Source organism: Bradyrhizobium sp. LA2.1 (assembly GCF_040547725.1).
Classification (GTDB): domain Bacteria; phylum Pseudomonadota; class Alphaproteobacteria; order Rhizobiales; family Xanthobacteraceae; genus Bradyrhizobium; species Bradyrhizobium barranii.
Genome location: NZ_JBEPQI010000003.1, coordinates 457,409 through 507,968 on the forward strand (window position 1 = coordinate 457,409; position 50,560 = coordinate 507,968).

The following is a 50,560-nucleotide window of genomic DNA, read 5'->3' on the forward strand; positions in this document are numbered from 1 at the left end:
ATCGGCTTCGATGATTTCGTCGGCATCGAGCCGCATGATCCACGAGGCGGTGATCGGGGCATTCTCGAGCGCCCACTGAAACTGCTTCGCGTAATTGACGAACCGGTTCTGCAATACGGTCGCGCCTTGAGCGCGCGCCAGCTCGACCGTTCGATCGCTTGAGAAGCTGTCGACAACAAAAACCTCGGTTGCAATCTTGGCAACCGAGGCGAGAGCCCGCAAGATGTGGCGCTCTTCGTTGTGCGTCAGGATGATGACGGCAAGACCCATAGCTTACTCACTGCCGGGATATCGCGGGATTGGCAGGCAGGGCAGGGGCGCTACCTGACTTTGGCGCCTTCCTTGTCTGCCTTATGAATCTGGTCCATGCGCTCGATCTTCGCCTCGGCGCGCACCTTATCCACGAGCTCGATCTGCGCTGCAGAGGCGACCATCGCGGCCAGGCGATCACGGATCTTGTCGTAGTCGGCCGGCTTACGTGGACGCGTATCCTCGAGCTTGAGGATATGCCAGCCAACTGCAGTCTTGAACGGCTGCGAAACCTCGCCCTTTTTCAGCTTGATCGCCACGTCGGCGTATTCCTTGCCCATTTCGCCGCGCTGCCGCCAATCGTAGTCGCCGCCCCTTGCTTTGGTGACGGGGTCCTCGGACGCGTCGGCGACGACGGCCGTGAAGTCCTCGCCCTTGTTGATCCGATCCATCGCCGCCTTGGCTTTTTGTTCGGCCGCCTTGACTGCGGCATCGTCCGCGGGCGGAGCGATCATGAAGACAAGGTGGCGCAGATGCAGTTCGGGCTCGGTTGTCACCCCATTGAGCACGACCTCCTGATACGCCTTGCGCATGGCCTCCTCGCTCACCGCCTGCTGACCTACGACATTCAGAAGATGGTTGGTGAGGCCCTGATTGCGCGCGAAAATGGCGCGGCGCTGAAGATCGGCCGGGTCTTCTATGTGTCGATCGGTCGCCACCTTTGCGAGCAGCACGGCGTCGGTCACCATCTTCAGGAGGGTTTCGCGCCTCTCGATGGGGTCCTGAACAAGCAGATTTCGACCGATGACTTCGTCCGCCAGTTCCAGATCGCTCTCATGGATCGGGCTTCCGTTGACGACGGCGACAACAGGATCGGCCGACGGCGATTGGCCAAATGCCGGTGCTCCGGCGCCGAGCATGACGGTCAGCCAGACGGTAGCTAAGCCGGCGCGTGCCGTCATTGCACGGTAAGGCATGCGGAAACCGGGCAGAGCGTTCATTTCGTAGATCCTTCTTGCTTGCTGGTCTTATCCGCGCAGCACTCACACGATGGCGAACGATATGGTTGTGATACGAGGCATCATGTGCGGCGCGGCCGGATTGCCGGGGTGCTTTTTAACGATGCGACATTAACGGTGATGTGATGTCGACAAGACAGGTCTGTGAAAGCACGCAGGCATTTGCTCACAGCACGTCGTAAGGAGATGATCGTCGAAATAGGGCGGGTCGATTGCGCCGCGGATGTTCGCGCTTCAAGCTTCGGGATACGTGCGAGAAGTCCGATCCGACGGCGTCCACATATTTTACGATTGGCATTTGATGCGTGGATAACATTTGGCGAGGGCGAGAATTCCATGCTTCTGCTCGTGAAATCCTGAGCTTGTTGTCAGGTCGGCACGAAGATCGATCTCATTGTAGATGAGCTGAGTATCATAATTCACAAAACAACAATCAAAGTCTCACATACCGCCGATAGCGTCCGCCTCGCTCCGGGGCCCGGCTGCTGATCGTAGCAGGCTTGGGGTATCCAAACAGGGAGACTGAGGTTATGCGAAACTTGAAGACTTTACTCTTGGGATCGGTTGCGTTCGCTGCGATGGGCGTTGCTTCCGAGTCTGCTCAGGCGCAGTCGGTTGCGTTTGGCGCGGGCGCGACGTTCCCGCAGGTTGTCTATCGGCAGTTGATGGACTGCATCTACACCCAGGCGCAGGGCAGCCCCGGCAAGCCGGGTCCGATGGCCAAGGCTGCGAGCTGCGGTAGCTTCAACACCAGCGGCATCGGCGGCGCGATTCTCTATGCCGGTACCGGTTCGGGCAACGGCAAGACCGTGCTGCGCACCAACGACAAGACCCAGATCGGAACGCCTTCCTCTTCCGCTCCCGCCTACACCAGCAGCAACTTCGGCATCAACAACATCTCCGACTATGATGGCGTGCAGTTCATCGGCAGCGACGACGTCGTCAACGCCGCCGACATGACCGCCTGGAACACGGGCGGCGCCAGCAGCGCGCAGTCGAAGTTCGGCAATCTCATCCAGATTCCGGCGGTCATCGGCGCCGTTGCGTTTGGATTGAACGGCAAGGATGGTGCCGGCGCTACCCTGAACATTCTGCCGGCGACCCCGGCTGGCGGCAGCAGCGGCCTCAACCTGTCGCGTAACGCGTTCTGCGGCATCGCGTCGGGCCACATCACCAAGTGGAACAACGCGATCCTGACCACGCTCAACGGTGGCACGCTCGGCACCGGCAACATCACCTTCGTGCATCGTCAGGACGGCAGCGGCACCACCTTCCTGCTCTCCAACGCGCTGGTTGAGCAGTGCCGTTATGAGTTCGGACCGAACAGCGAAAGCGATGCGACCGTCGTGTCGTACGCTTTCCCCTGGACCGATCGTTCGCAGGCCTGCACCACTCCGCTGCTCGCGCGCGGTGCGAACCAGCTGAACTGGCCGGATCAGTTCCCGACCGACCAGTGCGGCAACGCCGTGACCAGCCCCGGCACGTTCGCCAACGCCTCGGGCAGCGGCGCCCTCGTCACCCTCGTCACCTCGACGAACGGTGCGATCGGCTACGCCTCCCAGGACTTCTGGCTGCCCGTCAAGGCCGGTGGCCTGAAGACCGCCAACCTCCAGTCGCAGTGGGACATCACCGGCGCGACCGGCAAGTTCCAGCCGCCGACCTTCCAGGGTGCGCAGAAGGCGATGGCGACCGCCATCCCGCAGTTCGACAGCGTCAGCCGTGCGAACCCGCTGACCTGGAGCTTGCAGGGTGTCAATCCGAATCCGGTGGTTTCCGGTTCGTATCCGATCTCCGGCTTCTCCTGGTTCGAAATCTACCAGTGCTATCAGACGCACGCGAACAGCAACAACGCGTTCATCTGGTTCAAGACCTTCCTCGACTACGTCTACGGCAGCGGCTCGAACGCCATCATGAACGACAACGGCTTCGCTCAGGTTCCGGCGGTGTGGCAGGGCGAAATCTACACGCTCCTCAACGACCCGACCAACGGTCTGAACGCCAGCGGCTGCACCGGCAAGGTCGGCGCTTACTGATCGCTATCGGGTCTCAGCCTGATCGACGATCGACAACACTTTGCACCCGGCTCGCGCCGGGTGCATTTTTTTGAAGCGCGCCCGGCTTTGATCCAACATCGTGCCGCCAGTAGATGTGATGGCGGCGGACGATAGGGCGCGCGCATTGATCTCCCCATGCCCTGCGATCTCGCGGACCGGTCTGGCGCATCGGTTCCCTGCTCGCAAATGTCACATGATTGATATTCATGACGGTTATCGCTCGGATCCGATCAGGGACGGTCAGTGCCATGTCGACGCGCCTATTCATTGCTTTGCTCGCTGGCGTCCTTGCCGGGGGAAGCGTCCAGGCGTTTGCCGTCAGCGCGCCCGGTTCGATGGATTCTCCCTCCACCGAGTCACGCGATGATCTGTTTGCCACGAAGCCGGCCGGCCCGGCCCCAGCTCCCGCCGTCGTGCCGGCACCCGCGACTGTCGAACGGCCGCCGGCGCCTGCACCGGCACAACGCGCGCTCAGCGACAACCCGCTGTGGGCTATCCCGCTCGGGCGTTTGACGGCCAGCCGTGAGCGGCCGTTGTTTGCGCCGACGCGACGGCCGCCGGCGCCTGCACCGGTTGCCGTGTCGGCGCCCGTGCAGGTAGCTCCGCCGCCGCCGGCCGAACCCGAGAGGCCGCAGCTCTCTCTGCTGGGCACCATCGTCGGCAGCGAAAAGATCGGCTTGTTCATTGATTCCGCCAGCAAGTCCGTGGTCCGGCTGAAAGCAGGCGAAAACCACAAAGGATGGACCCTTCGGGCGGTCGAGCGGCGCCAGGTGGAGTTCGCAAGAGGACTCGATATTACCGTGCTGGACATCCCGTCGCCCGACATGAAGGCCGGTGCGGTTCCGGGCGGGCCAGTGCTTGCGGGGCCGCCGCCCGTTCCGGTCGCCATGCCGGTCCCGCCTCCGCGAGGTGGGCCCACCCCGGCTTCCGACGTCCACCCTGGCGCCAGCAAGAACCTGACGATCAACAAGAGCGCGCAGCCGGCAAATTTCAAGCTGCCGCCGGGTCTGCTTAGCCCGTTTGCCAACCAAGGCCAGCGCTAGGGCAGCCGAATCTCATCATGCTTTAGGGCCATTCTGGCCGGGCCGCCGCAGCTCGCATCGACGCGATATCGCGTTGATAACAAGCAATAACATAATTAATCGCACGCTTTCCTACTGAAATTGAAGCGATTTTGCCGCGCCTCGGCCGGTGGAACGCGATGTCGCAGATGTGCATAGTGCTTCAATGCTACAAATCTGACATATGAATGTTAGTAAACGAAAAGTAAATGCGAGGCGCGAATGCGCCTGCATCAGCGGCGTGCTCGACTGGAACTTGCAATCAGAAAGTGCCGCAGCGTGCCCCATCGCGATATCCTTGTTTCTCCCCCCGGGATGCGGCGTGCGTTTGAACGGACGCTGCTCTGCGGCGTCAGCCTGCTGGCGCTGTCGGTCGCGGGCGGCTTCGGCCATGCGCGCAGCCTCACGCCCGGCGCCAGCACGGTGGTGCCGACGGCGGCCGCGCAGCAGGCGGCGATTTTGGCCGCGCAGCAGGCTGCCGGCGCAGCGACCCAGGCCCAGACCTCGCTTGCCCGCGCGGCAGCAGCGCTTGCCGCCGCGCGCAAGCTCCAGTCGGATGCTGCCGCCGCCGCCCAGGCCGCTGCGTCGTCCGTCCCGAATGGATTGACCCCGGGCGGATTGATGCCGTTCGGCGGCACCGCGGGCGATCCATTGGCGGGCATCAAGGCCGATGCCTCCAAATGGCTCGGCGCGAATTTGCCGAAGCAGACGACGAGCGGCTCGAAGGTCTCGGTCGATATCCAGCAGACCCAGAAGAAGAGCATTCTTTACTGGGACACGTTCAACGTCGGTACCAACACCACGGTCAATTTCAGGCAGTCCGCGTCCGACTGGATCGCGCTGAACCGGGTGCAGGATCCCAGCGCCTCGCCGAGCCGCATTCTTGGCCAGATCAATGCCATCGGCGGCGTCTACCTGATCAACCGCAACGGCATCATCTTCGGCGCCGGCTCGCAGGTCAACGTTCACACGCTGATCGCCTCCAGCCTCGATGTCGGCAAGCTCGGCAGCGATCTGGCGGCGCGCGACCAGTTTTTTCTCAACAACGGCATCGCCGATCTCAACTCGTTCTCGATCTATGACAAGGACGGCGGCGCGGCGACCAAGCTGATCGCCGGCGACATCAAGGTCGAGCGCGGCGCGTCCATCACCGGCAATATCCTCTCAGACCAGGTTTCGCTTGGCTCGCCCGGCTCGGTCTATCTGTTCGGTGCCAACGTCTACAATTCCGGCTCAATCACCGCGCCCGGCGGGGAGGTCGCCATGGTGGCGGCGCGAACGATCGATGTCGTTCCGAACGGCTATTCGCTGCTGCCGGACAGTGTGCTGGGCAAGGACGACAAGGGAAACACCATCAAGTTCCGCGGCACCGAATTCAGGCTGTCGCAGTTTGCGTCGGTGTACAACCCGGACGACCCGCAAGCGCCTTTCGGCTATCCCAAAACCAGTACCTATTTGCCCGGCACCGGCGCTGTGGTTCACGACGGCCTGATCGACGCCTCTCGCGGCATCGTGGTGATGAATGGCGATACCGTAGCGATCGGAAATCCCAAGGATGCATCAGGCCACGGTCTGGCCGACAGCACCGGAAAGCTGATCCAGGGCGTGATCTCCGTCGATACCAGCATCGACCGCAACAGCTTCGTGCTCCTCCGCGCGGCGACAAGCGTCACCATGAACGGCGTGATCTCGAGCCTGCCGGTCGATGACGGCGCGGCGGGATTGACGAGCACGCAGAGCTTCGCGCCAGCCTACATCGAGATGACTGCCCAGACCAACGTGGAGGTCGGATCAAATGGGCTGATTTCGGCCCCGTCGGCCCAAGTCGCGCTTAATGCTCAGATCTTTTCCCATCTCCGGACGATCAACGGGGAGCAGGTTGTCGTCCCGAATCTGTTCAACCAAGGCATGACGTCTACCGGGGGCGGCAACGCAGATGTCCTTCCCAACTCGAACGCTGCGCAGTCCGTCCTGCTCGCGCCGGGCGCAACGATCGATGTCGCCGGGCTCCAGAACGTCGAGCTGCCGGCGAGCTACAACATCATCTCGTTCCAGCCGCGCGCCGAGTTCGCCGACATGCCCTTGCAGCGCAACGGCGCGCTGTACGGCCAGACGATGTATATCGACATCCGCAACACCGGCACCCGCAGCGACGGCACCGCGTGGGTGGGAACGCCGCTCGCGGACGCCAGCGGCTATGTCGCCAAGGTCCCGCGCAGCATCTACCAGCTGATGACCGTCGGCGGCAGCGTGTCTCTGACGACGGACCTCTCCACCAGCAACGGTGCTGCCAGCGTCAAGACCGACGGCTCGATCATGAATGTCGCGGGCGGCAGCGTGAAGTTCCTGCCCGGCATGGTGAACACGACGCGCCTGATCGGCAGCGACGGCCGAATCTACAGCATGACCAACGCCGACCCGAACATGACCTATCTCGGGATCGCGGGCCAGTTCACCGTCAAGCATGCGCGCTGGGGCGTCACGGAAACCTGGTCCACGCCGACCCAGATCTATTCGGCAGGCTTCACCGAGGGGCATGACGCCGGACGCGTAAGCGTCGTGACCGTCAATCCGGCGCTGCTCGGGACGATGTATTTCGGCTCGACAGCCGGCGAGCGGCAGATCAGCGGTGGGCAATTGCCGTTGCAGGGCTCACTCGAGCTGACGACACCGTCGAGCGTGCAGATCGGCGCGACGGCATCGGCCAATTTCACGACGCAAAGCACCTATACGACGAATTTGTCGGCCGACATCCTGTCGGGTTACGGCCTCAGCTCGCTGAAGGTGACGGCGAACGATTTCGTGCTGTCGGGTGGCAGCATGCTCAATCTCGCGGCCGGCGGCAGCCTCTCTGTCAATGCGGGCGGAGCGATCGATATCGCCGGAACGGTTTCCGCGGCTGGGGGAAGCGTCGATCTCGTGACAGACCGCGTCGCGTCTTCCAGCCAGCCCTTGTTCAAGGCACCGATCGATAAGTCGGGCAAAGACATCGCTGCGAACGTGTTCGTAGAAGGCACGATCGATGTCAGCGGCCGTTTCGTCAATGACATCGGCCGCGTGGCTGGCGTCGATGCGGCTGGCCCAGCCTATATTAACGGCGGAAGTATTTCAATTGCCACGAGTAAGAGTAGTAAGGACCGGATCGATACGACGGGCAGCATCCTTCTCGCCAAATCTGCCGTACTCGATGTCTCGAGCGGAGGCTATATTTCGCCGCAAGGCAAGGCGAAGACGGCATCCTCTGGCGTGATGGCCGGCAAGGCTGGAAGCATTTCGCTCGCAATTTATCAGGGGCTCGTGTGGCGTCTACCGACTGACGGCGCCGATCCAACATTGCCTGATCCGTCCCTGAGTAGATCAATCGCGGTGATCGGGCTTGACGGTACTCTTCGCGGCTACGGCTTCGAGAGCAACGGGAGCTTGAGAATCGCCGGAGCGGACACCATCCGGATCGGCGGCGAACTACAGGCAGGCGAGACGTCTTCGATCCGCGTCAACGGGATCGCGACCACGCTGCCGGAGTCGCTGCTGACAGGCGGTGGATTCGGTTCCTATACGCTTGAGTCGGTGAGCGACGGCTGGTCCGGCGCAGCCGCCAACATCATCGTTTCCGCCGGGACGAGCCTGGCTTTCCAGCAGCAGAACTTCGCGAGCCTTGCCGATTACACGGCCACGTCGACCGGCACCAAGCTCGGCCAGCAGGCAACGCCACAACTTGCGCTGCTTCCGGACAATCAGCGCAAGGCCGTCGATCTCACGCTGAAGGCTGACAACATCAAGCTCGATACGGGCTCGAAGATCGTCACCGATCCCAAGGCGAAGATCACCTTGGCGGCGGTCGTCGATGACCGCAAGACCAACAAGCCGAGCGATCCGACCTGGACCGTGCCAGCAAAGTCCGTCGAGCTGCGTGGCACGATCATCGACCATGGCGGCTCCGTCTTCATCAACTCGCTGGCGACGCATCTTTTGTCCGACGCGAAGATCGACCTGTCCGGGACATTCGTCGCCAATTCCCTGTTCGGGACGGTCAACGGTCCAAGGACGAGCGGCAGCTACATCGCCGGCGGCACGTTTGCGGTGGAAGGTGGGACGATTACCACGGTCAACACATACAAAGACCCGACAGGTGATTCCAGCAAGGACCAGTTCTATTTCGCTTATGGCGCTCCTGGCTCCGCCGGCACCCCGCAGCAAAGCTACCTCGTCGCCGATGCCGGCGCGGTGGTCGACGTCTCCGGCGCGGCCGGCAATATCCAGGTGGCAGGCGCGCGCGGCGCGACCACGTCGCAATGGTCCTGGAGCGACGCCGGCACAGTGAGCGCAGACGTCAGCGGATTTTCCTGGGGCGGCAGTTTCGCCGCGGCCGGCGGCCGATATGTCACCGGCGATGGCACGGTGCATGCTGACGCGCGCGCCAATGGCGGGACCATCCTGCTCGGCGGCGGCAACATATTCTTGCAGCAGGGCGCCGCCGGCGTCATCAGCGCGCCGATGACGCTCACCGTTTCGGCCGATCAGCTCGCGCCGTTCGACAACGTCTATCTCTACGCGGCCGGGGCTGTGGGCGGTGCCGCGCGCATCTTCACCGACCTGCCCGGCAACACCTACGGCGACAGCGATCCGCAGTGGGGAAATCTCACGATTTCCAGTTCGCTGAACTGGACCGTGACCAACCGTCTGCACATTGCGGCGGGTGTCATCACGGCGCCGGCATCCGGCTCGGTTGATGCACACATTGCGGCATCCTATGTCGCGCTCACCGGTTCCGGTAAAAATCCGGCGGCCGGCACCAGCACGTTGACGGTGAATGCGCAGACGATCGATCTGGAGAGTGGAAGGCCGTCCAATTTCAAGCCGGGCGACGCTCAGCCGGGCCTCGACTTCTCGGGCTTCAGCCAGGTCAACCTGATCGCGAGCGGCGACCTTCGCCTCGGCACGCTCAAGGTTGTGAATGGTCTCAAGACTGATCCCTCGCAGACCGTCCCGACGGAGCAATCGAGTTTCACCGGCAAGCTGGTCTCGGCCGGAGATCTCCTGCTCTCCGCCCAGCGAATCTATCCGGTCTCCGCCGTTAACTTCACGATCGAGACGCCGGGGAACGTAAAGTTCGCCGCGCCCGCCAACAGCTACACCGGGATTCCGCTATCGGCCGGCGGCGGCATCACCGTGTATGCCGGGACCATCGAGCAAGCGGGCAATCTGTTCGCGCCGCTCGGCAAGATCGCGCTCGGCAATACCGACAGCGCAGTGTCCAAGATCATCACGCAGTCGGTGGTGCTGGAGGCCGGGAGCCTCACCTCGGTGTCGCTGGCCGACACGACCGTTCCCTACGGTGCGACGTCCGACGGCACCAACTGGTACTACAACGCCAATCTCAATCCGCTGGCGCAACCGCCGTCGAAGGGTTTGATCCTGGCCGGATCGAACGTAACGCGCGCCGACGGTTCGACGATCGACCTGCGTGGCGGCGGCGATATCCAGGCCATGGAGTGGATTGCGGGCAAGGGCGGCTCGCGCGATAGCCTGACCACGACGCCTTCCGGCCAGACCGTCTACGCGCTGTTGCCGTCGCAGACCGATCCGATCGCTGCTTATGACATCCATTTTGCGACCGCGCGCAGTGCCGATGCGGGCAAGACCGTCACCGCCGGCGACGCGATCCCGCTGGCCGGCACCCAGATCACGATCGACGGCGGCAACGGCATCCCGGCGGGGACCTATACGCTTTATCCGGCGCACTATGCGACGCTGCCGGGCGCTATGCGTGTCGTCGTCTATTCCAGCGACAACACCGGCAAGAACATTGCCACGGGAACCAAACTGCCTGATGGCACCGTTCTGGTGACCGGTCATTACACGCAGTCGACCGCGCCCGGAAAGCAGTCGTCCGGCCAGACGGTGTTCGCGGTGCAGACAAGCTCGGTCTGGCAGCAATACAGCGAGTACAGCTTCAACGGCGCCAACGCCTATTATGCCCAACTGGCGGCCAAGAACAATGTCACGGCGCCGCGGCTGCCGATGGATGCGGGCCGGCTGTCGATCTCCGCGCTCCAGTCGATCGTGATGAACGGCGTTGCGCGGACGCTGCCGGGACAGGACAAAAACGGCAACACCGGCCGCGGCAGCGAGCTGGACATAAGCGCACCCAAGCTCGCGGTGGTCGGCCATGCCGGGTACGTCAACAACGACATTCCGGCCGGCTATGTCGGCCTTGACGTTGCCCAGCTCAACGACTTCGAGAGCATTCTGATCGGCGGCAGCCGCAGCGACTTCGCAACGGGCACGCTGATCACGCCGACGGCCAGCAATGTCGTCGTGGATACGCGCGGCGAGACGTTCAGCGCGCCGGAGATCCTGCTTGTCGCCCAGCAGGTCGGCCAATGGCAGGAAGTCACGCAATCGGTGACGGTCGGATCGCAGTCCGTCCTGCTGGATCTTCCGGTCTATGTCCCGGAGGCCGGTAGCGGCACGGTGACCATCAATACCGGCAGCATCATCAAAACTACGGGTGTCGTTCATGCCGGGCTCGGGCGCCATTACGTCGTTGCTGCGGACGGGCAGGCGCCTGTCACGGCCCAGAGCCTCGCCGCGGCTTTAGGCGGGACGCTCTCTGGAACGGAGATCGTGGGTGCCGATCTTGCAAAACTCCTCGATCCCACGAGCCCCGCGCGGCTGGCTCTCGGTTATTACGCGAACGGCGGTGCGCAACAGCCGGGGCGCGGCGCCTTGTTCGTGGCGAGCAACGACCCGACGCTGCAACTGACGGGGCCGACTGCGACCGGAGTTTCGGCGCCAGCACTCACGATCAAATTCAAGGATGTCGCGACCGCAACGGCCGTGCTGCCGGCCGGGCCGGTGACGGGAAGCCTGACACTGACGGGCGGTGACACCAGCAACAGCGGAAAGGTGGCGATCGCCGACGGCGTCAAGATCTCGACCAACACGCTGACGCTGCAAGCCACCGCCTCCAACAACGCGATCGCCATCAATACAACGGACCTGCACGCCAATCTGGTCAACCTGATCGCGCCGACCATCGGCGTCGGAGCGGCCTCGGCGGTTGCCGGCAAGAGCCTGGTGCTGCCGTCCAACAGCACCCAGTTCGCCGACGTGCAGACACTGGCCCTGCGCGCGCTGTCTGGTCCGGTTACGGTGTATGGCGATTTCAATTCCGGTGCGCGCAGTCTGTCGCTGGACGCCACCGGCATCGCGCTCGGCAGCGAGGTGCTCAATCCCGGCACCAGCCTGAATCTGCGCGCCGGAACGGTGCTGGCGTTTTCCTCCTCGGCGACGGTCGAGTTCAGCGTCGGCGTCACCGTCACATCCGCCGCAGGCGTCGCCACGACCTACGCCGCCAACACCCAGATCGCGCTCGATCCGAACAGCAAGGTCAGCGTCGCATCTGCCGGGACGATGACGGTTGCGGGTTCGGGTGGCGCCACCCTGACGCGGGACGGCCTGATCTCGGCGAGCAACAACATCACGCTCAAGAACACCGGGGCCAGCCCGCCCTTCAGCGCTCCGGCGGCGAACGGCAACAGCCTCGAACTGGCCGCAAAGGAAATCGACCTGGGCAGCGGCCGGGTCAATGGGAATGTCGTCAACGGCAACTTCACCATTGCCGGTTTCTCCAAGGTCAAATGGTCGGCCGACGACAGCGTGGTCGTCAAAGGCCCGGGCACGATGACGCTCGGCGCGAACGGCGACAAGACCGACCTCACCGTCAGCACGCCGCGCATTCTGGTCTCCGGCGCAACCGCGGGAACTCCTCAGGGTTTTGTCCTGACGGCGTCGGGCGATATCTCCATCGTCGATCCGGTGACGCGCGGCTCGGCCGCAACTGCGCCTGCCGACAGCGACGAGACCGGCGGCATTCTCACGGTCACGGCGTCGAACATTGCCGTCGGCAGCACCATTCAGGCGCAGGCCGGCACGATTACGCTCGGTGCGATCGCGGGGAACGTTACCCTCAATCCCGGCGCGTATATCTCGGCGCGCGGCTACAAGAAGACGCTGGTCGACGTCGACACCTATCTGTCAGGCGGCAAGGTCGTGCTGTATGCCGACATCGGGTCGAACGCCACGGGCGGAGGCCAGGTCATCACCGACGCCAGCAGCACCATCGACGTCGCGACGACGAGCGGTGGTCAAGGCTATGGCGGGACGATCGAGGTGGACGCGCTCCGCGGCGGCGCGATGCTCGCCGGCCGGCTGCTCGGCACCGGCGGTCCCGGCCTCGGCGGCCGGTTCAAGCTTGATACAGGCGGTGCGGCCGACCTGACGGCGCTTGCGGACATTCTGCTCGCCGGCGGCCTCACCGGCGCGATCGACATCCACACCCGCACCGGCAATCTCGAACTGGCGGCAGGGCACACGCTGAAGGCCAATAACATTACGCTTACGGCGGACGATCCGACCTGGATTCCCATCTTCCAGGAAAGGCAACTGGGTCAGGTCATCATCCGCGGCACGCTGGATGCCACCGGCTATGGCGGCAGCACGATCGACGGCACCGGGCAGGCCGGCGGAAAGGTCGCGCTCTACGGTGCCAATTCGGTGTTCCTGGCGAGCAGCGGCGTGATCGACGCCTCGACCACGCACGCCGACGAGCGTGGCGGCGACGTCACCATCGGAATCGGCTGGGACGCCAAGTCGAAAATCTGGCTGCAACAGGGTACGCAGATCAACGTCTCCGGCGGCACCAGGGGCGGCCTGAGCGGCGGGACCGTGACGTTCCGCGCCCCTCTGGACGGCAACAACGACGTCAAGATTGCCGCGATCAGCAATGTCGCCAACCCGTCGGGCACGCACGGCATGAACTTCTACGCCGACGGCGACAAGACCTTCGACGCGCTTCCCGTCATCGATGCCACCAACAACATCAACGATCGCTCAAAGGTCAGCATCGTCGGTGCGCGCTCGGTCGCCGTGAACGGCTTCATCGCATTCGACACCACCGCTAGCAACCACGGCCTCGACGGATCAAGCCTTGGCTGGTTCGGCACGATCGATCCTGCCGGCTGGTACAGGTTGGACCCGAACGGGAATGTAATACTTGCGACGGATGGATCGTGGACCAACGTTTCGGGATGGCAGTTTTCGAGTGTCACCACGGCCAACGGCTTTACCAGCGTGGTCAGCGGCGATGTTTCAATTCCGAACAGCAATGGCGCAGTGCTCAAGAACTTCGTCATGGGGATATACAGTTTCACTGCCGCCGATAATCTCGGATACGCGCCAGGTCAGACGAATATTCCGGTCACGATCGATCCGCCGCCGGCGGGCGGCGTCGCCGCCCTGGGTTATGGGCAGGTCGATGCCAACGGGGTGCTGTTCGTCGTTATCACCAACCCGGGCAGCGGTTACACCAGTCCCTTGGCGAGCGTGAAGGTTGGGCCCAACGGCGTAGTCGTGCTACCGTCTGTCGGACGCTTTAGTGGCGTACCAAATTCCTTCCTCACGATTGTGTCTGCTGATGTGGTGCCCGGGAGCGGTGGCGCCAGCAGCGCCGTGCAACCGTCGGTCCAGGTGAGATTGGGCAACGGGAACGCCACCATAGGATTCTCGGCCGCGAACAATCTTTCCGGTACATCAAAGCGGAATCCGGACGGTACGATCACCTTTGTAGGCAAGACGAAGAACTTCATTCCATGGAGTTCAAGCGGGGTCTACGACACGTTTGACCCTGCCAACCAAGGCAAACCGGGTGTCGCGAGCTTTACCGGCGACACGAGCCCCGACCGAGTGTTTTTCGGCGATACGATCTCCCAGATCACCAAGGGGACGTGGAGCTATAACGGGCAGAGTTACGGCTTCACCAACCTGTTCACGCGCCTTGCTCCATTGGTCGACAGCCTCGGCGCGGACGTCGTGCACGTGCAGCCGGGCGTCGACCTGGTGAACTCCAAGGGCGACATCACCGTCAGCAGCAACTGGAATCTGGCGGCTGGTACGGTGGGTAACCTCGCAACCGACGGCGGCGTGACCTATTTCGATCCGGCATCGAGCTACGTGAACTTCACCTACCGTCTCGCGACGCCCTGGGGCGGGCTCGACGCCGGCGTGCTGTCGCTGCGCGCTGCCGGAAACATCAACGTCAACGCCTCGATTTCCGACGGCTTCTTCCAGTTCGCGAACTATCTCGACAAGGGCTACACGGACAAGCTCGCGAACTATGCGACCAGCCGCTCGGTCGATCTCGGTTCGATCTATCTGAACGACTATACCACCGGCCAGCTGCCGATCGCGCCCTACAAGATCGGCGATAGCGGCAACGGCATCAGCCCGGCTTCGCAGGATCTCGCGAGTGCCGATCTGTTCCCGCACACATTGCTCGTCTGCACCGTCGATTGCAACCAGGCGAACATCAAGACGGTGACGGCGCCGTCGTCCTGGGCTTACATCCTGACCGCCGGTTCCGATGTCTCGAGCGCCAATCCGACCGGCAGGGTCCCCCTTGCGAACGGCAGGGGAGACGTCATCGTCGACAAGCACGGCAGCTATGGCCAGTTCCTGAAAGACGGCACCACCAAGGTCGATGTCAGCATTCCGACCATGATACGGACGGGCACTGGCAACATCACCATCTCGGCAGCCCAAGATGTGATCATGAGGGACGTCGCTGCGCCTGGCGTGATCTACGCGGCTGGCGTCAATACCGCGACCTATGCCAATCCCTACAGCTTGCAGGCCTCCGGCGTTGTCGTGACCAATCCGGACGGCTTCTTCGAGCCCCGCGTGCTGGGATATGGCAACGCGGCTTTCGCGGCCGGAGCCACTGAGCTCTATTATGGCCCGCCGACCGCTGCGGCATTCCCCGAAAAGGGCGGGGACGTCGTCATCGACGCGCAGCGCGATGTCGTGGGCGGCACCAAGGTGATCGCAATAAAGGATGCGAACGGCAACACGGTCTACAAGAAAGTGCCTCAGTACTATCAGCCTTGGCTGCTATCCAATTCCGGTGTGACGCCCAGCGCCGGTGCTTCGATCCTCGGAGCCGGTGTCTTCGCGCCGGTTGGAACGCAGATCGCCTCGCAAACCGCGTGGTGGATCCAGTATGGCAGCTTTCAGCAGGGCTTCCTGAGCGCAGGCGGAAATGTGAGCGTTCTTGCCGGGCGCAATATGCTCGATGTGTCGGTATCGGCTCCGACGACTGGGCGCGTCACCGGCGGCCTGTCGGCGAACAGCACGCCCGTGACCCATCTCTACGGCAGCGGCAATATGGTCGTGCGCGCCGGCGGCGACATCCGGGGCGGCTCGTTCTACGAGGGTTCCGGCCACGCCAGCATCGTCGCGGGCGGCGACATCGGCCAGAACGATTATGTCTACAGGTACGCGAACAGCACGCTCAAGCTTCCGAACCTTCCGCTGCTCGCTGTCGATACCGGGCAGATCACGATGACGGCAAACGGCTCGATCGCGATGGCGGGTGTCGTCAACCCGGCTGCCTTGCACGCCCAGCAACCGAGCAGGGCGAACCCCTTGGATACGGGCAACGTTCAGTCCCCTTTGTACATGGACACCTACGGCCCAGATAGTAAGGTCCGGTTGGTGGCGCAGTCGGGCGACGTCACGATCGCCATCGCGCCCACGGCGATCCGCATCCAACCCGCTAACAGTCTCAACGTTCTGGCGGCTCCGGCGACCTATCCTGCGAGCTTCGAGGCCATCGCGCTGCAAGGCAATTTGATAACGACCGGGATCGGGGACATCCTGAAGCAGAATGTTTTGGCTAATGCTACGGCTTCGGTTCCGACACCGGGCATCGTGCTCAGTCCGTCCCTGCACGGCACTTTCAATCTGCTGGCGCAGGGCAATATCGACCTCACGTTCGGCTACCCCGATACGTCGGCGCCGCAATCGATCTCGCGCCCGTTGATCTCCGCCGGGCCGTCGTTGATAGACGCTGCGTTCGATCCATTCCGCCCCAATAGCGGCAACGGCGAGGCTTCCAGCCGTGCGCTGCTTGCGCATGAGAACGATGTGGCCGACGGACTCGAGACCACTGCCCGGATCTACGCCGCGACCGGTGATATCAAGGCAACGGGGAGTTTCGGCGTACGTACGATTGGCGATGGCCAGAGGGTCTACCAGCGTATCGAGATCAATCGCCCGACCAGCATCTATGCGGGGCGAGACATCGTCGATCTCAACGTCATCGTGCAGAACATCCATGCCAGCGACGTGAGCACGATCGCGGCCGGCCGGAACATCACTTACACCGGCTTTCAAAATGGCGGCGGCTTGCAGGTGGCCGGACCCGGGTTCCTCGTGGTTCAGGCCGGCGGCGATATCGGCCCGTTCCTCCCGGCGGCGTTCGACAACGCGACCCAGGCGCCGGTCCAGGAGGGCATCGTGTCGGTCGGCAATTCCAGCCCGACGCCGGTCGGAAACATCTACATCTCGAACACCACGGGCGGCGGTTCGGTCGGCATCTACAACCAGTCGCTGCTCGGCCCGTCGAATAATCCGCGGCGCAATGCGACGCTGACGGACGCTGCCGGCACCAAGCAGGGTGCCGACATCATCACGATGTTCGGCACCAAGTTCGGTATCGATTACGCCGCCGTGGCGGCTTCCTATATCGATCCGGCGAATGCCAACAGCGTCAAACATAACTATGTGTCCGAGCTGCGCTCCTTCTTGAGCCGGATCGGCAAGCCGGCAAGCGACGGTGACACCGATGCCAGCGTGTTCGCGGCCTTCCAGGCCTTGCCCACCGACCTCCAGCACGTCTTTATCGACCAGCTCTTCTTCGCCGAGCTCAAAGCCGTCGGCATCGGCCAGAAGGACGGCACGTCGTCAGACACCCAGCGCGGCTACCGCATGATCGAGACGATGTTCCCGGCGAGACTGGGCTACACGGCAAACGTGCTCGGCAGCGGGAGCAACGGCGCCAGCCAGCTGGTCAAGACTGGCGACATGAACCTGCTGCATGCCACGGTTCAGACCCAGCTCGGCGGCGATATCTCGATGTTCGGCCCGGGTGGCAATATCATCGTCGGCTCGCTTGCGGCCGAACCCAACTCGGCGCTGAAGCTGCGGGATATCGGCATCCTCACCCTGGGTGGCGGCGCGATCAACACCTTCACAGACCAAAGTGTGCTGGTGAATTCGAGCCGCGTGCTCACGACCCAGGGCGGCGACATCCTGATGTGGAGCTCCAACGGCAATCTCGACGCCGGCCGCGGCTCCAAGACGACCTTGTCGGCACCGGCGCTGCAGGTGCTCTATGATCAGGATGATTACCAGTCGATCGATCTTGGCGGCTTCGTGACCGGCGCGGGCATCGGCACGCTGCAGGCGTCGTCGCAAGCAGCTGCGTCCCAGCTTTATCTTCTCGCACCGCGTGGCACGATCGATTTCGGCACCGCCGGCGTGCGTGCCTCGGGCAGCGCAGTTTTTGTCGCACCCGTCATCGCCAACGCCAGCAATTTCCAGGTGCAGGGGAGCACGACCGGAATTCCGACCGTATCCGTTCCCAATATCGGCGCGCTCACGGCAGGCTCGAATACGGCCGGCGCGGCCGCCAAGTCGGCGGAAACGCCAACCGCAACCGGCGCCCGCAGACAGGGTTCGATCTTCATCGTCGAGGTGATCGGCTATGGCGGCGGTGACGGTCAGGATGACCAGGCGACCGACAAGAAGGAGTCCGATACGACGCCATCGGGGAACGACAAGCAGTGATGGTCTGCACGTTCAACTCGAGATTGATCGGCTCGCGGTCGCGGTCGACAGCTCCGTGTCGCCGTCATCCATCACGATTGAGCGAGACGCCGGACAAGCTGAGCACACCCGCCACCGAATGAACGCTTTTCGTCCAGAAATCTGACTTCTTGTTTAGGATTGGTCACAGCAACGATAAGAAACAGACCTACAAGGTCGGCAACAGGCTTCTGGGAGACGGGCAGTGGGCTGCTGTCCGTCCCATTTTGGAGACGGCCTGTCTGTAATTTTGTTTTTGGGGGTTGAAATGCGCGCGACGAATCCGACCGAACCGGTCTGCTCCGAGTCCGCGCTGCCTGGATTGAAGGCCAACGTCTACGATCTCGGTCTGAAACAGGACGAGGACGGCCGGCTTCGCCGCATCAGAGATCTCGAGCACGAGAATGCATTGTTGATGCGTATGGTCTCGGAAACTCAGATCGAGCTCGCGCGCCTGCGCGAGCTGTTGTCCTCGAACTGATGTGATCCGGGGCCTTCTCGGCCGCCGGGCGCCGCGTCTTCGCCGATTTGAGCAATCGATCCACCCGAGCGACAGCTGCGGGGGCGGTGACACGTTCGGTTGACCGATTCCGTCGGGTTCACCGGCCGCGCGCGAAACGCGCGGCGGCGTCCGCGGGATTTGTGGCCCTGAAGTCTCGTCGGCTGCCGTGCTCGTTTTCGCAGATGCGTTGCGCCGAGCGTCTACTCAGCAGGAACCGCACATCACCTGCGCCGGCGGCGCGGGAGGCATGCTCCGCCGCGAGGCGTCCCGCAAGCCGGTCCAGGTGTGCGTCAGCTTGGTGTGAAACGAACGGTCATGCGATTTTCGAAGTTCTTGTTGATCGCATGCTGCCTGATCTCGTCGGCCGTGCTCGGCGGCTGTGGGTTCATTCCGATGTCAGGGCCGGCAAGTCTCGACATCAGGAACGAGAACACGACGATGCTGCCCTTTGCGGTGGTCAAGCTCAATCCCGAGGTCCTGCAGGTGCTCGAGAAATACGAGCCCAACGGACTATCCGGAAATCTCGCGGACACGCGTCCGCCCTCGAGCATCAAGTTCGGCATAGGCGACGTCATCAGCGTCACGATCTTCGAGGCCGCGGCGGGCGGGCTCTACGTGCCGCTGGAAGCCGGCGTGCGCCCGGGTAATTTCGTGAATCTGCCCGATCAGGCCGTCGACAACGATGGGAACATCACGGTGCCCTATGCCGGCCGGATCCGCGCCGCGGGCCGCACCAATGTGCAGGTTCAGGAAGACATTCTTGCGCAGATCAAGAAACGCGCGATCGACCCGCAGGTCGTGGTGACATCCAGCCAGCAGCGCTCCTCGCTCGTCAGCGTGTTCGGCGAGGTCAGGACGCCGGTGCGTTTCCCCATGCCGTCGGCTGGCGCGCAGGACCGCATCACCGACGCGATCACGCGGGCGGGCGGCATCAGCGGCGCCGGCTGGGAGACGTGGGTCGTGCTCGAGCGCGGTGGAAAGCGCGCCACGGTGCCGTTCGGCAATCTGGTCTATTTCCCGGCGAGCAACGCCTTCGTGCAGCCTGGAGACCGCCTTTATCTCTACCGTGAGCCGATGAAATTCATCGCGTTCGGCGCCACCGGCCAGCAGGGCGAGTTCAATTTCGACGCCTGGCGTATCAATCTGACGCAAGCGGTCGCGAAGGCGCGCGGCCTGCTCGACCTCCAGGCCGATCCGGCATCCGTCTTCCTGTATCGCCGTGAGCCGCGCGAGGTGGCGCAGCGGCTCGGTGTCGACTGCTCCAGGTTCGACGGCGATTCCGTGCCGATCGTCTTCAACGTCAACTTCCAGGATCCGGCCGGATATTTCATCGCCACCAAGCTATCGATGCGTCCGTTCGACGTGCTCTACGCCGCTAACGCTGCGCAAGTGGATGTCACGAAGGTTCTGACCTTCATCAACACGGCGCTCGTGACCGCGGAGAGCGGAGTGAGCCTCGTCAACAACATCCGCTTCCCGGGGCCGACCTCCTCGACGACCACCGTCTTGCAGTGAAGCCGGTCGGGCATTCCGATGATGGAGGCGGAGGAGGCGCCTTGACGGCGGGTCCGCAAATGTTACTCATCGTGCAGGATACGATCCGACGATATCGAATTATGTTAATGCTCGCCCGCGGCCCGGCCAACGAACCTGCCGGCTGGTGGAGGAACAGGGCTATGAGCCGAGTTTTGCATTGGTCCGCGCGCACGGGTGGCCACGCTCTCGCGGCCGGTCTCGTCGCGCTCGCGGCGGCGGGAGGTGCGGGGGCGCAATCCGCCAATCCGGGCAATCCACCGGTAGAGCGGCAGGGCACAATCATCGGCGGGCAGGGGACGAAGCCCACGTACGAACGCTGCGTCGATGTGCAGATCGGAAACGAGAGCGCGTTCGGTTGCATCAACCAGCAACTCAAGCGCGAGGTCAACAAGGTCAATCCTTCGCTCAACCTGCCACCGGTCGACGCGCGCTCGTCCGACGTGCGTGTCGGCAACCCGAACGAGGCGGCCGTTCGCCAGCAATATGGCTCAAATTACGGTCGTTCGGCCGTTCCCTTTCGGCCATCCGCTCCCACCATCGTGCCGCCGCACCGCTGATGCCTGGATCCGCTTCACACCTGCAAGCCAGTCGAAGCATACGCCGGTCGTGGCGGGTCGCAGCGCTGTGCCTGCTGATCGTCGCGAGCGGCGAGGGGCGCGCCCAGGAGCACGACGAGCGCAGCAAGGCCGAAATCGGCCACGTCGCGGCTTCTGTGGACGATGCTGATGATGGCGCAGTGGAGCCTTTGGCGCTGGAGCCGTTTGCGCCGCGTCCGCTTACTGCCGCCGATTTCCCTCCCGCAAATCCGCTGCTTGCCAATTTCACGTACCGCACCAGCGCCATGTTCGGCCGCGACTGGCGCGCCGGCCGTGCCGAGTACCGGCAACTGGTCGAGCGCGAAGCGCTGGCTTTCGGCCTGCCGCCCGCGCTGGTCGATGCGGTGATGGCGGTCGAGAGCCGATACAATCCCGCCGTGGTCGGCATGGACGGCGAGGTCGGGTTGATGCAGGTGATGCTGCCGACTGCACGGATGATGGGTTTTGCCGGGACGCCGGCTGAGCTGGCTTCGCCCGAGGTCAACGTGCATTACGGCGTTCGCTATCTCGCCGGTGCCTGGCGCCGGGCCAACGGCGATCTCTGCACCGCCACGATGAAATATCGCGCCGGCCATGGCGAGACGCGGTTCTCGTATCTGTCGGTCGAGTATTGCACACGCGTCCGCGCGCATCTGGCGGCCAACGGCGTCGCCGTCACCGGTTCCGTTCCACCACCGACGTTCGGACGGACTTCGGCGGGCGGCGCGCCCGCACGTGGTCGGGTCCTGACGGGAGGCAGCACGATCAATTTCGCTGCTCTGAACACGCGCCTGCGCGGCGTGGCCGATCGCAAGACGCCGTCTGATTTGCATTGACAGGCTGCAGGAGGCGGAACCTGCGGCTCGCAGGTCGAGCCTGATGCATTATGTGCGGGCTTTGCCCTTCGATGCGCGCCGCCGCCGGCTTGCCGGCGCGGGACGGCCGGTTGCAAGCGCCTGGCCGATGGCGCGCCAGCACTTTACCGCATCGCGGAAAGCATTTTCATGCGCGGAACTTCGCCCGCGCCAGTCCATAAGCTGTTCGGCATCTGCAAGCGTCGCCTCGCCCGACTTGAGGCGCATGATCCATGAAAGGGCTTCACGGATTAAGGGATCCAAGTGATCGACCTGATGGCTTCGCTTCGTCACGATCCAGCGCTTTCCCGCACACGCCGGGCGTGAGCGGATGCTCGCGATCGGCATATCTATGTACGTAAGACGAAGCTGGACGCTGAAAACCGAATTTGGTCCGCACGGGACGTTTGAGACGATCAGCGCAATGCTCGACTGCCTGCTTGAGGTCGGTCTCGACAGTGCGGACGGTAACGCCGAGAAGGGCCGCGATCTCTCGGTTCGGCATGCCGTCGATGCGCGAGAGCGTCAGCACGCGTCGGCGGCGCTCGGGAAGCTCGGCGATTGCGTGCCTGAGCAGATTGACCTCGGAGCGATCCTCGATCACGCGCGCGGCGTCGGGCCGGTCGTCGGGAATTTCGAGCAGGGCATCGACCTCGTCGACGGTGAGGCGGCGCTTCTCGGCGCGGCGGCGGTCCGCAGCGATATTGAGCGCGATGCGGAATAAATAAGCCTTCGGGCTGCGCACCGGCCCAAGCTCGCGCATGCCTTCGAGACGAAGGTAGGTTTCGTTGAGCGCTTCGGAAGCAAGGTCCGAGGAGCCCAGCCGGCGCGTCAACCTGCGATCGAAGTCGACATACTCTGCGAGCAGAAGCGTCCGCAAGCTGCTGATGCTGTCGATGGTCATGCTACGCCCCACTTCACTCAGTCCCCAATTTGTGGCCGGACGGTAGTAAGGCCGCACAACGGTAATGTGACGAACTGTTATCGAGTAACAGACATCGAGTGATGGTGGCGTTATGTTGCGTGAAATCATCACACGAACGATCGAGTGGCGTCGCGAGCATCGTAAAAAAGTTTTCGCTGCGCCTGCGCGCGCAACGTCTATCGGATAAGGCCCTCGCAGACCGGCGTCTCGGTCGGTTTCGGGCTGTCCGAAGGACGCTGCGGTCGCCGAAGGGCGTCTGCAATGCGAGCATGATATCGAGGCTGGGGTGAATTCGCGTCGTCTGTATCATAATGGCGCGCGCCGTCATGCGCCGCCGCCGCTGCGCGCTGTGCGGAGTGGTCGGTCTGATGCGGCATGTGCCTCGCGTCTCGCCATCTGCGGCTTGATCATCTGCGCGATCTGCACGAAGCCGGCCGCGGCGAAATCCGAGGCCGACGCGAGCAAGCCGGCTGCGGCGAAGCCTGCTGCCGCCGCGCCCGCAAACGCCAAGCCGGCCAAGAGTGAGGCGGAGGCGGCCAAGCCGGCAGCACCGGAAACCCGCTTCGATATCGACGAGTATCGTGTCGAGGGCGCGGACAATCTGCCGCAGATCGAGATCGAGGCTGCGGTCTATCCCTTCCTCGGTCCGGACAAGAGCTCGCAGGATGTCGAGAAGGCCCGCGCCGCGGTGGAGAAGGCCTATCACGACAAGGGCCTTCAGACCGTCAGCGTGGCCGTGCCGCAGCAGGATGCGCAGCGCGGCTTCGTCGTGCTCAAGGTTACCGAGAACCGGGTCGGACGCCTCCGCGTCAAGGGCTCGCGTTATTTCGACCTCGACAACGTCAAGAGCAGCGCGCCATCACTGAAGGAAGGAACGCTGCCGAATTTTCAGGACGTCACGAAGGACATCGTCGCGCTGAACCGCTGGCCGGACCGGCGCGTCACGCCGGCGCTGCGAGCTGGCGTCGCGCCCGGCACCGTCGACGTCGATCTCAACATCGAGGACACGCTTCCGCTCCACGGCAGCATCGAGCTGAACAACAAGCAGAGCCCGAGCACCACGCCGCTGCGTACCAGCATCTCGATGCGCTACGACAATCTCTGGCAGCTCGGTCACTCCATGACCTGGACGTACCAGGTCTCGCCGATGAACCCGAAGGACGCCATGGTCGTGTCGGGCTCGTACCTGGCGCGGACCGAAATCGACTGGCTCAGCGTCCTCGTCTATGGCCTGACCTCGGACAGCTCGGTCGCGACTGTCGGCGGCTCGAATGTTGTCGGCCCCGGCCAGGTGGTCGGTGGACGTGCGGTGCTGACGCTGCCGTCCAGGGGCGAACTGTTCCACACGCTGTCCCTCGGGATCGACTACAAGGATTTCAAGCAGTCGCTCAAGCTCGGCTCCGATGCCTTCGACTCGCCCGTGACCTATGTGCCGCTCGTCGGCACCTATGGTGCAACCTGGCAGGGCGAGGGGCGGCTCACGCAGCTCAACGCAACGATCACGGCAGGCTTGCGCGGCATCGGCTCCAGCCGCGACGAGTTCGACGCCAAGCGTTTCGACGCGACCGCGAGCTTCATCACGCTGCATGCCGACATCTCGCACACCCAGGATTTCGCCGGCGGGTTCCAGCTCTACGCAAAACTGCAGGGACAGGCGGCGGATCAGCCGCTCGTGTCCAGCGAGCAATTCAGCCTCGGCGGACAGGACACGGTGCGCGGTTATCTCGAATCCGAGGTGATCGGCGATTACGGCGTCGCCGGGACGCTGGAGCTGCGCACGCCCAATCTCGCACAATATCTCGAGCAGAAGCTGCCCAATCCGCTCGGCGAATCCATCAAGTACAACGCCTTCGACGACATTCGTTTCTTCGCTTTCGCCGACGGCGGCAATACCAGAATCCACAAGCCGCTCATCGATCAGGAATCGCATTTCGACCTCGCAAGCTACGGAGTCGGCATGCGCATGAAGACCCTTCGCTACCTCAACAGCATTGTTTTCGTCGGTATGCCGCTGACCAGCCAGCAGGTCACCGTCGCCAATCATCCACGGTTCAGCTTTCGGGTCTGGGGAGAATTCTAGATGTCGCTCCTTCGCTTTGGATCACGCCCCGGACTTCGCCTGAGCGCGCCGGTGATGCTCGCCTTCGTCTTCCTCGCCGCGCTGTGGCCATCGCCCGCGGCGGCGTGGTGGAACGATCAGTGGACGCTGCGCAAGAAGATCACGATCGACACCGGTCCGTCCGGTGCAGGGATCAGCGATGCCATCGGCACCACGCCGATTCTCGTGCGTCTGCATGTCGGCAATTTTCGCTTCGGTGGGGCGAAGGATGACGGCGGCGACCTTCGCTTCGTTGCCGGCGACGACAAGACGCCGCTCAAGCACCATGTCGAGAAATACGACTCGCTGCTCGGCGAGGCGCTGGTCTGGGTCGGCGTTCCCGACCTGAAGCCGGGGACCAAGAACGACATCTGGCTCTACTACGGAAACCAGAAGGCGCCGACCGCGGTCGACGCGAAGGGTACCTACGATCCCGACACCCTGCTGGTCTATCATTTCAACGACCGCTCGACGCCGGCGCAGGACATCACCGCCTGGGCGAACGCCGCCCAGAACGCGGTCCCGGCTGCCGACGGCGCCATCATCGGGCAGGGCGCGCGCCTCGATGGGCAGACTGCGCTTACGCTTCCCGGCTCGCCCTCGCTCGTGACCGCCGAGGGCGGCGAACTGAGCTGGTCGCTTTGGATCAAGATGACCGCGCCACAGCCGGGCGCCGTGTTGTTCGCTCGTAGCGAGGGTACGAACGGGCTGACGGTTGGGCTGGACAACGGTGTGGCGTTCGTGGAGGTCACGAGCGGCGGCAACACGCAGCGTGCCGCCGGCGGGGCGGCGATCGCGGCCGGGACCTGGCACCAGGTCGCATTCACGGCGAAGGGCGCCCAGATCATCCTTTACGTCGACGGCAACCAGGTCGCGACGCTTGCTGCGGCCCTGCCCACCATGACCGGCGTGGCGCAACTCGGTCGTGCCGCTACCGCGGCAGCTCCCGCCGCGGATGCAGCCGCGCCCGCAGCCGACGCGGCTCAGGCGACGCCGCCCGCGGCCGCGCCTTCTGGCTCTGCCGCCGGCTTTGCCGGTGACGTCGACGAGCTTGCGATCGCGAAGGTCGCGCGCTCGGCCGGTTTCATCAAGCTGTCGGCGGTCGGGCAGGGGCCCGACCAGGCCAAGCTGATCTCGTTCAGCGTCGACGAGGAGAATGCGGGCTGGTTCAGCGGCGGCTATTTCGGCGTGATCCTGCGCTCGGTGACGTTGGACGGCTGGGTCGTCATCGGCCTGCTCGGGATCATGGCGTTGATCAGCTGGTACGTCATGGTCGATCGCATCTCGTATCTGAACCGCGTCTCGGCCGGCAACACGATCTTCCTCAAGCATTTTCGCGAGACCTCGACCGACATCGGCGGGCTGCTCCAGCTCGACAATCAAGAGAACGATCCCAGCTTCGGGGGCGAGCTCGGCAAGAAGCAGCGCAAGGTGGTCCATGCCGCGCCGCTCTACCGCCTGTTCGCGGCCGGTGCGCAGGAGATCCGGCGCCGCTTTGCGGGCGGCGGTTACCGCCGGCTGTCGCCGCAGGCCATCCAGTCGATCCGCGCCGTGCTCGACAGCGGCTTCGTGCGGGAGAGCCAGCGCCTCAATCGCCTGATGGTGATGTTGACGATCGCGATTTCTGGCGGCCCGTTCCTCGGCCTGCTCGGCACCGTGGTCGGCGTCATGATCACCTTCGCGGCGATCGCGGCCAGCGGCGACGTCAACGTCAATGCGATTGCGCCGGGTATCGCGGCCGCGCTGGTCGCCACCGTCGCAGGCCTCGGCGTCGCGATCCCCTCGCTGTTTGCCTACAACTACCTGACGATCCGCATCAAGGATGTCAGCAGCGAGATGCAGGTCTTCGTCGATGAGTTCATCACGCGGATCGCGGAGTCTTACGAGCTTCCGGAAGAGCCGGTGAAGCAGGCGGCGGAGTAAACCCATGCAAGTCCAGTCCGAGAGCAAGCCGTACGACGACATCAACATCACGCCGATGCTCGATCTCGCCTACGTGCTTCTGGTGATCTTCATCATCATGACCACGGCGACCGTGCAGGGCATGAAGGTGAACCTGCCGAAGGCGAGCGCGGCGCCGAGCCTCGCACAGCAGACCACCAAGGCGATCACAGTCGCCAACGACGGCAAGCTGTTCCTCGACACCATTCCCGTGACGCTGCCCGAGCTCGAGCAGCGACTGGTGCAGCAGCGTGCGTTGACGCCCGAATTCCCGATCGTCGTGCGCGGCGACAGCCAGACCCAGTACCAGAACGTCGTCGACGTGCTCGATCTGCTCGGCCGCCTCAACTTCACCCAGGTCGGCATGGCGACCAAGCCGTCGGCGCGATGAGACGGGACGATGGCGTGGGGCGACGACAGCAACGACGAGGACGGCACGCCAGCGTGGCGGCGCTATCTGCTGCTTGGCGGCTCGGCGCTTGTCGTGATCGCGCTGGTGGTCGGCGTCGTCATCATGGTGATGAGCGGCGACAAGGATCCGCCGCGCAAGGTGAACGAGCTTCAGGTGACGATGGTGCTTCCACCGCCGCCGCCTCCGCCACCACCGCCCCCGCCCGAGCAGCAGCCGGAACAGCAGCCCGAGCAAAAGGTGATGGAGCAGACGCCGGTCAAGGATGTCGTCGAGGAGAAGCCGGTCGACATTCCAAAGGACGCGCCGCCCGATGCCGGACCGGATCCGACGCCGGGGCCGCCGGATCTCGGTCTCGGCACCGGGCCGGGCAGCGGTGGCTTTGCACAGGGCAAGGGGCGCGGGGGTGGCGGAGGCGGCGGCAACAGTCGCTTCGGCTGGTACGCGAGCATGCTGCAGTCGCAAATCGACGCTGGACTCCAGGCGAATGAAAAATCTCGCGACGCCGCGTTCCGCACCGTCGCCAGGGTGTGGCTCGACAATTCCGGCCGGGTCAGTCGCGTGCAGTTGTCGCCATCGACGGGCGACAACGCGCTCGACGTGGCCATCCGTGACCAGGTGGTGGGCGGCCTGCGCGCACGCGAGCCGCCGCCGAAGGACATGCCGATGCCGATGATCATCCGCCTCACGGGCCAGAACCGGGGGTGAGTGCGGTGAGACGAGTGACTGTGAGTGAGTTGAGAGCAGAAGAGGTGATGTCATGTGGCGTGAAATGAAGACGCGAGAACTGGCAGCGACGGCAGCGGTGCTGCTTGCGCTCGCAGTCCCCGCCGCGGCGCAGGACGACGGGATGCCGCAGGGCAAGCGTCCGACCGTCTCGCGCGACGCGTCGCCTTCATCGAACGCGACGGTCAACCTGATCAATCTGCTCGTGAAGCAGGGAACGCTGAGCGAGGAGCAGGCCGCAGTCCTGGTCAAGCAGGCCGACGACGAAGCCTATGTCGCCCGCCAGGCGACGCGCGATGCCGCGGCCAAGGCGGAAGGCGCGGAGAAGAAGGCGACCAGCGCTGCCGACGCAACGTCGCCGCCCGGCACCAAGCGCGTCACCTACGTGCCCGAGATCGTGAAGAAGCAGCTGCGCGAAGAGATCAGGGCCGAGGTGATGGACCGCGCTCACAAGGAGAACTGGGCGTCGCCCGGGAAATACCCGGAATGGGCGCAGCGGATCCGGTTCTACGGCGACATCCGCGCGCGGTACGAGGGAGATTATTTCCCGGCGGGGAATAGTGGGTACCTCGAGAACTTCAACGCCATCAATACAGGTTCGCCGTTCAATGAGGATAACGCGACCAATCCTTACTTCCCACCGACCTACAACGCGACACAGGACCGCAACCGCTTTCGTTTTCGTGCGCGACTGGGAGCCGACGTTGACTTGTTCGACGGGTTCACCGCTGGCTTGAGGATCGCGACCGGGGAGAGCAGCTCACCCGTTTCGACCAATCAGACGTTCGGCGGAAATGGCGGCAACTTCTCGAAGTACGCAGTTTGGCTTGACCGCGCCTTCGTCAAATATGAGCCGGTACGGGACTTCGTCAGCTCTGTCGGCCGCTTCGACAATCCATTCTGGTCGCCGACAGATCTGGTCTGGTACAAGGATCTCGGTTTCGATGGTTTCGCAATTCAGGCCAAGCAGGAAGTTGCAGAGGGTTTCACGCCCTTCTTCGTCGGCGGCGCCTTCCCGGTCTTCAACACTGATCTCAACGCGGGGCTTAATACTGCCGACCTGTCGGGACCAGCGAAGATGCCGAGCCGAGACAAGTGGCTGTTCGGCGCCCAGGGTGGTTTCGGCGCAAGACTAGATTCCGAAACCAATCTCACCTTGGCATTCGCCTACTATGACTTCACTAATTTGAAGGGCAAACTTTCCAGCGAATGCTTGGTCATCACTGCGAGCGATATCTGCGACACGGATGTGCTGAGACCTTCCTTCGCGCAAAAGGGCAACACGTATATGCGCTTGCGCAACCTTGCGTTCACGCCCATCACTACGGCGCAATATCAGTACTACGGCCTTGCCAGCGACTTCCGGCCGGTGGTCGCGAGCGCGCAGCTTGATTTTACGCAGTTCAATCCGATTCACATCATCCTGGACGGTGAGTATATCTGGAATACGGCATTTAACCGGAGCGCCGTTGCCGCTGTCGCGGTGTTTCCGAACAATTTCAGCTCAACGACAGACGGCAGCGCGAGCGTGTACAACGGTGGCAACCAGGGCTGGCTTGCGCGCATGACCGTCGGCAACAAGGAGATCAAGCATCTCTGGGACTGGAACGCGCATGTCGGCTACAAATATCTGGAGTCCGACGCGATGGTGGACGCGTTCGTCGATTCCGACTTCGGCCTCGGTGGCACCAATCTCAAGGGCTATTTCATCGGCGGCAATGTTGGCCTCGGCGAGAACATCTGGGGATCGGTGCGCTGGATGAGCGCGAACAACATCGCCGGCCAGCCGTACAAGGTCGACATCGTCCAGCTCGATCTCAACGCGAGGTTCTGATCATGCGGCTGTTGCGTCTGTCGTCAATTGCTGCACTGGCGCTCGTCGTCGCCTCGGCCGCCCATGCCGACCAGGAAAGCGATCGCTTGCGCGAGGCGCTGCGCAGCGCCACCGCGCAGGCGCGGGCCGCCGAGGATCAACGGGCCGCAGTCCAGGCCAAGCTGACCGCGGCCGAGCAGGAGCGCGACCGCCTGCGTAAGCAGATCGAGGGCTATCGCGCCCAGGTCAAGGAAGCCGAGCAGGCCTATCGCCAGGCGGTGAAGGACTTCAACGAGCGGATCGCCGAGCGCGACGATTCCCTGGAGAAGTGGAAGGCCGCCTATGGCGAGGCGGCGGGCGTTGCGCGGACCAAGGACGCGGAGCGCTCCAAGTTCGAAGGCGAGGCGACGAGCTGGAAGGCAAGCGCCAAGGCCTGCGAGGCCAAGAATGTCCGTCTCGTCAGGATCGCCGACGATACCGTCAAGCAATATGAGAAGATGGATCCGCTGGAGAAGGTGATCCACCACGATCCCGTGATCGGGTTCAAGCGGGTCGAGCATCAGAACGCCGCCCAGGATCTTCGCGACCAGATCATCGAACAGAAGGCTAAGCCATGACCCGGAACGTTTTCAAGCTCGTGCTGCTAGCCGGTGCGCTCCACGCTGCGGCGTCATCGTCGGTACTCGCGCAGACGCGCAATCCGCCCCAGCCCGCAGTTCCGCGCGCAACGCCTGCGCCCGCCACTCAGGCGGCGGCGCAGCCGGCTCCTGCGGTGCAGGACAATGCGGCCGTGAAGGGCAGCGAGATCATCGCCCGCGTCGGCGACAGCGACGTCACCGCGGAAGAAGTGCGCGCCACCATCCAGCTTCTCGATGCGCGCCAGCAGGCCGCGATGGCGCGTGATCCGGCGCTGCTGAGCCAGACCGTGCGCGCGATCCTCGCCAACCGCCTGGTGCTCAAGGAGGCCGCGGCCAAGAAGTGGGACCAGCAGCCGGCCGTCGTGACGCAGCTTGCGCGCGCACGCGATACCTTGATCGTCGAGAGCTACCTGCAATCAGTCACGGCGCTCGGCGACAGCTATCCGAGCGAGGCTGACATCAAGAGCGTCTACGAGGCGAACGCCAGCGCGTTCCTTGTTCCCCGCCGCTTCCGCCTGGCCCAGATCGTGGTCAACCTCGCCAAGGACGCCGACAAGGCGGCCGAGGACACGGCGCGCAAAAAGCTCGATGACATCGTGCGGAAGATCAAGCAGCCCGGCGCGGAGTTCGGTCCGATCGCGAAGGCATCGTCCGACGATGCGGCAACCGCGGGGCGGGAAGGGGAGATCGGCTGGGTCGCCGAGCCCGATATGCGCAGCGAGATCCGTGGGCAGGTCACCGGCCTGCCGAAGTCGGGCATTGCCGATCCGATCCGGCTCGAGGACGGCTGGCACGTCCTGAAGCTGCTCGACACCGAGGCGTCGCATACGCGGCCGCTGGCGGACGTGCGGGAGGCCCTCGTGCAGCGGATGCGGGCCGAGCGCATCGAGGCCAACCGCCGTGCCTATGTGGCGGAGCTCTTGAAGCAGACCCCGCCCGTGGTCAACGAGATCGCGCTGTCCAGACTGATCGAGCCTAAACCCGACGCCAAGCCGGACGCTGCGCCGTCGCGCTAGACGAGCAATGACCTGAAGCGCGATGACGATTCAGCCTGATCTCATCGCGCTTGAGCACACGGCGGATTGCAAATTCATGTCAGTCGGATGACGAGGCGAATGCACCGTCATCCACGGATGATACATTGGTTAACAGACAGTAAAAGTATCATAATTATGGTACAATGCCCGTGGTATCCGGATCGCGAACCGACCCCGGGGGCGAATTGTGACCGACCTGACCAATGCGGGTGAGCCGATATCGGCGTTCGAGGGCCGATCGCGGGTCCGTCTGACGATCCCGTTCAGCTTCATCGAGCCCTTGTTCGCGGCCGTCGACGGCTCGATCATCGTCGCAGCGGGCGCCATCGGCGGCATCGCCTATCAGCGCGCGCTTGGTGGCACCGCCGACGGTTCCTTCTATGCCGGGCTCGGTTTGGTGGCGAGTTTCGCCTATGTCCTGGTCGCGCATTTCCTCGGTCTCTACCGGTTGAACCAGCTGCTGGACGACGAACTCGACGGCGGACGGGTCTTGGCCGGCTGGTGTCTTGCTGCTCTCGTCCTCGCGGTCGTGCTGTTTCTGTTCAAATCCGGCGGCGACGCATCGCGTGGCTCGGTCGTCTGCCTCTTCGCGATCGGCGGCGCCGGCCTTCTCGTCGCGCGCTGGCTGGGGAAACGACGCCTTCGTTCGGCGCTTGTCGCCGGCACGATCCGCGGGCGGCGTGTGGTGGTGATCGGAACGCAAGGCGAGCTGGCCCAGTTCGGAAGGAGCGACCTGCTCGCCAGATTTGGCCTGCACGAGGTCGAGCGCATCACTTTGCCGAGGGACGAAGCGCCAAAACTCTCTGCTCCGCGGAGGCACGAAGACGAGCTGATGAAGCGCATACGGGAGGCCGCTGCCGAGGAGATCGTGCTCGCGCTGTCCTGGTCCGGTCCCCGCGACATCGAGGCCTTGCTCGACCGGTTGCGCGTCATTCCGCTTCCGGTGCGCCTGTTACCCGATCGCGCGGTGTCGACCGTGCTGCGCCACCAGACCTCGATGCCTCAACGGCTCTACATGGTGGAGGTGCAGCCGGCGCCGCTGTCGGTTCTCGATCGCCTGACCAAGCGGCTGCTCGACATCATCGTGGCGGCGACGTCGCTGGTTGTGCTGTCCCCCGCACTGATCCTCGTCGCAATCGCGATCAAGCTGGAGTCGAAGGGGCCGGTGATCTTCCGGCAGCGCCGCCATGGCTTCAACGGCAAGCCGTTCGTGATCTACAAGCTGCGCAGCATGAGCGTCCAGGAGGACGGCGGCGCGGTCGTGCAGGCGACGAAGCAGGATCCGCGCGTGACCCGGGTCGGACGCCTGATCCGCCAGACCAGCATCGACGAACTGCCGCAACTCCTCAACGTGATCCAGGGCCATATGTCGATCGTCGGGCCGCGCCCGCACGCGCTGGTGCACGACTACGAGTACGGCAGCATGATCGCGAACTACGCGTTCCGCCATCACGTCAAGCCGGGAATTACCGGCTGGGCGCAGGTTCAAGGCTATCGCGGGGGCACGCCGCGGCTCGAGCTCATGGAACGGAGAGTTGCACTCGACTTATGGTATATTGATAATTGGAGCCTGATATTGGATATTCATATCATGCTGAAGACGGCATTCGAATTGATCCGGCCGCGCAACGCATATTGACCATAGTTTCCCGGCCGCAATCGGCCTCGATGCGGCGTCGTCGCACGAGTTAACATTGGTACATTTGGGAATGATCTGTTCGGCGGCGCGACCGGTTGGAGCACGGGACCGCACTTTATGATGTCCTGTCGCATCGGCGGACGCATGCGCTGACGGGTCAGCCGGCCGATAGCCGGTCCAGGATTTCTCGCTGGCCTATTGAAAACGTTCACGATTCGCGCTTACTAAGTCCGGACTGGCAAGATTCTGGCCGGAGAGGACCACTATGGTTGGCAAGAGGCATGCCTCGGAGGAGATTTCGGCCAAGCTGGCGCAAGCCAACGAACTTGCGGCCAAGGGGAAGACCCAGCGGGAAATATCGAAGGCGCTTGGCGTCAGCATCATGACCTACCACCGCTGGAAGAAGATGCCCGACTCGTCCGAGCCGGTCGGTGGTCGGCGCGGCGAGGCCGATGGCCGGCCGCTCGGTTCGTCGGACGCCAGCAGTGTGGACACAATCAAGCGGTTAGAGCTTGAGAACGCGCAATTGCGACGTCTTGTGACCGACATGCTGCTGGAAAAGCTGAAATACGAAGAGGAACTTCGGACGCGCCAGGGAACGCGCTTGCGGCGTCCCGACAGCGGCTAGCGCCAGAACCGCCCTACGATCCCTACTCGTCTAGCGCAAGATCTCAGACAGCTGGCGTACCGCGGCTGGATGGCTCGACAGGTACGCCTCGTATGCGCGCCTCACGCCGTCCTCGAGCGAGGTCGTCGCGCGCCAGCCGAGCTTGGCGAGCCGGCTGACGTCGAGCAGCTTGCGCGGCGTTCCGTCGGGACGTGAGGTGTCGAAACCGATGTCGCCGCCGTAGCCGACGATGGCGGCCACGACGCGCGCGAACTCGGCGATGGTGATGTCCTCGCCGGTGCCGATGTTGACCAGCTCCGCGCTCGAATAGGTCTTCATCAGGTGCACGCAGGCATCCGCCATGTCGTCGACATAGAGGAACTCGCGCCGCGGCGTGCCGGTGCCCCACACGATGACGCTCTTTGCGCCTGCGACTTTTGCCTCATGGAAGCGGCGGATCAAGGCGGCAACGACGTGGCTCAGCTCGGGGTGATAATTATCGCCGGGGCCGTAGAGATTGGTCGGCATCACGCTGATGAAGTCGCTGCCATACTGGCTGCGATAGGCTTCCGCCATCTTGATGCCGGCGATCTTGGCAATCGCGTAGGGCTCGTTGGTCGGCTCCAGCGGGCCTGATAGCACGGAATCCTCGCGCAGCGGCTGCGGCGCCAGCTTCGGATAGATGCAGGACGAGCCCAGAAACATCAGCTTCTCGGCGCCGTTGAGATGCGCGGCCTGGATCACGTTCGCCGCAATCGCGATGTTGTCGTAGATGAACTCGGCGCGCAGCGTGTCGTTGGCGACGATGCCGCCGACCTTGGCCGCGGCGAGGAAGATCACTTGCGGCCGCGCTTTCGCGAACCAGTCGAACACGGCGGCCTGGTTGCAGAGATCGACCTCGCGCCGGTCGACCGTGATGAGCCGCACGTCCTCCCGCGCCAGCCGGCGCACCAGCGCGGCTCCGACCATGCCGCGATGGCCGGCGACATAGACGCTCTTGCCCCTCAGCTCAAACGGTGCGTTTGCCACTGGCCGCATCCCGTTTTGCCTCCGCCAGGTCGCTCGCCATCATCTCCTCGACGAGCTGGGCAAAGCTGCGCTTCGGCGTCCAGCCGAGCACCTCGCGCGCCTTGCTGGCGTCGCCGACCAGGAGATCGACCTCGGTCGGACGGAAATAGGTCGGATCGATCTTCACCACCGTCTTGCCGCTCGTCTCGTCGACGCCGGTCTCCTCGACGCCCTTGCCGCGCCAGGCGATGCGGCGGCCGACATGCGCAAAGGACAGCTCGACCATCTCGCGCACCGAGCGCATCTCGCCGGTGGCGAGCACGAAGTCGTCGGGCTTGTCGGCCTGCAGGATCCTGTGCATGCCCTCGACATAGTCCCTGGCATGGCCCCAGTCGCGCTTGGCTTCGAGATTGCCGAGATAGAGCGTCTGTTCCAGCCCGACCTCGATACGCGCGACGCCGCGGGTGATCTTGCGGGTCACAAAGGTCTCGCCGCGGATCGGGCTCTCATGGTTGAACAGGATGCCGTTGCTGGCGAACATGCCGTAGGCTTCGCGGTAGTTCACCGTGATCCAGTAGCCGTAGAGTTTTGCAACGCCATAGGGCGAGCGCGGATAGAACGGCGTCGTCTCCTTCTGCGGGATCTCCTGCACCAGGCCGTAGAGCTCGGAGGTCGAGGCCTGGTAGAACCGCGTCTCCTTCTCCATGCCGAGGATGCGGATCGCTTCCAGGAGGCGCAGCACGCCGATGGCGTCGGCGTTGGCGGTGTATTCCGGGCTCTCGAAGCTGACGGCGACGTGGCTTTGAGCTGCGAGATTGTAGATCTCTGTCGGCCGGATCTGCTGCACCAGGCGGATCAAATTGGTCGAATCCGTCATGTCGCCATAGTGCATCAGGAACGGCACGTTGCCGACATGCGGGTCCTGATAGAGGTGATCGACGCGCGCGGTGTTGAACGAGGACGAGCGCCGCTTGACGCCGTGCACGACATAGCCGAGCGACAGCAAATATTCGGCGAGATAGGCGCCGTCCTGACCGGTCACGCCGGTGATGAGAGCGATCCGCTTGCTCATCCTAGGGCTCGTCCCGCCGCAGCGGGGATCCGGCGCCGCGCCCTCTCAGCATCAATTCAACGGCACCTCTAGCTGCCACTTCTGTAGTATCCATTCTGATAAACACCCGGCTGCTCAAATTTTTCGAGAACCCTTAGATCGGCCTTGTTCAGCACCACGCCAAGCAGGCGATCGTGAAGGTCCGGCTCGGCTAGCAGATGGCGCCGCACCGCCTTGATCCTGGTGCTTCCCCATTCTACCACGAACACGAAGGAGTCGATCACCGGGACGATCGCACGCACGTCGACGACGGGTGCGATCGGCGGAAGGTCGACGATAACATAATCATAGCTTTCGCGCAGTCGATCAAGCAGGGTTCGAAATCCCTGCGAGGCCAGCACTTCGTCGGAATGGACCGGAGCTTCGGTCAGCAGCAGAGGCAGCAGCGCCAGTCCCGTGGCGGCGTCTCGGCCCGTGGCCTGTGCGAGATCGATCTTGCCGCTCAGCACCTCCAGCCATCCGGCTGACGGCCGTGGCGTGAGCGAGCGGGCAAGCGTAGGATTGCGCAGGTCCGCGTCGATCAGGATCACCCGCCGACCGGCATCGGCCAACAGCGACGCAAGGTTCGCGGCAACAGTGGACTTGCCTTCACCCGCGACGGTCGAGGTGATTCCGATCAGCCTGTTCTCGCGGATGGTGGATTCCAGCCACGCTCTCATCTTGATTGCGCGAAACGCTTCGGTGAAGACCGAGATCGGATCGTCGACTGCGCGTCGCTTCAACGGATCGATGAATGCGTAATGGGGTGTATCCGCCGCCACATTCTCCACGGTTTGCGGCGGCGGACCCAGTCGACCGGCCTCTGCATCGAATCCGGTCGCGATCGATCGCGGAGGTGATGGTGCACGAGGTGCCTCTCCAGCCGCGAGCGGAATTACCGACAGACAACGGACGCCCAATTCCTGTTCGGCCTGCGATCCCGTGCGGAAGACGCCGTCGACCGCCTCGCGCCAGGCTGCAATTCCAAAGCTCGCCATCAGCCCCATCGTGAGCGCGATGGCAAGGACGAATGACGCCACCGGCTTGCTCTTCTTCTTCGGCGCGACGGCTGGACTGATCACGCGTGCATCGGTGATCGGAAACGACTGCTGCTGTATCGCCTCCATATAGCGCTGCAGGAAAGTGTCGTAGAGCGTGTGATATACCTTGGCCGAACTTTCGAGCTCGGCCAATCCAAGCCGATCGCGGTTGGTGAGCTGGCCCTCGGATACCAGGCTGGCCAGCGACCGCTCCAAACTTTCTTCGCGCGTCTTGGCGATCTCGTAATCGCTCTTGTAGCTGCCAGCGATCCGTCCGAGCTCCCCGCGGATGTTTCGGCGCGTTTCCTCCATCTGGTCGCGCAGGTTGATCGCGGCCGTATGATCCGCACCATATCTCGTCGAGATGTTGGCCTCGCGCGCAGACAGGTCGACATACTGATTGCGAAGCCGCGTAATGACCTCGTTTTTCAGGATATCTGCGACGGCGCCCTCGCTAACGTCCATTTTCCGGACTTGCTCGATCCGGTCGAGCCGGGCCTTGGCCTCGCTGGTGGCGCCGCGCGCGGCGGCGAGCTGGCTGTTCAGTTCGAACAGCTGTTGTTCGCCGATGAGCCGGCTCGCGCTGCCGGCCGATACGTTCGGTCCGCCGAGGTCGACAATGTTGTTCTTTTCCTTGAACTCCAGGACGGCGCGATCGGCTGTCGCCGCCTTCGACTTCAGCTCGTTGATCCGGTCCTGCAGCCAGGCGCCTGCGCGGGTGACTGTCTGGTATTTTGCGCCGAGCTGGTCGTCGATATAGGCCTCCGCGATCGCGTTGGTGACCTTGGCCGCGGTCTCGGGGCTACGCGACGTGTATGAGATGTTCAGCGCATAAGTCTTGTCGCCGCGCGTGATGGAGCGGTGGGCCAGAAACTCATCGAGCGCCCTCTGCTCACGTTCTTCCACCGTGTTTGAGGTGACGTTCGGACGCGAGAACAGGCTCCAGCCGCCGGCGAATTCCGGATCGTCGGCGAGCTTGAGGCTCCTTACAACGTCGAGTCCCAGCTTGCGCGACGCGAGAATTTCGACCTGGGAGCCCACCTGAAGCGTGTCGAGCGGAATATCCCCCTGCGGCTGCAACTGGTTCTGCAGGACCCGCAGCGTGCTGCTGTCGATCAAAAGCGTAGCGGTCGCGGTGTATTGCGAGGGAGTGATGAGCAGATAGAGCAGGCCGATGGCTAAGGCCACGGCTGGCACGATGAGAATGACCCGATACTGCCGCCGGGCCAGTCCGGACAGTTGGTCGATCAAGGCCGACATCGAGGACGAAGCTTCTTCCCGCCCACCGCTATAGTTGACGCGGGTTCTGTGCAACGGCATGTCCATCGTCGATCACATCCTCGGTGGGCGGGCGGTTGCTCGGAGCAAAAAGGCGCTACCACGACCGCAGCGAAATTCCACCTGACCGGGGCATCTCACCCTGTCTGGTCCCAAGGGCAGCGGGAGAGGCATTGATCGTCGCATAACTCTACCCAGCTAGGAGTATCTCGACTCATGGTCTTGCCATGACCGAGCCCGGCCCGCCGAGTTGTGACGCCAGCCCCCGTAACGTTGATGGCTTTCTCTAGCGAACAAATAATACACATTTGCAACAGTTTGATATGAACTGATGTAGGTGTGTCGTTCGATATGTTATGTGTTATCGCGGCGGACGACGCCGGATGTCACGCGCCGTCCTTTCGCGTCGGCGTGTCGAGGAAATGGCGCATCGGCCGGGGCGGGTTCCGTTCCGTGATCTCGCAAAGTTCAGTGGCTTGCGGTCCAAGCCTCACGTCTTGCCGGGACGCTTCTCGACGCGCGGATCGACGCCATCGCGTTTCTAGATGACCTTGTATTCGCGGGCATGGTTGGGCGCGCCGCCCAACGTCAGTACGTCGCGGCCGTGCTTCGCGTTCGCCGGTCCTGGCGAACACCATTTGCGCGCCGTTCACCGTCAAGGTCAGTGAAGCGGAAGGCCACACCCGATCGCCGCTCCCGCCCATGACCAGATAGCCCAGCCGTCCGCATGAACGCCAGCTTGCAGGGATTTAACTTGGTTCGAATTGAGTGCCACTTTAACGTTCCATTCCGCTGACCAGATGCCTAGGAAGAGAGTCGCGCCAACTTGCCGCTTTTTCGCCAGAGACGGCCGGGAACCAGGCGGCATAAGATGCGGTAACTGCTTGAAACAAAAGGGAATATGAGAAGTTGCTATGACCGGTGATAGCACGCGCAGCGCTCTGATTGGGTACCGGATCCGTGACGGCATTCGGTAAACTCGTCCGCACCACGGCATTCCGGCTGACGCTGGTCTACCTGTTCCTGTTTGCGATTTTCGCGGCCTCGCTGCTCGGCTATTTCGCCTGGAATACGCGGCGGCTGATCACCGAGGAAATCACGCAGACGGTCAATGCCGAGACCTCGGAGATCAACGAGATCTACGGCCGTCGCGGCCTGCGCGGCCTCGTGCTCGCGATCGAGTACCGGGCGCTGCGGCCGGGCGCCAACCTCTATCTCGTGACCACGCCGACCGGGCAGGCGATCGCCGGCAATGTCGGCTCGCTGGCGCCGGGCGTAATGGCGACGCGCGGCTGGTCGGAGACGGCCTACAAGCGGATCGAGGACGCCGACGAGCGCGACCATCGCGCGCTGGTGCGCGTCACCGAGCTCGAAAACGGTTTCCGCCTCCTGATCGGCCGCGACCTCGACGAGCGGCGGCGCCTGTTCGGGATCGTCGCCAAGGCCGCACAATGGTCGATCCTGATCGTGGTCGTGCTGGGCCTCGGCGGCGGCATCTTCGTCGCGCGCCGCGTGCTCACGCGCATCGATGCGATGACCGGCACCGCGCAGCGCATCATGACCGGCGATCTCAGCGGGCGCCTGCCGGTGGGGCGCAGCGGCGACGAGCTCGATCGTCTTGCGGAAAACCTCAATGCGATGCTGGAGCGGATCGAGGCGCTGATGGCGGGGCTGAAGGAAGTCTCCGACAACATCGCCCACGACCTCAAGACGCCACTGACGCGTCTGCGCAACCGCGCCGAGGAGGCGCTGGCGAAATCGGGCAGCGAGACCGATTACCGAGCGGCGCTGGAGCGGACCATCGAGGAATCCGACGGCTTGATCCGCACCTTCAATGCGCTCTTGATGATCGCGCGCGCCGAGTCCGGCCAGGCGCGCGGCAACATGGATGATTTCGACGCCGCCGAAGTCGCGGGCGGCATCCACGAGCTCTACGAGCCGCTGGCCGAGGACGATGGCATGACCTTGAAGGTCAAGGCCGAGCCGACGCCGGTTCACGCCAACCGCGAATTGATCAGCCAGGCGCTCGCCAACCTGGTCGAGAACGCGATCAAGTACGGCAAGCCGGTCGCGCAGACCGGTGGAACCGTGGTCAGCATGGACTCCAGGCAGATCATCATCGAGGCGAAGCGCGAGGGCGACCAGGTGCTGCTCAGCGTCACCGATCGCGGCCCTGGTATCCCCGAAGCCGACCGCAAGCATGTCGTCGAGCGATTCGTGCGGCTTGAAGCCAGCCGCACGCTGCCGGGCTCCGGCCTCGGTCTCAGCCTTGCCGCCGCGGTTGCGACGTTGCATGGCGGAGAATTGCGGCTGGGTGATGCCCAGCCCGGCCTCGTCGCCACGCTGGTGCTCCCGGCGCGCGCCGGCGACAGGGTTGCTCCGCCAATGCAGGATGTGCCACAGAAGGTGGCATGAACCACTCCGCGCCGGGAAACGCGGACAAGACTGGTGAGAGCCTCGCCGCGCGCTTTGCGGAGGCTCCCCATATTGCCGCTTCCACCACCGACGAACGACGTCTTGAAAGCTGGCTGGCCGAGCTCGAGCCGGCGCAATCGGCCCGTCTTGGCGTGTCGCTGGCTCATCCCTTCGCGCGGGATATTCTGGCCGGCATCGCAGAATTCTCGCTCTATTTGTTCGATCTGGTGCGCACTGACCCGCTGCGGCTGATCCGGTTGCTGGAATGCGATCCGGATGCGCATCTCGCCCTGCTGATCGCGGAGGCGAGGGACGCGGTGCTCGCGGCAGGCGACGAAGCCGAGGTGATGCGGCTGCTTCGCAGGATGAAGGCCGAAGCGGCGCTTCTCACTGCGCTGTGCGATATCGGTGGCGTCTGGCCGGTGATGCGGGTGACGGCGGCGCTGACCGATGTCGCGGTATCCTCGGTGCAGGCGGCGCTCCAGTACCAGCTGCGGCAGGAAGCCGCACGTGGAAAGATCCTGCCGCCCAATCCCGAAGCTCCGGAAGAGGGCTGCGGCCTGATCGTGCTCGCGATGGGCAAGATGGGGGCGGGCGAGCTGAACTATTCCAGCGACATCGACCTCATCGTGTTCTTCGATCCCGATGCCACGACGCTCGCGCCCGACATCGAGCCGCAGCCGTTCTTCGTGCGGGTGACGCAGGGCGTGGCGCGCATTCTCCAGCAGCGTACCTATGACGGCTACGTCTTCCGCGTCGACCTGCGCCTGCGTCCCGATCCGTCCTCGACGCAAGTGGCGATTTCGCGAGACGCCGCGCTGAACTATTACGAGCGGGAAGGGCGCACCTGGGAGCGTGCTGCGATGATCAAGGCGCGTGCCTGCGCCGGCGATGCCAAAGCGGGCGAGGCGCTGCTCGCCGAAATCGCGCCCTTCGTCTGGCGCAAGCATCTCGACTTCGCCGCGCTTGCCGACGTCCACGACATGAAGCGGCAGATGCAGACCTATCGCGGCCAGAGCGAGATCGCGGTCGAGGGGCACAACGTCAAGGTCGGCCGCGGCGGCATTCGCGAGATCGAATTTTTCGCGCAAACGCAGCAGCTGATCGCCGGCGGTCGCCATCCGGAGTTGCGGGTGCGGCCGACGCTCGCCGCGCTCGATATTCTCGCCACCAGCAACTGGATCACCTTTGCCGCGCGTGACGAGCTGACCATTGCGTATGAATTCCTGCGCCGTGTCGAGCACCGCCTCCAGATGATCGCCGACGAGCAGACCCATGCGTTGCCCGACGACAAGGAGGCGGTCGAGCGCTTTGCGCGCTTCTTCGGCTATCCGGATCGCGAAGCCTTTGCGCGCGACCTGTTGCGGCAGCTCCAGATCGTGCAAGGACACTACGAAAAACTGTTCGAGGGCGATGACCCGACCGGCACAGCAAAGCTGCCGGCGCTCGACTACAGTGCAGGTCCTGACGATCCGCGCCTGCTGCAATATTTGACGACGCTCGGCTTCAAGAAGCCGGCCGCGCTCGCGCAGACCATACGTGACTGGATCACCGGCGACTACCGCGTGTTCCGCAACGACCAGACGCGAAGCGCTTTCGTCGAGTTCGTGCCGGCCCTGATCGACGGCCTCGCGCGGGCCGAGGAGCCGGATCGCGCCGTCGTGGCGTTCGATCAGTTCCTCCAGGCACTCCAGCTTGGCGGGCGGCTGATCACGCTGCTCGGCCAGAACCGCGATCTCGTCGCGCTCGTGGCGCTGGTGCTCGGCGCGGCGCCGCGGCTCGGCGAGATGCTGGCGCGGAAGCCGCAGCTCATGGATGGCCTGATCGATCCCAGATTCTTCGGCGCGATGCCGGACAAGCAGGAATTGTCGGCGCGATTGGCCGCGACGGTGCGCGACGCCGACTCCTATGAGGAGTTTCTCGACCGTCTCCGCCTGTTCGGGCAGGAGAGCCTGTTCCTGATCGGCACGCGCATTCTCTCCGGTACGGTCTCGGCGCAGCAGGCCAGCACGGCTTTCGCCGATGTCGCCGAAGGCATCGTCCACACCGTGCACGATCTTGTCGCCGAACGCTTCGCCGCCCAACACGGACGTATCAAGGATCAGGAGACCGCGATCATCGCGATGGGCCGGCTCGGCAGCCGCGAGATGACGGCATCGTCCGATCTCGACCTGATCCTGCTGTACGATTTCGACAGCGACAATCCGGACTCCGACGGGGCCAAATCGCTTCAGGGCGCCCACTACTTCGCGCGCTTCACCCAGCGCCTGATCAGTGCCTTCACCACGCGCACCAATTACGGCGTGCTGTACGAGATCGACATGCGGCTGCGCCCGTCGGGACGCGCCGGTCCGGTGGCGTCGAGCCTCGTCTCATTCGCGGACTACCAGGCCAACGAGGCCTGGACCTGGGAGCACATGGCCCTGACCCGCGCCCGCGTGGTATCGGCCTCGGATGAATTCCGTGAGCGGATCGAGCGCATCATCCGCGATGTCCTGACCCGCCGCCGCGATCGGGCGACCATTGCCAACGACGTCGCCGACATGCGGCGCGCCATCGCGCAGGAGAAGGGCGAGAGCGACCATTGGGATCTCAAATACGCTGCAGGCGGCATGGTCGATATCGACTTCATCGCGCAATATCTCCAGCTCGTGCACGCCCATGACAAGCCTGAAATTCTCGACGTCAGCACCCTTCAGGTTCTGGACAACGCCGCCAAGCTCAACGTGCTCCCGCAATCGGAGGCGGAGATCCTTCGCGCGGCGGCGCGGCTCTATCACGACCTGACGCAGATCCTGCGGCTCTGCGTCAGCGACGGCTTCAAGCCCGAGACCGCCGGCACCGACCTTCAGCGCGTGATGGCGCGCGCCGGCGATGCGCCCGACTTCTCGTCGCTGGAGGCGCGCGTGAAGGAAACGCAGAGCGAGGTGAGGCGCGTATTTACGGCGCTGCTGGAAGGGACGTCGTCTGCTTCAGCGAGGTGAGAGCCTCGCGCACGTTCGGCTCCAGGCCTGCGCCGCCCGCGTCGAGATGGGCGAAGATCGCGCGCTTCATCCGGGGATCCCAGAACTTCTTGATGTGATCGGCGATCCCCGGCACGGCCTTGTCGTGGCCCTGGCTGCGGAAGAACGTGCCGATCTGGTTGGCCATGTAGACGAGGCGGTCAGGCGACGACATCGATAATCTCCTGAGCACGATGAGCCGTAACGCGACTCTGGTGCGTGAATATTTCAAACCCATCGCTGCGGGCAATCGCGATCAACGTGATGCCGGCGGCCTCCGCGGTGCGAACCGCGAGCGCGGTGGGCGCCGAGACGGCGACCAGCACCGGGGCACCGATTGCGGCCGTCTTCTGCACCATCTCGACCGAGACACGGCTCGTCAGCAGCACCATGCCCACGCTAGCGTCCGTCCGGCTGCGCGCCAGCGAACCTGCGAGCTTGTCTAGCGCGTTATGGCGGCCGACGTCCTCGCGCAGGGCCACAATGCCATTCGATGGCGACCAGAAGGCCGCGGCGTGGACCGCGCGCGTCTGCATGTTGATCGATTGCAGGGGCGCGATCGCCTGCATCGCCGTCATGATCTGTTGCGGCGTGAAGCTGGACCCTGGCGGGACGACGGCCGCAGGCCGAACGGCCTCGGCGATTGAATCGATGCCGCAAATGCCGCAGCCGGTCGGGCCGGCGATGTGCCGCCGCCGCTCACTGATGCGCGCGGCATCTTGCGACGCCAGCCACATGCGCAGCTCGATGCCGTCGTCGAGGCGGACCACCTCGAGCGACTTGATGTCGTCGACCGACCTGATGATGCCTTCGTCCAGGCTGAAGCCGACCGCAAAATCCTCGAGGTTCTGCGGCGTCCCCATCATGACGGCATAGCTGCCGCCGTTATAGGTCAGCGCCAGCGGCGTCTCCTCCGGGATCAGGCGCGCGCCTTCGGACGCGACTCCGTCGCGCCAGATCTCGCGGTCGATGGCCTGGACCGGCACGTGCATGCCGTTACTCCGCGGCCTCGGCCGGCGCGATGCGGCGGGAGTGCTGCGCCTGCGCGTCATAGGCCTTCTGCCAGTCGGACGGGCCGTTCGACGGCGAGATCTGCACCGCCGTGACCTTGTATTCGGGGCAGTTAGTGGCCCAATCCGAATAGTCGGTGGTGATGACGTTGGCCTGCGTGTCCGGGTGATGGAAGGTGGTGTAGACGACGCCCGGTGAGACGCGGTCGGTGATCTCCGCGCGCAGCGTGGTTTCGCCCGCACGGCTCGCGAGCCGCACCCAGTCGCCGTCGCGCACACCGCGCTGCTCGGCGTCGTGCGGATGAATCTCGAGCCGGTCCTCGGCATGCCAGACCACGTTCTCGGTGCGCCTTGTCTGCGCGCCGACATTGTACTGGCTGAGGATGCGGCCCGTGGTGAGCAGCAGCGGGAAGCGGGGGCCGGTGCGCTCGTCGGTCGCGACATATTCCGTGACGATGAACTTGCCCTTGCCGCGGACGAAGCCGCCGATATGCATCACCGGGGTGCCCTCCGGCGCCTTCTCGTTGCAGGGCCACTGCACCGAGCCGAGTTCGTCGAGCTTGGCGTAGGAGACGCCGGTAAACGTCGGCGTCAGTGCCGCGATCTCGTCCATGATCTCGGACGGATGGCTGTAGTTCATCTCGAAGCCCATGGCCTTGGCGAGGGCGATGGTGACCTCCCAGTCAGCCATGCCGTTCTTCGGTGACATCACCTTGCGGACGCGCTGGATGCGGCGCTCGGCATTGGTGAAGGTGCCGTCCTTCTCGAGGAAGCTCGAGCCGGGCAGGAAGACATGGGCGTAGTTTGCGGTCTCGTTCAGGAAGAGGTCGTGAACGATGACGCATTCCATCGACGACAGCGCCGCCACCACGTGCTTGGTGTTGGGATCGGACTGGAGGATGTCCTCGCCCTGCACATAGATGCCCATGAACGTGCCTTCGATTGCGGCATCGAACATGTTGGGAATGCGCAGGCCCGGCTCCGGGTTGAGCTTGACGTTCCACAACGCTTCGAACTGGTCGCGCACGGCGTCGCCCGAGATGTGGCGATAGCCGGGCAGCTCGTGCGGGAACGAGCCCATGTCGCACGAGCCCTGCACGTTGTTCTGGCCGCGCAGCGGGTTCACGCCGACGCCGGGGCGGCCGATATTGCCGGTCGCCATCGCGAGGTTGGCGATCGCGATCACGGTGGTCGAGCCCTGGCTGTGCTCGGTGACGCCGAGGCCGTAATAGATCGCGCCATTGCCGCCGGTGGCGTAGATGCGCGCGGCTTCACGCAACACCTGCGGATCGACGCCGGTGAGGATCGCGGTGGCTTCCGGGCTGTGTTTCGGCTGGGCGACGAAGGCAGCCCATTCCTCGAACTCGGCCCAGTCGCAGCGCTCGCGCACGAAGGCTTCATTGGCGAGGCCCTCGGTGACGATGACATGCGCCAGCGCGGTCACGACCGCAACGTTGGTGCCAGGCATCAGCGGCAGGTGCAACGCCTTTACGTGCGGAGACTCCACCATTTCGGTGCGGCGCGGATCGATCACGATCAGCTTGGCGCCCTGGCGCAGCCGCTTCTTCAGGCGCGACGCGAACACCGGGTGAGCGGAGGCGGGATTTGCACCAATGATGACCGCGACGTCGGTGTCCTCGACCGAGTCGAAGTCCTGCGTGCCGGCCGACGTGCCGAAGGTCTGCGACAGGCCGTAGCCGGTCGGCGAATGGCAGACGCGGGCGCAGGTGTCGACATTGTTGTTGCCGAAGCCGCCGCGGATCAGCTTCTGCACCAGATAGGTTTCTTCGTTGGTGCAGCGGGACGAGGTGATGCCGCCGATGGCGTCGCGGCCGTATTTCTTCTGGATGCCGCGCATCTTGGCAGCGGCAAACGAGAACGCCTCATCCCAGGACACTTCGCGCCAGGGATCCTCGATCCGCTCGCGGATCATCGGGTTGAGGATGCGCTCCTTGTGGTTGGTGTAGCCCCAGGCGAAGCGGCCCTTGACGCAGGAATGGCCGCGATTGGCCTTGCCGTCCTTGTACGGCACCATGCGCACGACTTCCTCGCCGCGCATCTCGGCCTTGAAGGCGCAGCCGACGCCGCAATAGGCGCAGGTGGTGACGACGGAGTGCTCGGGCTGGCCGATCTCGATCACCGACTTTTCCGTCAGCGTCGCGGTCGGGCAAGCCTGCACGCAGGCGCCGCAGGAGACGCATTCGGAGCCGAGGAAGCTCTCGCTCATGCCGGGCGAAACACGGCTGTCGAAGCCGCGGCCCGAGATGGTCAGTGCGAAGGTGCCTTGCACTTCCTCGCAGGCGCGGACGCAGCGCGAGCAGACGATGCACTTGGAGGGATCGTAGGTGAAGTAAGGATTGGACTCGTCCTTCGGCATCCAGGCGGCGTTGATCTCGCCATGGGATTTTGCGAAGACGTGGTTCTCGCCCTCATAGCCGTAGCGCACGTCGCGGAGGCCCACGGCGCCGGCCATGTCCTGCAATTCGCAATCGCCATTGGCGCCGCAGGTGAGACAGTCGAGCGGATGGTCGGAGATGTAGAGCTCCATCACGCCCTTGCGCAGCTTCTTCAGCCGTTCGCTCTGGGTGTGCACGACGAGGCCGTTCACGACAGGCGTGGTGCAGGAGGCCGGCGTTCCGGCGCGGCCCTCGATCTCGACGACGCAGAGCCGGCAGGAGCCGAACGCGTCGACCATGTCGGTCGCGCAGAGTTTCGGGATCTGGTGGCCTGCATCCATCGCGGCCCGCATGATCGAGGTGCCCTCGGGCACCGTGACCTGGTTGCCGTCGATGGTCAGCGTCACCATCGTCGTCGATTTGGAGAGCGGTGTGCCGTAGTCGATTTCTTCGATCAGAGACATCGTCGTTCTCCTATTCCGCGGCCTGAAGCGTGGTCGGGGCCGGGATGAAATCTTCCCGGAAATGCTTCAATGCGCTGAGCACGGGGTAGGGCGTGAAGCCCCCGAGTGCGCAGAGCGAGCCGAATTTCATGGTGTTGCAGAGGTCTTCCACGAGCGCGAGATTTTCGCTCACGCGCTCGCCGCGGATGATCTTCTCGATGGTCTCGACGCCGCGGGTCGAGCCGATCCGGCAGGGCGTGCACTTGCCGCAGGATTCGATGGCGCAGAATTCCATGGCGAAGCGCGCTTGGTTGCGCATATCGACGCTGTCGTCGAACACGACGATGCCGCCATGGCCGATCAAGCCGTCGCGTGCGGCGAAGGCTTCGTAGTCGAACGGGGTGTCGAACAGCGCGCGCGGGAAGTAGGCGCCCAAGGGGCCGCCGACCTGCACCGCGCGGACCGGGCGGCCCGTGAACGTGCCACCGCCGATGTCGTCGACGAGCTCGCCCAGCGTCACGCCGAATGCGGTCTCGAACAGCCCGCCATGGCGGATGTTGCCGGCGAGCTGGATCGGCATCGTGCCGCGCGAGCGGCCCATGCCGAAATCAGCATAGGCCTTGGCGCCCTCGGCGAGGATGAAGGGGATGGCGGCGAACGACAGCACGTTGTTGATGACGGTCGGCTTGCCGAACAGGCCGTGATGCGCGGGCAGCGGCGGCTTGGCGCGGACCAGGCCGCGGCGGCCTTCGAGGCTTTCCAGCAGCGAGGTCTCTTCGCCGCAAACGTAAGCGCCGGCGCCGACCCGCACTTCGAGATCGAAGCTATAGGTGGAGCCGCCGATCTTGTCGCCGAGGTAGCCGCCGCGCTTTGCTGCCTTGATGGCCGCGTTCATCGCTTCGACTGCGTGCGGATATTCGCTGCGGATGTAGATGTAGCCCTTGGTCGCGCCGACGGTGATGCCGGCGGTCGTCATGCCCTCGATCACCAGGAAGGGATCGCCTTCCATGATCATGCGGTCGGCAAAGGTGCCGCTGTCGCCCTCGTCGGCGTTGCAGACGATGAATTTTCGGTCGGCCTTCGCTTGCGCGACGGTCTTCCACTTGATGCCGGTCGGGAAGCCCGCACCGCCGCGGCCACGCAGGCCGGATGCGGTGACCTCGGCGAGGATCGCATCCGAGCCGAGCGACAGCGCGCGCTCGAGGCCCTTATAGCCGTCATGGGCGCGGTAGTCGTCGAGCGAGCGCGGATCGATCACGCCGCAGCGGGCGAAGGTGAGGCGGGTCTGGCGCTTCAGCCAGGGGATCTCGTCGGTTGCGCCCAGCCGCAGCAGATGCGGCGTGTTGCTGGCGAGGGCGTCGAGCAGGGAGGGCACATCGGCCGCGGTCACCGGGCCGAACGCGATCCGGCCCTGCGGCGTCGCGACCTCGACCAGCGGCTCCAGCCAGTACATGCCGCGCGAGCCGGTCCTGACGATCTCGACTGCAACGCCGCGCTTGGCCGCATCCTGCTCCAGCGCCAGCGCAACCTCGTCGGCGCCAACCGCAATCGCACCCGCATCGCGTGAGACGAATAGACGCATGCTCATCGCTGTGCCTCCGCGACCAGTGCATCGAGGCGCTTCTCATCGAGCCGGCCAATGAGGCGGCCGTCGAGCATTGCGGACGGTGCGGTCGCGCACAGCCCGAGGCAGTAGATCGGCTCCAGCGTGACGCGATCATCGGCGGTGGTCTTGCCGAGGGGCACGCCAAGCTTCGCCTCGGCGCGCGCAGCGAGAGCATCGCCACCCGCAGCCTGACAGGCTTCCGCGCGACAAAGCTTCAGGACGTGACGCCCGGCCGGCCTGTGGCGGAAATCATGGTAGAAAGTGAACACGCCATGCACCTCGGCGCGCGACAGATTCAGCGCCTGCGCCACCATGGGGATCGCCGCCTCCGGCACGTAGCCGAACGCCTCCTGAAGGGCGTGCAGGATGACCAGCGTCGCGCCCTCTTGCTTCGCATGTTCGGCGATGATCTCGGCGCCGCGCGTCTCGTCCCAAGGCTCGTAAACCGCTGTCATTCTTTGTTCTCAGATTGAGCGTCCCTTGATCGCAAACTATTTGGAATCGTTCGAAGATCAATAAAGCTGTCTCATGCTGCGATTGCGAATTCTGATCGATTTGGAAGTGCAATCGGACGATACGGAAATGCAATTAATCGCGTTCCGCTTGCCGGTTTTTCCGTGTTGGTAATGACCTGCCGTGCTAGCTTGCATGCCACGATGGCATCCGAGGGGACGACCGGTTGATCGACAAGCTTGAACTGCTGCTGGCGCTGGCGAAGGAGCGGCATTTCGGACGCGCGGCAGAAGTCTGCGGCGTGACGCAACCGACGATGTCGACCGGGCTCAAGCAACTCGAGGAGATCCTCGGCGTGATGCTGGTCCAGCGCGGCTCCCGCTTCCAGGGTTTTACCCCAGAGGGCGAGCGCGCGCTGGATTGGGCGCGGCGGATCGTGGGCGATGCCCGCGCCATGCGTGACGAGATCAACGGGCTGAAGCATCAGCTCTCCGGCGAAATCCGCATCGCGGCGATCCCGACCGTGCTCGGCATGGTCGCCCAGCTGACGACGCCGTTCCGCGCCAAGCATCCCGAGGTGCGATTCCGCATCCAGTCCACGACCTCATCCGAGGTGCTGGGGCTGCTCGAAAATCTAGAGGTCGATGCGGGGCTGACCTATATCGAGAACGAGCCGATCGGCAAGGTGCGCACCATTCCGCTCTACAACGAGAGCTATCGCCTGCTGACCGCGCCGGACGGAATGTTCGGCGATCGCGAGACGGTGACGTGGAAGGAGGTCGGGCAGGTGCCGCTGTGCCTGCTGACGCCCGACATGCAGAACCGCCGCATCATCGACCGCGCGCTCCGCTCGGTGGGCGCGGAGGCGACGCCGACCCTGACCTCGAACTCGCTGCTCGTGCTGTTCACGCATGTGAAGACGGGGCGCTGGGCGAGCGTGATGCCGGCCAAACTCGCCGAGACGCTCGGCCTGTCCGATACGGTGCGCTCGATCCCGATCACCGATCCTGATGTCAATTACAGTATCGGCATGGTGATCCCGCAGCGCGATCCGATGACGCCGCTGATTGCGGCGCTGGTCAACGTCGCGCGCGAAGTCGCGCCGTCACTGCAATTGTAGGGTCTACAGCGTTTTCGAGCGAAGTGGATACTGGTTCGGCAGGGCCCGAGCAAGCGCCTCGTCCTTCGAGACGACCGCTTCGCGGTCTCCTCAGGATGAGGCTCCGTTGTATCGGTGTTCGCTGAAACTGCTGCTGCGCACTCTGCCCTCATCCTGAGGGCCCGCCGGAGGCGGGCGTCTCGAAGGATGGCCGCAGGCGAGCTTCCCGCCATGCTCTAGCCCGGATATCTCACAGCCGGGCGTGTAGCGATCCGATTGTGAGCGGGGAGCGAGTTTGCGGGGACGGGAGGTTGGTTTGGACGCCTGGGT

At 64.0% G+C, this 50,560-nt stretch carries 31 protein-coding genes (1 of these 31 only partly in view); 19 read left to right on the forward strand and 12 right to left on the reverse strand.

What is annotated here, in order from left to right; all coding sequences use genetic code 11:
* Window positions 1-270, reverse strand: the beginning of a protein-coding gene (locus ABIB95_RS07565; RefSeq protein WP_085402769.1) for a glycosyltransferase family 2 protein. Its footprint begins 645 nt before the window's first position; only the first 270 of its 915 coding nucleotides appear in the window; its start codon is at window positions 268-270; the stop codon falls past the left edge of the window.
* Between the two features lie 50 nt (window positions 271-320).
* On the reverse strand, window positions 321-1,250 hold the full coding sequence (locus tag ABIB95_RS07570; protein ID WP_354238411.1) for a peptidylprolyl isomerase: 930 nt from the start codon (window positions 1,248-1,250) through the stop codon (window positions 321-323).
* A 548-nt stretch (window positions 1,251-1,798) separates the two neighbouring features.
* On the opposite strand from ABIB95_RS07570, the gene ABIB95_RS07575 reads away from it, so the two are divergent.
* From ABIB95_RS07575 to ABIB95_RS07605, 7 genes are all read left to right on the forward strand, one after another.
* The gene (locus tag ABIB95_RS07575; protein ID WP_071915583.1) at window positions 1,799-3,301 is read left to right on the forward strand and encodes a substrate-binding domain-containing protein; all 1,503 of its coding nucleotides are present in this window, start codon (window positions 1,799-1,801) and stop codon (window positions 3,299-3,301) included.
* A 227-nt stretch (window positions 3,302-3,528) separates the two neighbouring features.
* Window positions 3,529-4,365: a hypothetical protein gene (locus ABIB95_RS07580; RefSeq protein WP_354116960.1), complete on the forward strand. Its 837-nt coding sequence runs from the start codon at window positions 3,529-3,531 to the stop codon at window positions 4,363-4,365.
* 297 nt (window positions 4,366-4,662) lie between these two features.
* Complete coding sequence (locus ABIB95_RS07585; RefSeq protein ID WP_354238414.1) at window positions 4,663-18,072, forward strand: filamentous hemagglutinin family protein; 13,410 nt, start codon at window positions 4,663-4,665, stop codon at window positions 18,070-18,072.
* A gap of 286 nt (window positions 18,073-18,358) precedes the next feature.
* On the forward strand, window positions 18,359-18,571 hold the full coding sequence (locus tag ABIB95_RS07590; protein ID WP_354238416.1) for a hypothetical protein: 213 nt from the start codon (window positions 18,359-18,361) through the stop codon (window positions 18,569-18,571).
* Window positions 18,572-18,907: 336 nt separating this feature from the next.
* Window positions 18,908-20,107 (forward strand): polysaccharide biosynthesis/export family protein, encoded by a 1,200-nt coding sequence (locus ABIB95_RS07595; protein ID WP_354238418.1) that lies wholly within the window; start codon window positions 18,908-18,910, stop codon window positions 20,105-20,107.
* Window positions 20,108-20,166: 59 nt separating this feature from the next.
* Window positions 20,167-20,685, forward strand: coding sequence for a hypothetical protein (locus ABIB95_RS07600; protein WP_354238420.1), 519 nt, complete (start codon window positions 20,167-20,169; stop codon window positions 20,683-20,685).
* Entirely contained in the window at window positions 20,685-21,539 is an 855-nt protein-coding gene (locus ABIB95_RS07605; RefSeq protein WP_354238422.1) for a lytic transglycosylase domain-containing protein, read from the forward strand. The genes ABIB95_RS07600 and ABIB95_RS07605 overlap by 1 nt, the downstream gene beginning before the upstream one ends.
* Before the next feature lie 48 nt (window positions 21,540-21,587).
* Here ABIB95_RS07605 and ABIB95_RS07610 read toward each other — a convergent pair whose 3' ends face one another.
* Together ABIB95_RS07610 and ABIB95_RS07615 are read right to left on the reverse strand one after the other, a co-directional pair.
* On the reverse strand, window positions 21,588-21,905 hold the full coding sequence (locus ABIB95_RS07610; protein ID WP_085402775.1) for a FecR/PupR family sigma factor regulator: 318 nt from the start codon (window positions 21,903-21,905) through the stop codon (window positions 21,588-21,590).
* Window positions 21,802-22,461: an RNA polymerase sigma factor gene (locus ABIB95_RS07615; protein WP_354122546.1), complete on the reverse strand. Its 660-nt coding sequence runs from the start codon at window positions 22,459-22,461 to the stop codon at window positions 21,802-21,804. Before ABIB95_RS07615 ends, ABIB95_RS07610 begins: the two co-directional genes overlap by 104 nt.
* Before the next feature lie 307 nt (window positions 22,462-22,768).
* On the opposite strand from ABIB95_RS07615, the gene ABIB95_RS07620 reads away from it, so the two are divergent.
* The 9 genes from ABIB95_RS07620 (at window position 22,769) to ABIB95_RS07660 (ending at window position 33,411) form a co-directional block, all read left to right on the forward strand.
* Window positions 22,769-24,562: a ShlB/FhaC/HecB family hemolysin secretion/activation protein gene (locus tag ABIB95_RS07620; RefSeq protein WP_354238425.1), complete on the forward strand. Its 1,794-nt coding sequence runs from the start codon at window positions 22,769-22,771 to the stop codon at window positions 24,560-24,562.
* Window positions 24,563-26,503: a DUF2341 domain-containing protein gene (locus tag ABIB95_RS07625; RefSeq protein WP_502917802.1), complete on the forward strand. Its 1,941-nt coding sequence runs from the start codon at window positions 24,563-24,565 to the stop codon at window positions 26,501-26,503.
* A gap of 4 nt (window positions 26,504-26,507) precedes the next feature.
* Window positions 26,508-26,912 (forward strand): ExbD/TolR family protein, encoded by a 405-nt coding sequence (locus ABIB95_RS07630; RefSeq protein ID WP_027534659.1) that lies wholly within the window; start codon window positions 26,508-26,510, stop codon window positions 26,910-26,912.
* Between the two features lie 9 nt (window positions 26,913-26,921).
* Window positions 26,922-27,638: an energy transducer TonB gene (locus tag ABIB95_RS07635; protein ID WP_354238427.1), complete on the forward strand. Its 717-nt coding sequence runs from the start codon at window positions 26,922-26,924 to the stop codon at window positions 27,636-27,638.
* 52 nt (window positions 27,639-27,690) lie between these two features.
* The gene (locus ABIB95_RS07640; RefSeq protein ID WP_354238429.1) at window positions 27,691-29,490 is read left to right on the forward strand and encodes a putative porin; all 1,800 of its coding nucleotides are present in this window, start codon (window positions 27,691-27,693) and stop codon (window positions 29,488-29,490) included.
* 2 nt (window positions 29,491-29,492) lie between these two features.
* Entirely contained in the window at window positions 29,493-30,086 is a 594-nt protein-coding gene (locus ABIB95_RS07645) for a hypothetical protein (RefSeq protein ID WP_071915573.1), read from the forward strand.
* Window positions 30,083-31,123, forward strand: coding sequence for a peptidylprolyl isomerase (locus ABIB95_RS07650; RefSeq protein ID WP_354238431.1), 1,041 nt, complete (start codon window positions 30,083-30,085; stop codon window positions 31,121-31,123). Before ABIB95_RS07645 ends, ABIB95_RS07650 begins: the two co-directional genes overlap by 4 nt.
* 208 nt (window positions 31,124-31,331) lie before the next feature.
* Complete coding sequence (locus tag ABIB95_RS07655; RefSeq protein WP_354238433.1) at window positions 31,332-32,783, forward strand: undecaprenyl-phosphate glucose phosphotransferase; 1,452 nt, start codon at window positions 31,332-31,334, stop codon at window positions 32,781-32,783.
* Between the two features lie 265 nt (window positions 32,784-33,048).
* Window positions 33,049-33,411, forward strand: coding sequence for a helix-turn-helix domain-containing protein (locus ABIB95_RS07660; protein ID WP_354238435.1), 363 nt, complete (start codon window positions 33,049-33,051; stop codon window positions 33,409-33,411).
* A 30-nt stretch (window positions 33,412-33,441) separates the two neighbouring features.
* Here the strand turns inward: ABIB95_RS07660 and fcl are convergent, their stop codons facing one another.
* The 3 genes from fcl to ABIB95_RS07675 all read right to left on the reverse strand — a co-directional run bounded on the left by fcl (window position 33,442) and on the right by ABIB95_RS07675 (window position 37,848).
* Window positions 33,442-34,419: a GDP-L-fucose synthase gene (fcl, locus tag ABIB95_RS07665; RefSeq protein ID WP_502917803.1), complete on the reverse strand. Its 978-nt coding sequence runs from the start codon at window positions 34,417-34,419 to the stop codon at window positions 33,442-33,444.
* The gene (gene gmd / locus ABIB95_RS07670; RefSeq protein WP_208072365.1) at window positions 34,400-35,470 is read right to left on the reverse strand and encodes a GDP-mannose 4,6-dehydratase; all 1,071 of its coding nucleotides are present in this window, start codon (window positions 35,468-35,470) and stop codon (window positions 34,400-34,402) included. The genes fcl and gmd overlap by 20 nt, the downstream gene beginning before the upstream one ends.
* 68 nt (window positions 35,471-35,538) lie before the next feature.
* Window positions 35,539-37,848, reverse strand: coding sequence for a polysaccharide biosynthesis tyrosine autokinase (locus ABIB95_RS07675; RefSeq protein ID WP_354238440.1), 2,310 nt, complete (start codon window positions 37,846-37,848; stop codon window positions 35,539-35,541).
* A 918-nt stretch (window positions 37,849-38,766) separates the two neighbouring features.
* Here ABIB95_RS07675 and ABIB95_RS07680 point away from each other — a divergent pair.
* Window positions 38,767-40,221 carry a sensor histidine kinase gene (locus ABIB95_RS07680; RefSeq protein WP_085400602.1) on the forward strand — a complete coding sequence of 485 codons (1,455 nt, stop codon included), beginning with the start codon at window positions 38,767-38,769 and terminating at the stop codon, window positions 40,219-40,221.
* Entirely contained in the window at window positions 40,218-43,205 is a 2,988-nt protein-coding gene (locus tag ABIB95_RS07685; RefSeq protein ID WP_354238442.1) for a bifunctional [glutamine synthetase] adenylyltransferase/[glutamine synthetase]-adenylyl-L-tyrosine phosphorylase, read from the forward strand. Before ABIB95_RS07680 ends, ABIB95_RS07685 begins: the two co-directional genes overlap by 4 nt.
* Here ABIB95_RS07685 and ABIB95_RS07690 read toward each other — a convergent pair.
* The 5 genes from ABIB95_RS07690 to ABIB95_RS07710 are packed head-to-tail and all read right to left on the reverse strand — an operon-like array spanning window position 43,162 to window position 49,133.
* Entirely contained in the window at window positions 43,162-43,398 is a 237-nt protein-coding gene (locus ABIB95_RS07690; protein ID WP_354238444.1) for a formate dehydrogenase subunit delta, read from the reverse strand. The genes ABIB95_RS07685 and ABIB95_RS07690 overlap by 44 nt on opposite strands.
* Entirely contained in the window at window positions 43,385-44,215 is an 831-nt protein-coding gene (gene fdhD, locus ABIB95_RS07695) for a formate dehydrogenase accessory sulfurtransferase FdhD (protein ID WP_354238446.1), read from the reverse strand. The genes ABIB95_RS07690 and fdhD overlap by 14 nt, the downstream gene beginning before the upstream one ends.
* 4 nt (window positions 44,216-44,219) lie before the next feature.
* Entirely contained in the window at window positions 44,220-47,093 is a 2,874-nt protein-coding gene (fdhF, locus tag ABIB95_RS07700) for a formate dehydrogenase subunit alpha (protein WP_354238448.1), read from the reverse strand.
* A 10-nt stretch (window positions 47,094-47,103) separates the two neighbouring features.
* Window positions 47,104-48,660, reverse strand: a complete 1,557-nt coding sequence (locus ABIB95_RS07705) for a formate dehydrogenase beta subunit (protein WP_354238450.1) — start codon at window positions 48,658-48,660, stop codon at window positions 47,104-47,106.
* Window positions 48,657-49,133, reverse strand: a complete 477-nt coding sequence (locus ABIB95_RS07710) for a formate dehydrogenase subunit gamma (RefSeq protein WP_354238452.1) — start codon at window positions 49,131-49,133, stop codon at window positions 48,657-48,659. Before ABIB95_RS07710 ends, ABIB95_RS07705 begins: the two co-directional genes overlap by 4 nt.
* Window positions 49,134-49,357: 224 nt before the next feature.
* Here ABIB95_RS07710 and ABIB95_RS07715 point away from each other — a divergent pair, with 224 nt between their 5' ends.
* Window positions 49,358-50,251 (forward strand): LysR family transcriptional regulator, encoded by an 894-nt coding sequence (locus ABIB95_RS07715; protein WP_014496684.1) that lies wholly within the window; start codon window positions 49,358-49,360, stop codon window positions 50,249-50,251.
* The last annotated feature ends 309 nt before the right edge of the window (window positions 50,252-50,560 follow it).

Coding starts and splice junctions, on each gene's coding strand:
- ABIB95_RS07570 (WP_354238411.1), bottom strand. CDS start 1,250: ATGAACGCTCTGCCCGGTTTCCGCATGCCTTACCGTGCAATGACGGCA.
- ABIB95_RS07575 (WP_071915583.1), top strand. CDS start 1,799: ATGCGAAACTTGAAGACTTTACTCTTGGGATCGGTTGCGTTCGCTGCG.
- ABIB95_RS07580 (WP_354116960.1), top strand. CDS start 3,529: ATGACGGTTATCGCTCGGATCCGATCAGGGACGGTCAGTGCCATGTCG.
- ABIB95_RS07590 (WP_354238416.1), top strand. CDS start 18,359: ATGCGCGCGACGAATCCGACCGAACCGGTCTGCTCCGAGTCCGCGCTG.
- ABIB95_RS07595 (WP_354238418.1), top strand. CDS start 18,908: ATGCGATTTTCGAAGTTCTTGTTGATCGCATGCTGCCTGATCTCGTCG.
- ABIB95_RS07600 (WP_354238420.1), top strand. CDS start 20,167: ATGTTACTCATCGTGCAGGATACGATCCGACGATATCGAATTATGTTA.
- ABIB95_RS07605 (WP_354238422.1), top strand. CDS start 20,685: ATGCCTGGATCCGCTTCACACCTGCAAGCCAGTCGAAGCATACGCCGG.
- ABIB95_RS07610 (WP_085402775.1), bottom strand. CDS start 21,905: ATGCCGATCGCGAGCATCCGCTCACGCCCGGCGTGTGCGGGAAAGCGC.
- ABIB95_RS07615 (WP_354122546.1), bottom strand. CDS start 22,461: ATGACCATCGACAGCATCAGCAGCTTGCGGACGCTTCTGCTCGCAGAG.
- ABIB95_RS07625 (WP_502917802.1), top strand. CDS start 24,563: ATGTCGCTCCTTCGCTTTGGATCACGCCCCGGACTTCGCCTGAGCGCG.
- ABIB95_RS07630 (WP_027534659.1), top strand. CDS start 26,508: ATGCAAGTCCAGTCCGAGAGCAAGCCGTACGACGACATCAACATCACG.
- ABIB95_RS07635 (WP_354238427.1), top strand. CDS start 26,922: ATGGCGTGGGGCGACGACAGCAACGACGAGGACGGCACGCCAGCGTGG.
- ABIB95_RS07640 (WP_354238429.1), top strand. CDS start 27,691: ATGTGGCGTGAAATGAAGACGCGAGAACTGGCAGCGACGGCAGCGGTG.
- ABIB95_RS07645 (WP_071915573.1), top strand. CDS start 29,493: ATGCGGCTGTTGCGTCTGTCGTCAATTGCTGCACTGGCGCTCGTCGTC.
- ABIB95_RS07650 (WP_354238431.1), top strand. CDS start 30,083: ATGACCCGGAACGTTTTCAAGCTCGTGCTGCTAGCCGGTGCGCTCCAC.
- ABIB95_RS07660 (WP_354238435.1), top strand. CDS start 33,049: ATGGTTGGCAAGAGGCATGCCTCGGAGGAGATTTCGGCCAAGCTGGCG.
- gmd (WP_208072365.1), bottom strand. CDS start 35,470: ATGAGCAAGCGGATCGCTCTCATCACCGGCGTGACCGGTCAGGACGGC.
- ABIB95_RS07675 (WP_354238440.1), bottom strand. CDS start 37,848: ATGCCGTTGCACAGAACCCGCGTCAACTATAGCGGTGGGCGGGAAGAA.
- ABIB95_RS07685 (WP_354238442.1), top strand. CDS start 40,218: ATGAACCACTCCGCGCCGGGAAACGCGGACAAGACTGGTGAGAGCCTC.
- ABIB95_RS07690 (WP_354238444.1), bottom strand. CDS start 43,398: ATGTCGTCGCCTGACCGCCTCGTCTACATGGCCAACCAGATCGGCACG.
- fdhD (WP_354238446.1), bottom strand. CDS start 44,215: ATGCACGTGCCGGTCCAGGCCATCGACCGCGAGATCTGGCGCGACGGA.
- fdhF (WP_354238448.1), bottom strand. CDS start 47,093: ATGTCTCTGATCGAAGAAATCGACTACGGCACACCGCTCTCCAAATCG.
- ABIB95_RS07705 (WP_354238450.1), bottom strand. CDS start 48,660: ATGAGCATGCGTCTATTCGTCTCACGCGATGCGGGTGCGATTGCGGTT.
- ABIB95_RS07710 (WP_354238452.1), bottom strand. CDS start 49,133: ATGACAGCGGTTTACGAGCCTTGGGACGAGACGCGCGGCGCCGAGATC.